The sequence below is a fragment of the Rhodococcus sp. WAY2 genome (genome assembly GCF_009859915.1).
Classification (GTDB): Bacteria; Actinomycetota; Actinomycetes; order Mycobacteriales; family Mycobacteriaceae; genus Rhodococcus_F; species Rhodococcus_F oxybenzonivorans.
On sequence record NZ_CP046574.1, the window covers coordinates 111,863 to 169,533 of the forward strand.

The window sequence follows — 57,671 nt, forward strand, 5'->3', positions numbered from 1 at the left end:
GCCCGTGTCGCTTGCCAGGGTGATGGGACCACCTCGTTGCCACGAGCATGGGACCACCCGAAGGTGTCATCGAGCATCGACCTCGCCTTCTGAACTGTCAACCGCGCCATGCCCCGGACGGGTGCGTTGCCGGTAGGACGGGCCCTCGATGACGAGGGTGTGCGCCGCGGAGGTGAGCCGGTCGATCGCCGACTGCGCGAGCAGGGCATCGGTGGTCATCGACAGCCACTCATCTGGGGACCTATTTGAGGAGACGATCGTCGCCTTGCGGCGATGGCGCTCCACGACCAACTCGTAGAAGTCGTTGGTCTCGGTCGCGTCCAGGGGCCGAAGCGCAAAATCGTCGAGGACCAGGAGATCGACGGTGGCGATGCGCCGCATCTCCGCCTCGACCGAGTTGTCGAGCCGGGCGGCGCGCAGACGGGCGAACAGCTTGTCGGCGCGGGCGCAGAGCACCGTCATCCGCCGCCGGATCGCCACGTGCCCGAGGGCGGTCGCCAGGTGCGTTTTTCCGACCCCGACCGGTCCCAGAACAAGGACCGAGTGGCCGGCCTCGGCGAACCGCAGCGACACCAGATCCGAGAGCAGGGATCGGTCGTAGCGGAGGTCGTCGAGGGCGTTCCAGGTGTCGATTCGCATCGACTGATCCAGACCGGCCTTTGCCGACCGCAAAGTCGCCGAGCGTGATTCCCGCCGGGACACCTCATCGGCGAGGAGCAGTTCCAGGAACGCGACGTGGCTGAGTTGGTGCTGGCGGGCCAGCGCCAGTCGCTCGGGCAGGGTGTCCTTGAGGGCGCCGAGCTTGAGGGCCTTGAGAAGGGCGATCAGGTCGGCGCCGATCGGATCGACCGGCCCCGTGGGGGCGGGTGGGGTGGTCATCGTGTCTCCTTCGTGTCGGTGTTGCCCCCGGCGATCACCGTCAGATGCCCGGTCCTCTCGGTGGCGACGCCGGTCCCGGCAGTGGCGACGGTGGTCCCAGATGTGGCGGGGCCGGTCCTGTCGGTGGCGAACTCGGCGGGGTCGCGGGTGAAACGGGACGGTGCCGCCGATCCGGCGGCTGGCAGCAGCGGCGTGGTGGTCTCGGTGGCGCGTTCGAGCATCGAGGCGATCTTGCTCACCGACACCACGTCCAGATCCAGCGCCGTGCTGCACGCAGCTTCGACCGGGTCGGGCCCGTAGCGGCGGACCAGCCCGAGCAGCCGGTAGACCGCCCGCATCCGGATCCAGGGCAACGGATCGTCGAGCAGTCTTTCGGCGTAGATCCCGACGGCGCGGCCGTGCCCGGCGCAGGCGCCGATCAGCCGGTCCAGATCGCGCATCGCATACCCGATCTTCTCGGTGGGCAGATCCTCCGGGTCGGTGCTGCGCCCACCGGCGGGCTGGCGCGGGTGCACCTTCACCAGGTTTCCGCGGGCGTAGAACTTCACCAGCGCACTGTCCGCCCGCACCTCGAGCACACTGCCGATCCACTGTCCCGGTATCGAATACAGCGCCTTGGCGACCTCGGCATGAAAGTCGCGGTGCACCTTGACCTGTTTGAAGATCGGCACGTCGTAAACCGGCGGGACGGGCAGCAGCATCGGTGCCTCGTCCTCGTCGAACACCTCGAGCGGGCGGGCGGCGGTAGTGCCGTGGGTCCGCATCCCCGCGGTGTCGCGGCACCATGCCTCGGCACGCTGTTGCGCCTCCGCTAGATCTGCAAATTCCTCACCGGCCCAGTAGTTTCCGCGCACATACTGAACGGCCCTTTCGACCCTGGGTTTGTCCTTCGGTGATCGGATCCGGGCCGGGTCCGTCACGAACCCGGTGTGCTGGGAGTAGTCCAGCCAACCCTGCGACAGCCGCGGGTTGACCGCGTCCGCGTCGGTCACAACCGGTCTCAGGTTGTCGGGGATGAGGACCTTGAACACACCGCCGAAGAAGGTCCACGCCGCTTCGCAGCCAGCGATCACCGCCGCCAGGGTCTGCGAGTACGTCAGCCACACGAACATGTGCCGCGAGTACACGGCGGTGAAGATCAGTGCGTGCACCTTGCGGCGCCGCCCGGTGTCCGGGTCGGTCAGGTATCCCAGGTAGCCGAAGTCGATCTGGCATTCGCTGCCGGGATCGCCGTCGACGATGCGGACGGTGGTGTCCTTGCGGCCGAAACCGCAGCGCTCGGTGGCGAATCGGTGCAACGTCCGATACGGCACCACACAGCCCTGACGGGCCAGCAGTGTTTCGATCTTGGTGATCGTCAGGGGTGGATGCGGCCCGTCGCCCGCGACCCACGCCCGAATCTGGTCCTCGAACCCCAGCAGCTGGTCCCAGGCGGCGCCGTGTCCGCTCGGGCGGGCCGGGCGCACCGCCTCGATCACCGCGCCGATCAGCCCATCGTCGAGGGCGTCGACACAGTCGCCGCGCTGCAGCCCCGCTGCCTGGGCGGCCTCGATGTATCGGCGGGCCGTTTTGCGGTCCACCCCGCAGTGCGCCGCAATCGTGCGCAATCCCGGCGGCCGGGACCCGGGCACCCCGAGCCAGATCCGGAGCACTTCCTTGACTTCGTTCACATTGACCTCCCGAAACGCCATGCCCGTCCGCCTTCGTGACCGGGGATACCGACACGACGATCAAACGAGCGATCCGACGGGACTTCGGCGCGACGCGCCGGGTGGTCCCATGACTGGCAATCCGAGTGGTCCCATGAGGGTGGCAGAAATCAGGTCAAGACGGTCCCATGCTCATGGCAGGCGACAGCCCGAGTCGTCGATCGACTCCGTCGTGCAGGTGGTAGGACTCTTCGGAGTCGATCCGATGGGCGGCGTTCAAATCGTTTCGCGCGAGAGCAGGGGCAGCGTCACTCGACCCGGCGTCCGCCGCAGCGGGGAGCTGGTCGCACCGTGCAGGCGAGTTCGAAATGGTGAACTGGGGGGCTTGAGGGCGTGAGACTGTCTTCTCGCGACGGTGACGAGCGCCAGATATGGGGCACTACCCAGGTAGCTCGACAGCCACAGAGCGCGGTCACGCAGTCGCCGGTGTCCGCGCTACCGGAGGCGCCGAAAGGCTATCGGAAGGGGTATCGGAGGATTGAGCCGCTGTCGCTTTTGTCTGCGCGGCGGGGGGAGTAACCCGGCTACTCAACTCCCGTCGGGGCCGGCTTCGACGATGCGCGTGGCGATCTGGGACAGGGGTGTATTCGAGTCCTGGGACAGTTTGATGAGCATCTCGAATGCCTGATCAGCCGGGACGCGGAAGCGTTCCATGAGCATGCCCTTGGCCTGCCCGATGATGTCCCTGTTCGCGAGTGCGGAGCGGAGCTGAAGATCGGTGCGTGCCGCGACGATGGCGATGGCGGCGTGTGCGGCCAACACTTCCCCGACCGCCACCGACTCGTCATCGAACGCGTTCGGTTTGAACGCGAACAGGTTCAGGGCGCCGGCAACGTCGGTGTGGGTGTAGAGCTGGAACGAGAGCATGCTGCGTACACCGGCATCGAGGGCGGCCTTGGTGAAACGGGGCCAGCGTGTTTCGAATTCGAGGTCATTGCTGCACACGAGGAATGCGTCGACGGCGGCATCGAGGCAGGGGCCCTGTCCGAGCTGTACCTGCACGGTATCGAGTTGGGGAGGTAGGTCCGAGGTGGGGGCGAGTGATTCGAACTTTTTGCGACCGGAAATCATCAGGACATCGGCGCAGTCGGTGCCCGGGATCACTGACACGGTCGCCGCGGTGACACGTCGGAGGATGCCATCGAGGTCGCCGGGAGTTGACAGTGAGCGGGCGAGGTCGGCCATCACCGTGCCGAGGTCGCCATTAACGGAATCGGCCATGTCGTCGGCACCACCTCTCAGAATCGTCATTTTGTGGCATTGACGACGCTACGGAGTCGCCGACCTCCTATGACGCTACGCCTGCGAGGTGACCGAACCGGGGCCACTGACCACCGGAGCGAGTCGGCTGTGACGGAACTTGCCGACCCGACCCCCCCGGTCACAAGCCGACCCGACCCTCCGGTCACAAGGGGTCAGGCGGACGGCGGGCCTGGCTGTCGCGGCGGTTTGCGGCCCGAGATGACACGGCAGCACCATCGGATACCTGTAACCGATTGGGTTACTCCTCAGTCGAAACAGCTCTGCCAGTTGGCCGCGTAGGCCCCGCCTCGGCGGCCGTGTAGGACCGGCAGCTGCCCATCAGGTTGCTCGAAGACGAAACCAGATCCGGTAGACCGGTCCTCATCAGATTGTGAGCTGGTCGATCTCGTGCGGCCGGGCGTTGGCCGGCGCACTATCCCACACGGTGCTGGGAATCCTTGCGGCCGCCGATGCTGTGGATCGCGAACGGACCGTTCGGTCAGCTCGCCGCTTGGGTGGGTTCCATACTGGGTGGATGCGGGAAGAGCTGGATGTGCGGGTGGATCGGGCGGTGGATCAGATTTTCGGGTCCGGGGTACCGCATCGGGTGGGGAGCTTTCGGTTCTACCTCGACGGTGAGCGGTGGGAGTGGTCCGATGCGGTGGCGCACATGCACGGCTATCGGCCGGGGGAGGTGACTCCGACGACGGCGTTGGTGCTCTCACACAAGCATCCCGAGGACGAACCACGCGTTGCCGCCGTGCTCGAGAAGATGATCAGCGAGAAGGAGCCGTTCGGCAGCGAGCACCGGATCATCGATACCGGGGGCCGGCTCCATCAGGTGATCGTCGTCGGTGATCGGATGCTCGACGCCGGCGGGAAGATGATCGGAACATCCGGCTTCTACATCGATGTCACCGACTCCCACGACACCGAGGTTCAGGCATCGGTCGACGAGATCGTCGACGAACTCGAAAAATCGCGGGCGGTCATCGAACAAGCCAAGGGGGTGTTGATGGTCGCCTACGGCATTTCGGCCGAGCGTGCATTCGATGTCCTGACCTGGCGGTCGCAGCAGACGAATATCAAGGTACGCACGATCGCCGCGCATCTCGTCCGCGACCTCGCCGCGGACGCGGAAACCCCGGTCGCGTTCCGCCGTCGCGTCGAGCGTGTCCTGTTTACTGTGCACGAACGGATTCCGGGTCGGTGAGGGGGCGGCCTGCGGGCTGGGTCCTCAACCCGCAGTGCCTGGAACGGTCCGTCACCGGTAACGGACTTGCTCCTCGGTCACGGGTGCCCGCACCACACGGATCTCAACCTGCGAGGTTTTCGATGCCACACCATGGTGAAAGACGTGGCGGCTGAGTGGTTCGCGAAGATTCCGGTGGCGCGAGGTGGTAGGAATGCAGCGGTGGATAGGACGCCGTTGATCAATGACTACATCGACGTATGGGGGCGGCGTCCGTCGTGGGACAGCGGCCGTGCGGCGCCTGCCCTGTGGACTCCGGCGGCGTGTGCCGTCTTCTGACGCTTTCTCCGTCTTGTCGTGTGGTTCAGCGCCGCACATCGCGGGTAATTGCCGGATCATGGACACACGATGCGCAACTGTGTGACCGACTCCGGACGGCGGCGAGGGCGTCGGTGACCATCCGCGCCGCCCCGCGGGGCGATCCGCAGGCGCCGCGGCGCAGGCGTTGGCCGACGATCACCGGAGCCTGCCCCTCGTAGGTGGCGGTGGCGATCAGGGCGTTCAACCCACGGACCCCGGTATACCCCGTACCCGGAACCCTGCTTACCGTGCCCGTGCACCGGCACGATCGTATCGTCGAGGTCGACGACCACCCGAGCTTCGGGAGCGCCGGCCAGCGGTGTCCGTTCGGCCAGGCCACGCAGGAATCGGGTGGCGACCGCGTCGAGTTGGCGGACATGCCCGAAGGTGAACGACCGCAGGAACGAGCCCAGCGTCGACGGCGCGTACGGGCGGTCGAACACCGTGGCCATGGCGCCGTGCCGCAGCAGTGCCATGTCGTCGATGCTGTCGGCGCCGGCGACCATGCCCGCGACCAGTGCGGTCACCTTCCGCCCCGCATTGGCGCCCTTGTCGGTCGGCACCGACACGTACTCGTCCGCCAGGTCAGCGAGCCGGTTTTCCTGGGCCAACCCCAGCACCGGAATCAGGCCGGCCGAGGCGAGGAGGTTGCGGTCATCGAACACCGCCGCCCGTACCGGGCGGGTATGAGATAGTTGGTCGGGTAGCCCCGACGCCTTACGGCGCCGAGGCCCCCTCAGAACCGGACGTGCGACTTTCACCGCATCCGGCTCAAGCAAGCCCCAAGGGCGTCTGGCCCCTGATTCCGCTGGCCCCACTGCCCTGTCGCTCGAGATGTCGGCAGTGGGCATGCGTGAGGCGTGTGGCCCGATCGCCGCCATGGGCGTTACCCAAGACGAGGGCAGTAGCGCGTAGCGCTCTCGTCATGGCCTTGATCCACTGTTCCCACTCTTGTGGGCTTTGTGGAGCGTGGTCGGCGTGCAGAAGGAATGTCCCGCACACGGGGCAGAGCCCGCGCTGCTGGAGCAGCAGCGAGGCTGTGAGACCACCGAGTTGCGCGTATGCCTTTCGTCGCCGACGTGCCCAATACTGGTCCAGGGCAGGATCGTCAGGTGACGCGGTGCCCATGACCATGTTGTGGCGGACGATCTTCGTCCAGGCGAACTGGCGTAGGTACTTCCCGCTGTCGCGGTCGCCGAACACCCATCGGTCTGTTCTGGATGGGTTGAACGTGCCGAAGTACCGATCCACGACCCAGTTCCTCGACTTTCTCGGGTGGGCGCGCAGCGCCCACCCGTAGAGGTGTTGCCACAGATAGTGATCCACTGCGGAGAACACCTCTTTGGAGACCACGCTCCGGTAGTAGCCAGCCCAACCCCGGATGATCGGGGTCAGTCGGCGGATCACCGCTTCGGAGTTGGTTCCCCGTAGGGAACGCACTTCATCGGCGAGCCGATGCCGGATGCGCTTCACTGCCGCTGCGCTGGGTCTGATGAGCAGTTTGCCGTCGTATCGACGGACGTTGAACCCTAGGAAGTCGAATCCTGCGTCGACGTGGACAATTCGTGTCTTGTCTTCGTTGAATTCGAGGCCCCGTGGCGCCAACCACTCACCCAAGCGGTGCCGGGCCTGTTCGGCTTGGCCCTTGGTGTGACACATGATGACGAAGTCGTCGGCGTATCTCACCAGCACCGGAGCTCCTCTTGCCACGTGCGCCCCATGGGGGTCGCGACGTGTGTAGTGAACTCCAGCGGCTTCCTCCATCCCATGCAGCGCAATGTTGAGCAGCATCGGGCTGATCACCCCACCTTGAGGGGTCCCCTCGTCGGTGGAGGTGAACCGGCCCTGCTCGATCACTCCAGCAGCCAGCCATCCGGCGACAAGCCCCCGTGCGGGGAAGGTTCCCAGATGTGCCAGCAGCCGCTCATGATCGATGCGGTCGAACGCTGCCGACAGGTCCGCGTCGAGCACCCACTGGCGCTTGGACCTGCGTCCTTTGAGCGTCCAGTAGATCGCCTCGATCGCGTCGTGACAGCCACGCCCGGGCCGGAACCCATACGAGCGTGGTTCGAACCGCGCTTCCCACTCCGGCTCCAACGCATTCGCGACCCGAGCTTGTTGCACCCGATCACGAAGCACGGGAATCCCTAGTGGACGCTGCTTTCCATTCGCCTTCGGAATGTAGACACGCTTGACCGGTCGGGCCTGCCACAGCGCAGTATGCCGGTGCAGATCCACCGCCAACTCAGCCCTGGCAGAGGAAGTCAATACGACTTCTCCATCGATGCCCGCGGTCCTGCGTCCAGCGTTGCGCTGCGTCACCCGCCGCACACTGTGGAGCGTGTTCGACTGGCTTCGCAGCATCAGTTTCTGCAAGTTGCGGACCCGTTTGAGATCCCCTTCTTGCGACGCCTTGAAAATCCTCCGCCGCAGCCGCCGTACGTCCTGCTCCACTGAGCGCCACGAGATCGCATCCCAGTTCGTCATGACGTCTTGTGGTCCGTTCACCGAAGTGGTGTCCAACTTGTCCGCAAGTTCTGGCGTTGTCATCGTCGTCTCTTTCAAAGGCTCACCTGGCCCACGTCAGCACCCTCCACGGGTTCGAGTGTTCACTCGTATCCGGCCAGTTATCCGAACCCCGCCGTCGGAGGAGACGACATCAAGTCGGGTCGGTTTCCTGTCGCCTTTCGGCCACCGGCATTAGCTTCTTGGGCCATCCTGTTCCCGCCCAGGCGTTCAACCTTCCTCACGGTCGGCCCACCGGACCACCAGTCCGGACCAGAGCGGGGTTTCCACGTTCCACATGCGCAAGACCCGGCCGGGGTGGGTGCCGCCTCGATCCCGGGGCGACGGTGTTCATACGACCGGTCAGATACCCCCGGTCGCCGTCTGCCGCTTCTCAACGGCGAGCCCTTACCCCGGCCCAAGCTTCCATCTATCCGAGGCTCATCTTGACGAGACGTTTCGGCGGTTCACTCACGTTCACCCGTCCGGCCTTCCCCTCACCTGCCGCCCCGGGATGGATCCAGGACCGCTTCGGCTTCTACCCCTGAGCTGAGGCTGCACCCTTGGAGTGGACACCCCTGACAATGGTTCCAGTGGAGAGCCAGGAGGGATGTCGAGGTGGGACGCCAGTCTCTGTACCCGGAGGAATTCCGGAAAGATGCGGTCGCGCTGTACCGCGCGGCCGACGGTAAACGCACGTACGCGGCGGTGGCCGCGGACCTGGGCATCAGTGGCGAGACGCTGCGGACGTGGGTCCGTAAGGACACCGCCCGCGAGGGACGCCCGGAGGTCCGCGGCACCGCTGGTGGGGAGACCGAGTCGGACGAGCTCGCGCGGCTGCGGGCAGAGAACGCCCGGCTGCGGGGTGCGGAGAAGGAATGGCAGCTCGAACGTGAGATTCTGCGCCGGGCAGCCGCGTATTTCGCATCAAGGAGGTGAAGTGAAGACCCGCCGCTGGGACTTCATCTTCGCTCAGCGTGCCGAGTTCTTCCGTGCTGCGGCTGTGCCGGATGCTCGGGACCTCCCGTTCCGGCTACTACAAGCACATAGCCACCGAGGATGCTCGTGCCGAGCACGCGGCGGAGGAAGCCGCGACCGTCGCCGAGATCCGCGCGATCCATGCCGAGCACCGCAGCGCCTACGGCGCCCCGCGGGTGCATGCTGAACTACGGTCCCGCGGAAGCAGGATCAACCGCAAACGGGTGACCGAAGCTGATGCGGATCCACCACGTGGTGGGCAGGCACCTGCGCCGCAGCAAGCGCACGACGATAGCGGACAAGTCGGCTCCGTCGGTGCCGGATCTGGTGATGCGGGACTTCGCTGCCACAGCGATGAATACGAAGTGGTGTGGGGACGTCACCTACATTCCGGTGGGATCCTCGTGGTTGTTTTTGGCCACGGTGATCGACATCTGCTCACGCCGGGTGGTGGGCTGGTCGATCGCTGACCATATGCGAACCGAACTCGTCACGGACGCGATCGAGATGGCGGTGCGCACCCGTGGTGGTGACGTCGGTGGCGTTATCTTCCACAGCGACCGCGGATCGCAGTATACCGCAGCAGCTTTCGTCGATGTATGCCGCCGTCATGGGATCCAGCAAAGTCGAGGACGGGTCGGGTCAAGTTACGATAATGCTCTCGCCGAGTCGTTCTTCCAAGGGCTCAAGAGGGAGTGGCTGCACGGACGGAGTTGGACGTCGAAGTCGCAGGCACGGCTGGACCTGTTCGAGTGGCTCTCGTACTTCAATCGGCGTCGCCGTCACTCCGCCCTCGGATACCTCACCCCAGTGGAGTTCGAACAACGACTCATCGCGTCGTCTACGCTGTCAGTCGCCGCATGAAATCCGGTGTCCACTCCCAAGGGGCAACCTCAGAGCTTCGCACCCCGCCGTTACCAGCGACGCACGTCAAGGTGGGGACGGGCCATCGAACACAAACCCGGGCTACGTCATCGACAACACCGCCGACCTCCAATCAACGCGCCACTTGACGCATGCGACCTCGTGTCGCACCACCCTAGAGATGCCCTTCGTTTAGGGGAGGATCGGACCTTAGACAAGCCCAATCTTTCCAAAACGTAAGGGCATCTCGCCGTTACGACCCACCCACCACCTCAAACCATCGGTGGATTCAGGCTTAGGTGCGCACATGCCGTGGCGGTGTCACCGTCAAATAGCGCCAAACGCCCGCTGGCGAACAGGACCAGGGTCTTCATCTCGGAGCCCGGTACATGGTTGGCCAGAGCGAGAACTTCTTCGACCAGTTCGGTTCCCGCGACGACTTCACCCGGCAGTGCTGCGAGGACACGGTCGGCATAGAGGGCCCTGATTCGTATGATTGTCGGCTGCGCCGACTGGTGCGCGAGTAGTCGGTCGAGCCATCGGCGGCCCTCGCTGAGGGCGCCGTGAATACTCCAGAAGAGGTGCATTGCCGTCGCGATGCGCAACCCCGTCTCGACCAATCGGTTTTCGGTGGAGATCAGGCAATGCTCGAGTGCCTCCCGGATGTTGGGCTGTTCGCGATCGAGACGAGCAATCGCGTCTAATTGCCCCGGACCGGATCCATTCCGATTCCACCGCGCGACATACCTGGTCGTACCAGTTGCTGTGTCGAGATCGTAGTGCAAGATACTCGCCGCTCTGGCGGGCCTTCTCGCGGCCATATTCGCGGATGGTTTCGAGCATCCGGAACCGCACGACAGTTCCGCGGATCCGCAGGTGTGGACATGCGCGCAGCAATTCTTCGGCCAGTCCGGCGACAGCTTCGAGCAGGTGCCCGCAATTGTCGAGAACCAGCAGCACCTGTCGGGGCGCGAGATGCTCGACGAGTGAATCCTTGATGGATCGAGGTGCGCGTTCACGCACGCTAAGCGGGGCGGCCACCACCTCGGTGAGAAGGACCGCGTCCCGCGGATCACCCAGCTCGACCAACCACACACCGTCACGGAAAGATGCGGCCGTGGTCGCGGCCGCACGAAGCGCCAGACGGGTCTTGCCGACCCCACCGATCCCCGTCAGCGTCACCAGCCGAGACGACCGCAGCAGTTTTACCGTCTCCGCCAACTCGGTCCGGCGGCCGATGAAGCTGGTCAATTCGGGGGGGCAGATTCCTCTGGCATCTTGTGGGCCGAATCAACATCGCGTCCTCGTCCGGAACGCGACCGCACGAGTGCACCCGGCGTGCTTCGTCGCCCTGCACGGCCATGTCATCGACAGCAGAACCGTGTCGGCGCTGCACGGTGCGCAGGTCCTCGCTCAGTTCCGCGGCCGTCAGTTGGCGGTTTTCTGGACCCGAGGCCATGGCCTGTTCGATGACCGCGGCCACATCCCCGGCCACACCGTTCTCACGCAGGTCCGGGACGGGTCCGGTCGTAATCCGCAGGAACTGCGCCACTAACTGGTTGACCCTGGCGGCGTTCGAACGCGCGGCAGTGTCCGGTGATCGCGCAGAACTAAGGTCGCACCCAAACTGTAGATGTCCGATGCCGGGCTCGGAGAACGTCCGGAGAGCACTTCTGGAGCCGTAAACGCAGGTGAACCAGTGACCACCCCTGTGGCGGTCTCGAAACCCCCAGCGATGTGGGCGATACCCGAAGTCCGTCAACCGCGGTTCTCCGTAGTCGTCGAACAAGATGTTCGCAGGATTCACATCACGGTGCACGATACCGAGCCGATGTGCGGTTTCAAGTGCCCCGGCGAGTTCGGTGCCGAGACGAAGTGCGTCTTCGAGCGGTAACGGACCGACTCGGCGGATGTGCTCGTCCAATGACCCGTGCCGGTGGTACTCCATCACAACGAACAATCGATCGTGCTCGGTGACTCCGACCTGCAGGGCTCCGACGATGTCGGGGTGCCCGGTGAGCCGGGCCATCGCCCTGCCCTCCTGAAGAAGGCGTTGACGGTTCTGTTCATCGAAGTCGGGGCGTTCCCCCGAGGTGTGGACACCAGTTCCTATGCGGCGGTGGCCAGCGTAGCCGATCGCTGCTCGAACTCGACCGGACAGATCTGACCGAGGGTGGAGTGCCTCCTTCTGGTGTTGTAGCGCGTGATCCAGCGGAAGACAGCGGCACGCGCCTCGCCCGCGCTGTTCCAGCGCTTCCGACCCTGCAGCGTCTCTCGCTTCAACGTCGCGTTCAGCGACTCGGCCGCCGCGTTGTCCGCCGCCGTCCCGACCGCACCCCGCGATCTGGTCACCCCCAGCTCGCAGCAGAGGTCGGCGAATTCCGCTGATGCATACTGGGCGGGCTCAACCGGTCGATGCAACACCTCGATCACGGAGGTGTGCGATGGGATACAGCAACAAGCAGATGTCTGGCCCGCCGGTGGGTGCCAGGCGGCAGTGGGCGGCGGACAGGGCATTGCGACCTCCGATGCGTTCACCGGGCCGGCCGGAGCCCTCTCGTGCGGTGCAGCGGGACTTCTGGCGGCGGATCGCATCGGGAGTGACGACGGTCGAGGCCGCGGAGGCCGTCGGCGTGTCATGGCCGGTCGGGTGCCGTTGGTTCCGTCACGCTGGCGGCATGCCACCGATCAGCCTGGACGAGCCCACGGGCCGCTACCTGTCGTTCGCCGAGCGTGAGGAGATCGCGCTGTTGCGCGCCCAGGATGTTGGCGTGCGCGAGATCGCCCGCAGGATCGGACGCGCCCCGGGGACGATCTCACGCGAACTGCGCCGCAACGCGGCGACCCGGGGCGGCAAGCTGGTCTACCGGGCACTGGTGGCGCAGTGGAAAGCGCAACAGGCCGCGAAGCGGCCGAAGACGGCGAAGCTCGTGGGCAACGACAGGTTGCGTAAGTACGTGCAGGAGCGGCTCTCCGGCAGCGTCCGCCGACCCGACGGCACGATCGTCCGTGGGCCGCAGACGCCCGCGTGGAAGGGGCTCAACAAGCCGCATCGACAGGACAGGCGATGGGCGACGGCGTGGAGCCCGGAACAGATCTCGCACCGGCTCAGGATCGACTTCCCCGATGATGAGTCCATGCGCATCAGCCACGAGGCGATCTACCAATCGTTGTTCATCGAGGGCCGTGGCGCGCTCAAACGGGAGCTGGTCGCGTGCCTGCGCACCGGGCGGGCGCTGCGGGTTCCCCGAGCGCGGTCGCAGAACAAGCCGCAAGGGCATGTCACCGAGGACGTCGTGATCAGCGAACGCCCCGCCGAAGCCGCCGATCGCGCCGTCCCGGGGCCCTGGGAAGGCGACTTGATCATCGGGACCGGCCGGTCCGCGATTGGCACGCTCGTCGAGCGCAGCAGCCGATCCACGATCCTCCTGCACCTGCCTCGGCTGGACGGCTGGGGCGACAAGCCACCCGTGAAGAACGGTCCTTCCCTCGGCGGCTATGGCGCCGTCGCGATGAACGCCGCGCTGACGACATCGATGACCACGCTCCCCGAGCAGCTCCGCAAGACCCTCACCTGGGACCGCGGGAAGGAACTCTCCGGTCATACCCAGTTCGCTCTCGATACCGGCACGAGAGTGTTCTTCGCCGACCCGCACTCGCCCTGGCAACGACCGACGAACGAGAACACGAACGGCCTTTTGCGCCAGTACTTCCCGAAGGGCACCGATCTGGCCAGGTGGTCCGCCGAGGACCTCCAAGCCGTCGCCGTGGCGATCAACAACCGGCCCCGCAAGATCCACGACTGGCGAACCCCGGCCGAGGTCTTCGCCGAGCAGCTACGCTCACTGCAACAGACAGGTGTTGCGACGACCGATTGAATCCGCCCAAGTTGCCGTACTCGGTGTGCAGGTAGTCGGCATACAACCGCACCAACTCCGCCGCGACCGGGACCGTCCGCGCATGAACCGACTTTGCGCGGGCCCGGTTTGCGTTGTCGCGGCGTCGTACCGTGATCGCACGGTCGGAGGCGGCAATATCGCTGTGCCGCAACCCCAAGGCCTTCCCGATTCGCATCCCGCTGTCATACAACACCGCCAGCAGGAACCGATCCCGCAGACGTTCGCACGCATCCAGCAACGCCTGCACCTCGTCCGGAGCGAGGATCCGCGGGATCTTCTTCGCCGCTTTCATACCCACTGCACGCCGCGGCCGCAGCTCGTGCTTGCTGACGTGATGGAGGAACGGTTTCCATCCACCCCGCGACCCGCCGGCCTCCCATGTCGTCAGTAGACCTGCGACATCGACGCCGGCGCGTGCAGCGTGGACATAGAACGCCGCCAACGCCGACAGCTTCCGGTTCACCGTCGCTTCGCTGCAGTGGTGCTCCACCGAAGGCAGCACGCTGACCAAGCCCGAGCGTGCTGCCGTCGGCAGCCGCAGCCACGCAACGAACGCTCCGACGTCCTCGAGACCTACCTTCGTCCAGTCCAGGCCGCCCCTGGACAGGAACTCGAACCAATCCTTCAGGTCATGCGCATACGCCTTGACCGTGTTCGGTGACCGCTCGATATCGGTCAGATAGGCCAGATACCGATCCACTGGTACCACCGGCGCATCATCATCTCCGAGAACGGTCCACGACTCACGCGACGAGACCGGTGAAACCACCCGTGTGACAAGCACTCCAACTCCCCAGGTTCTGCTTCATGGACCGCTGAAGATAACCACGTCCAGCACGCAAGAACCGACCATCACAGACACCGTGGAAGACATCGAAGACGAAGCCCGCATCACTAGAGATAACCATTGAGAGCGTCAACGCCCGAATTCGCAGGGCCGTGAAGGCCCGCGGCCACTTCCCGACGGAGGCCGCGGCCCTGAAGTGTGTGTACCTGGCCATCATGAGCCTCGACCCCAAAGGCACCGCCCGCCAGCGCTGGTCCAACCGCTGGAAGGCGGCACTGAACGCCTTCGAGATCACCTTCGACGGACGCCTGTCCGCCGGACGGAAGTAGCTAGAAATCAACCAGTTACACCGTTATCTGGACAGACCCCCGTTCAGTTAGCAACTAAGTATGGTGCATATTGGTAACTGGGTGGGTTGTGGATGGTGTTGGTGGTGTCCGCGTTTGGCTGCCCATTTGAGGACTTCGCGTTTGACGACCCGGGGGTTGGCGCGGTGTCGGCGTACAGGGTTGATGCGGCGCAGGAGTTTGGCGATGCCCTGTTCCACAATCGGGTGGCGGCGTGGTGGTTATGAGGGGGAAAAAGAGGCTCTCTTGCTCTGAATGTGGGTGGCCCTGCATGTGGTAAGGCAGGTGGTGTGGGGGTGGGCGCACGGGCCGCCCGTAGGGTCGAAAGTTCCTACACAACCGGCCCAAAGGAGCTTGCCCGTGCGCGCCTCAACCCTACTCAACAGGCCGCTGTGCCTACCGAGGGCCACCGTCCGCGACGTCGAGATCCTCGACGAGCGGGTGGTGGTGAGGGTGCGTCCCCAACGCCGCCGGATGCGGTGCCCGTACTGCTCCTTCACGACCGTGCACCGCTACGACACCCGGGACGTCGACTCGTCGTGGCGGCATCTTGACCTGGGCGGACGGGTGTGTGTGCTCACCCTGCGGCGTCGGCGGTTGCGGTGCCCCGAGCACGGTGTACACGCCGAGGCGGTCGACTTCGCCCGCCCCGGCTCCGGGTTCACGACCGACTTCGAGGACCTCGCGGTGTGGCTGGCCACCAGGACCGACAAGTCCACGGTGTCGGTGTTCTGCCGGGTCACCTGGCGCACCGTCGGGGCCATGTGTTCACGGGTGGTCGCCGACAAACTTGCCCCGGACCGGTTCACGAATCTGGTCGACATCGGGGTGGACGAGATTTCGTGGCGCCGGCACCACAAGTACCTCACCCTCGTCTCCGACCACGAGTCCGGCAAGATCGTCTGGGGCACCGAGGGCAAGAACGCCGCCGCGCTCGGCACCTTCTTCACCGACACCCTGCCCGAGGGCGCGGCGCAGCGGATCGAGGCGGTGTCGATGGACCTCGGACCGGCCTACGTCAAGGCGGTACGCGAGCACGCCCCGCAGGCGACGATCTGTTTCGACCCGTTCCACGTCGTCAAACTCGCGACCGACGCCCTCGACGACGTGCGCCGCCAGGCGTGGCAGCTCGCCCGCACCCTGTCGGACAAGCAGATCGCGAAGACGTACCGGGGCGCCCGGTGGGCGCTGCTCAAGAATCCCGAAAACCTCACCGATAAACAGGCTTCGACGCTCGAGGCACTCAAACGCGACGGCGGCGCACTGGGACGGGCCTACGAACTCAAGGAAGCCCTGCGCGCGGTCTTCGCGGGCGATCTCGGCGACGAGGAGACGATCGCGATGCTCGGCCGTTGGTGTTCGTGGGCGCAGCGTTGCCGCATACCGCAGTTCGTCAAGGTGGGCAAAACCATCCGGAAGCACCTCGACGGCATCCTCGCGGCCATCGCCCGCAGACTTGCAAACGGACGCCATGAGGGCCTGAACAACAAGGTCCGGCTGATAATCCGCCGGGCCTACGGATTCCACACCGCCGAGAACGCCCTCGCGCTGATCCTGCTCGCCTGCGGACCCGTCACCCTCACCCTCCCATATCACACGGCAACCCATCCACATTCATGACAGGAGAGCCGAAAAAGAGCTGTGGGACAGGGATCGTCGGGTGATCCGCAGGGCGGCGATGAAGGAGATCCGGTCGGGGTCGTGACTGCCGGCGGTTGCGGCGTCGCGCATCAGGGTGCGGATGGCGTAGTGGCAGCACAGGTGCCCCCAGATTTCCTGCTCGACCAGCGGTGGGGATTTCGACCGCAGCACGGCGCGTGGTCCGCGCTGGTGGGTCTTGAGTTCGTCGAAGGTGTTCTCGATTTCCCAGCGCTGGGCGTAGGCCAGCGCCAACTCTTCTGCAGGTGCGTCGGCGGGGTCGAGGATCGTGGTCAGCAGCCGATACTGCTCGGGGTTCCCCCGCCCGTCGTCGAGGGTGTAGTCGATTACGCGCACCGTGCGCGGTGTTCGCTGCTGCCGATTCTTTCCGGAGGTGGGGATGATCTGTGCCAGCCAGGATCCGTCGTCGAGGGTCTCGAGGTGTCGAGGTGAGAGGGTCGATTTGACCCTCCACAGCAGGTCGGCGCCGGTGGCTGCGGCTCGGGTCCACATGTCGAATCCGTAGAGGCCGCGGTCGGCGAGCAGCAGCATCCCGGGTTCGAGGGTGTCCATCAGCTCGTGGGCGAGCTCCCGCTCGGAGGTGCGGCACGGTCCGATCCCGGCGTCGAATACCGCGTGTGTGTGCCGCATTCGGCGAGGGCCACCAACCGTGCCTGCGGGAACGCGGACTTCTCGCCGCGGCTCGATGCGGGCCGCCCGAAATGCTCGGCGTTGGCCGGGGTGTCGGGCAGGTCGAGGCAGGTCCCGTCGAGGGCCACCAACCGGCGCCCGGCGAGCCAGGATCCGGGTGTATCCGTGTCGGCGAGAGGTCGGGCGACACGGCGGAACAACTCCCGCACCGGTTCGTATCCCAGACGTGAACGAGCCTGGAAGATCGCCGATTTCGTCGGCGGCGACCAGGACTGGGACCATCCCGACGCCCACGACAAACCGTCGGTGAGCTGATCGAAGACCTCCTCGTAGGAGCCTTGTGAATTCAATGCCATCCCGATCGAGAAATACGCCGTCACGCGAGCGGTCAACGACCTACTGCGCTGCTCGGTCCGCCCGCATTCCGCGATCACCTCATCGACCAGGGACGCGGGAAATACCCTGGTCAACAACCCCACCGACACCACATCCGACAACCGCCGATCCGAGACCGGCTTCACCCATCCACTCCGAGGCACACCTCATCGTATCGCAAACACCACTAACTGAACGGTATTGGGGCTAAGAAGGGCTACGTCACCAATCTTCCTGTGAGCATGATGAATCCGCATGAGGTAATCGATAAGTATCACGATTTGTGGAAGGTCGAGCAGTCGTTTCGGATGTCGAAGACCGACCTGCGGGCCCGGCCATCTTCAGCCACACCCGGGATTCGATCTAGGGCATGTCTCCCAATAGTTTGAGCCATTCGACGATGCCGGCGAGAAGGAATCCAGCCCGGTAAGTCAGCGCAAGCTTGTCATACCGGGTTGCCACCGCTCGCCACTGTTTTGCCTTGTTGAAGGCCCTTTCCACCACGTTGCGGCCCTTGTACGACTCGGCATCGAAGTTCGGTGGCCGACCGCCCGCGCTGCCCTTGTTCTTGCGGTTGGCCACCTGATCGGACTTCTCGGGAATGACCGCCTTGATGCCCTTGCTGCGTAGCAGTTCTCGATTGGCCTTGGATGTGTACGCCTTGTCGGCACGGACCTCGTCCGGGCGCGTGCGGGGTGCGCCGCCACCGATGCGCGGCACGCAGATGCCCTCCAGGAGCGGGCCGAACATCGGGCTGTCGCCTGCCTGGCCAGGACCCACCAGCACCGACAAGGGACGTCCGTCGCCATCGCACGCCAGGTGGACTTTGCAGGTCAGCCCGCCGCGGGACCGGCCGATGCCGTGATCGACCGGTTCGTCAAGCAGATTCGTGTAATTCGGTAGATCCCCCTGTGTCACGCGCGGCGTTGGCGCCGTGCTGGTGCACCCGCACCACGGTGGAATCCACCGACACCGCCCAATCCAGATCGCCACCGGCATCGGCCATCGCCGCCAGGGCTATGAGTACCCGATCCCACGTTCCATCCCCGGCGTAGCGTCGGTGCCGTTTCCACACCGTCTTCCAGGGGCCGAAATGCGCAGGTAGATCCCGCCACGGGAGCCCGGTACGCAGCCGGTAGAGCATCCCCTCCACCACGAGCCGGCTGTTCTGGAACTTCCGCCCCCGCAGCCCATCCGAACTGGGCAACAGCAGCGCAAGCAACTCCCACTGCTTGTCCGTCAACACCTCAAACCGATTAACAACGTCTGCCACAGCGAAGAGTCTGCAGCACAACACCCCAAATCATTGGGAGACACGCCCTAGGTGGCTGGTGTTTTTCGCGGCGTGGCGGTCCCGGGTGATGTTGATCTTTCCGGGAGAATGTCCTTATGGCGCAAGGGCATCGATCTTGGGGTGAGTCGTGACGTTGGGGCTGACGCCGACGCAGGCGGATCTGTTCCGGTCCACGATCGGGTTCTGTGAGGCGCGCGTCGCGGCGGGGTCGATCTACGGGTTGTTGCATCGGGAGTGCCACCGACTGTTCCCGGATGAGATGTTCGCGGACCTGTTCACCGATGTCGGCCGGCGCAGCGTGCCGCCGATGATCGTGGCGACGGTGATGGTGCTGCAGCGGATCGAGGGCTGCAGCGATCGGGAGGCCGTGGACCGGTTCTGTTTCGATGCGCGGTGGAAGTACGCGGCCGGGGGCCTGGATTTCGACTACCCGGGGTTCGTGCACACGGTGTTGGTGGACATGCGGGCCCGGCTGGCTGCCTCGGATGCGCCGAACCGGATCTTCGATACGGTGCTGGAGGTGTGCAGGGCGGCGGGGCTGGTCGGGCGTAGACGGGTGTTGGACTCGACGCCGTTGTATGACGCGGTGGCCACGATGGACACCGTCACCTTGATCCGTTCGGCGATCCGGGGGCTGCTCAGGTGCGCCGACAGCGCCCTGGCCGGCGAGTTGCGGGCGGCGGCGGCCCGCGACGACGACTACACCGCCGCGGGTAAGCCGGTCTGTGACTACGACGACCCGGACGCCCGGGTGCAGATGGTCGATGCGCTGGCCACCGACGGCATGGCATTGCTTGCGGTGCTGGACGGACGCGCGCTGTCCGAGGAGCTGAGGCAGGCCGTACAGCTGCTGGCCACCGTGCTCGGCCAGGACCTGGACCAGGATGAGGCGGGGGTGTTCCGGGTCGCCCGGCGGGTCGCGAAAGACCGGGTGATCTCCACCGTGGACCCGCCAGGCCCGGCACGGGCACAAGACCGCGGCGCGGGGCTTCGACGGCTACAAGGGGCATGTGGGCATCGACCCGGACAGTGAGCTGATCACCGCCACCACCGTCAGCGCGGGCAACGCCGGGGACGCCGGCGCAGCCTGCGACCTGATCGCCGATCTGCTCGATGAACACGCCGACGACACCGAGGGCAGCGAGCACGGCGACGACACCGAGCACAGCGCAGCTGGCGAGGGCGGTGCGCACGGCGAGGGCGGTGCGAGTGTGTTCGGCGATAACGCCTACGGCACCGGGCCGTTGCATGACCGGCTGGAGCGGGCCGGGATCGAGGACAAGTGCAAGACCCAGCAGCCGGTCGCCGCAGGCGGCATGTTCGCCAAAGACCGTTTCGATATCGACCTGCAGGCCGACACCGTCACTTGCCCGGCCGGACACACCGCACAGATCCGGCGCGGCAAGGACGGGTCCGGAGCCGCCCGCTTCGGTGCGGCCTGCGCAGGGTGCCCGCTGCGTGAGCAGTGCACCAAGTCCGCCGTCGGACGCACCGTCAACGTCGGGGTATACGAGCAGCAGCTGTCCGACGCCCGGGCACGACAACAGCATCCGAACTGGGTCGCGGACTACCGGGCCACCCGGCCGAAGGTGGAACGCAAGATCGGTCATCTGATGCGCCGTCACCACGGCGGACGCCGTGCCCGGGTCCGCGGCAGAGCGAAGGTTGCCGCCGACTTCGCTTTACTCGCCGTAGCCGTCAACCTCGCGCGCCTCGGCGTGCTCGCCGTAGCCAGCACGCCCGCCGGGGGCTGGACAACCGCGGCCTGATGGGCCAGACGGGGCGCTGAAAAGCCCTGTCCAGCAGCCGACACGGGCGCCGAGCGCGTCATCGCCGGTCCAACCGGCCGATCCTCTCTGCCCGGCCAACTATCGCGTGTGTCATCCGAGCACCGATCCACTCGCTCCTCGCCGCCCACGCGCCCGGCCCTCACGAGAGACAGCCGTTCGACACCAGCCACCTACTAGGCGCACCTGATCATCGTGTTCGCTGCGTTGGCGATCTCGTGCTATCTGCAGAACGAGACCGGGATGTCGATCCGGAAGATATCGTGCGCACTCTGTGTCCGCTGCAGGAATTCACCGTCACGATCGCCGGTCACGGAGCACACCGCCCTCGATCCACTCACCGACGACGCCGTCAGCATTCTCGATTCATTCGAATCCACAATCCCCGGTCAGGGTTGGCACACTAAAACTGGTGCAACTCGGGCGCGTGGGCGCCGGCCGGGGTGTTCGAGACACTGCATCGCGAAGTGCTCGACCTTCTCGGCAGCGCCGGCGAACTCGACTGGACCGCAGCGATCCTGGGTCGCGTCGAGCATCCAGACGATTCGGAATGACCGGATCCAGCCCCGTCGATCGCGGCAAGAAGGGATCGAAATCTCCGTCCTGTCCAGGTTGGTGGAATTCTGCTGGCGTCGACGTGTCGGCGGCGAATACCGGGGGGCAGCACGTGCTGCAGCCGATGGTGAATGCGATTCCCTGCGGTGAAGTCCCGGCGCGGACCGCATCGCCACACCAGGCAAGGTCCGTCTCGGCCGGTACAGGCGGAGGATCGAACACACCGTCGCCTGGCACATCGGCTGCTGACGCCTGCGCATCTTCCACGGCTTGGCCAGAACTTCCCGAAGGGCACCGACCTGACGGCGCATGCGCTCGAGGTACTGAGAGAGGTCGAGCACCGCCTGAACACGCGGGCCCGAACTTCTCGGACGGGGCGTATTCCGGCTGACAGCTGACGTATTCGCCGATCATATAGTCATTCTGATGAGCACCGTATGACCATCTCTCGAATCCGCTCTTTGTGAATCCGACTGCCGGACTATTCTCAATGACGGTGACACCGCGCGATTCCCCGCGGCAGGTTACAGGCGCACTTCCTTGCGAGGACGACTTTGGAGATGTGCACTCGGCCCGGTTCACCAAGCTTGCGTCAGCAAATCGCTCAACATGCGCTTCGGTGCGCGAACGTTGGAGGGATCCCGCTGCTTCGGTTCGAGTGATTCCTGGACCAGCTGTACGAATCGTTCATGGCTGACACCAAAGTGCACGAACACTTCAGCTGGACTTGCACCGCCGAACGGAGCCCATCGAATCGCGAATCGGAGCACCCATCCGTCATCGGGACTCAGCGAGTTCACCTCTACGAAAACGTCAACCTGTTTGAGCCAGTGGCGTATCCACGCAGTACCGAAGGTCTTGGTGCCGGCATCGTGATCTTGAGCGCGCATGAGAATCAGAGTTCCTGGGTCGGCTGGACGGAGAATATGGGCAATCGCTCGCCCAACGGAGATTCGAACTCCTCGGCCGCTGGCCAGACCTTACTCGGCCGGACAATTCCAATTGATCTACGAGTAAGCCCAAGCGGCGTCGAGCGCAATAAGGCAGGGCAACACTGGCAGAGGATCATTTCGACCGGACGGCATCGATCCTCGTGATGCTGGACATGTTGACCAACCAGCTCGCTGTCGCACATCAGCTTGACCTTCTGGTGCGTGTGCGCAAGGGCGGTGGTGAACTGTAGTGCCCGGGAAGGGCTAGCCCAGCACGGGGCCAGTAGCGGCACACCTTGACATCGTGGTTGGGTGGCGAGTTAGGACCCTTGGGCGGGGGACTGGGGTCGCTAACTTGTCCAGCAGCGCCCGGCGACCGCGAGAGCGCCTGTCTCCATCGGGTCGGGTGGTGCAGTTTTAGTCAGCACTGCGAGGTGGCCGTAGGCCACCTCGCAGATCACGTACCGTTGCCACGACGGGCGTCCGGCTGGCAACGGTTTGGGCCAATGAGCGCCGCGACCGGGCAGGGGTAAGTTACTCCGACGTGCCTGGGCGGGCAACCGGTGGGTGTGGATGTGGTGTTCGGTGGGGAAGTGTATCCTCTGTTTAGGCCGTGCCAGCGAGCAGCCAAAAGGTACTCCGCGCGGACCGCATCAGCTGTGGCACGGCTGCGCCTTGGGCGGTGAGCAACTTCGCTTTGCGAGCCGGGTACACCGGACTGGGCGGATCGAATACCAGCACCGCGCCAAATGCATTGGCCGACTGCTTACGTCGAGGACAACGATTGCATATCCAGCCCACTGAGCTACTGCACCGACTTCTTTTGGGTCGCGGCCAGCTGAATAGTCAGATCACCGTGACCGCGCCCGCACAATCAGCGCAGGAGTGAGGAGCTTGAGTCATAATTAAATAACTTAAGACGCAGTGGGTGATTAGCCGGGATCGGGCCGAGGGATCGTCGGTGGCCAATGACGTCAACGCTCAGTGCCAAGCGGCGGAGTCAGCTCCATTCGGTCTCGGTCACTCGGCCGAAAAGCCAGAGCGCTGCCTCAAGCCCGGAAAGGTGACTCAACGCGACCAGGAGTGGCCCGTCGAACTTGAGTTTCTTCATCATGATAGCTTTTTGGGCGCGCAGTTTACCGTCCGCGAACTGACGCCATACGTCCAGCTTTGCCGTCAATGTAAAATCGGGCTCCTTATCCTCCTGGACAGCTCCCGCGTAGACCACTTCCCCATTCTTAACATTAATCTGTGCCCGACGATTATCGGTATCCTCGGCCACCCGATAAACGATTGTGACTGTGAGATCTGAAGTTCCCTCAGTCGTCTCCGGTGTCGCGTTCCACAGCTCGCCGTACTCTTTGATCCATTCTTCGGAAAGCAACTGCTTGGTCATTAAGCTATACCTCCTTGAAAAGTTCCCATCAGGTCCGTGTCGAGTTTCCGCAGCTGCTCGATAGCGGTAAGTGTCCGCGCAGACGGGCTTGATGTCGTGCGGCTCGGCTAAGTTTGACGTTTGTCACAACGCCCGGGCATCCGGGAAAAGTACGGAAACGGTCCACCTCTGATCGGATCAGACAACACTGTTTCGCTTCGAAGCCGGCGACCACCGCGGGATCGTCGAGCAAGAAGCGCCAAAGCCATTCGGGGATGCGGATTGGCTGTGGCTGACCAATCAGGACACGCCGTTCGTCCCGCAGGTGCGGGAGCAGGGGAGGGCATCCCCGGAAGCGGCAGAGATTGCCGATGACGGCGGTAATCATCGCCGGTCCTCCTCACCCGTTCGTGGCTGTTACCCGCGAGGGTAAGGGAGGGGTCTGACATCGCGATCATTGTTCACCAGGTGGTCGCGGCGACGGACAGTCCGAGCAGGCTCGCCAGCACCGGTGCCGAGAGGTTGGCGGAATGCGCAGAGTGCTGCGCCGCAGGCTAGGAGCGTGGGTCAGTAACACGCCGGGCGGGGTGTTCCCGGTGATGGCCGGATACGCGAGATGATGGGGCGTGCCTGATGATCTCGATGATGGCGGGTTGTTCGAGGTAGACCCTGCGCAGCCGGTCAAACCCGATTTCGGGATGTCGAAGCCGCCGGTGGACAAGGCCCGCTCACGTCTCGAGCAAAATGAGTCTGCGTTACGCGCACCTCTTCGACAGCACCGGGCGCACGGAATACGAACGCACCCTGATCTGGCGGAAAGCCACATCGGGCCGATGCCCACCGGCCGAACCCAGCTGCCGATCACCGACAACACCGACGGCGGATGAAAGGACTCTCAATGATCGTGTCAAGCCGCTGCTGTGACGTTGGGGGGTGAGTCGGGTTGCCAGGTTCGGTTGTCTCGGATGAGGGCGTGGAGGACGTCGGTACGGCGGCGTGCCAGACAGATGGTTGCCTGGATGGGGCGTTTGCCTTGGTCTCGTTTGCGTTGGTAATAGGTACGGGAGGTGGGGTCGCAGCGGATCGCGGTGAGCGCGGACATGTACATGACCCGGCGCAGCCGACGACTGTAGCGGCGAGGGGTGTGCAGGCGCCCGGTGCGTTTGCCGGAATCACGCGAGACCGGTGCCAGTCCGGCCCAGGCGGCGAGTTGGTCTGCCGAACCGATCAGGGCGGGATCGCCGACAGCGGCGAGGAACTCGGCTCCGAGTCGGAAGCCCATGCCGGGCAAACTCACGATCGCTTCGGCCAGAGGGTGTCGGCGAAATCGTTCCTCGATCGCAGCATCCGCGGTTTTGATGCGCTCATCGAGGGTGATCACCCCCTGCGCCAGCTCGGCAACCGGCGTGGCGGCGACGTCCTCGCCGGGCAGACGCACCGTTTGGGACTTCCCCGCTGCGACGGCAGCTTCGGCGATGGTCGTGGCGTTGCGCACCCCGGCATCGGCGAGGATCTTCGCGAGCCTGCTCACTCCGCTCCGGCGGATCGCTTTTGGGTTCTGGTAGCGCGAGAGCAGCACCACCACCCAGCCCCGGTCCGTCGACACCTGCGCGACCCGTTCGAGGGCGGGACAGACCGCAACCCCGCGCTGCGCCAACTCGCCAACCGGCTCGTCGGAATCCTGCACGGCTGTCTCAAAACCCGCACCACCTACGACGAAGCCACCGCCTGGTCCCATCGCACCGAAAAGGTTGCTGCTTGACATCTAAGCTCCTGGGATCTCTGTCAGGCTGTGATGAGACACTCGGGCTGACCCGAGATCACTCAATGAGGGCTTGAATGGAGCATCACCTGTGAGCAGCCCTACCTCTACGATCCCGGACGGTGAGCCGGTGGATCCGGCCCCGAAGCCGACCCGCCGGACCTTCACCGCGGAGTACCGCAACAAGATCATCGACGAGTACAACAAGGCCGCACACGGAGAGAAGTCGGCGGTCCTGCGCCGGGAGGGCTTGCATCAGTCCCAGCTCCGGGAATGGACCCTGACCCGCAACGCGAAGGCGGCCGGCAAGACACAACCCCGATCCCACACCGACGGGGAGGCGGCCACGCGCCGGGAGAACGCACGCCTGGCCCGGGAGAACGCACGCCTGGCCAAGCAGCTGACGCAGGCGGAGGCGGCGCTGGAGATCATGGGAAAACTTCATGTGTTCTTGGAGTCCATCTCCGAGAGCACGGGCACACCGCCATCGTCGACGAAGCCCTGAGCGGCACGTTCACCGAGCTGCGGGAGGCATCGATCCCGATCCGCCGCTCCTGCCAGCTGCTCGGCCGAGCACGCGCCACCCACTACCGGCATCAGCAACCACCGATCCTGGGCCCCAAGAAGCCCCGGGCGGTGCCGGACAACGGTCAGGCGCTGACCGCCGCGGAGCGGGCCCAGGTGCTCACCGTCATCAACAGCGCCCAGTACGCGGACCTCGCGATCTGCCAGATCTGGGCCCGCGAACTCGATGAGGGGAACTACCGGTGCTCGATGTCGAGTATGTACCGCATCGCCGCCGCCGCAGGTCAGAGTCGGGAACGGTGCCGGTTGGCGACCCATTCGGCGAAGGTCAAACCCGAACTCCTCGCCGACGGGCCGTCGCAGGTGTGGACCTGGGACATCACCAAGCTCCGCGGCCCCGGCAAAGGGGTCTGGTATCACCTGTACGTGTTGATCGACATCTACTCGAGGTACAACCCGGCCTGGATCGTTGCGCCTGGCGAAAGCGCTGATCTTGCGAAGGACTTCATCGACGAGGCCATCGCTCGTAACGGCGCTGTCCCGCATACCGTGCACGCCGACCGCGGCACGTCCATGACCTCCGGCCCGGTGTCGGCGCTGCTGACCAACCTCGGGATCACCCGGTCTCACTCGCGGCCGCGGGTCTCGAACGACAATCCGTTCTCGGAGGCCCAGTTCAAGACCCTCAAGTATCTCCACGATTTCCCGAAATCCTTTGCATCCCTGGCTGATGCTCGCGAATTCCTGGAAGGATTCTTCAACGAATACAATCACATTCATCATCACTCGGGAATCGCCTGGCACACTCCGGCCTCGGTCCACTTCGGCACCTCGCCGGCGATCGACGAGGCCCGGCAGGTCACCTTGACCGCGGCCTACGCCACGAATCCGGCGCGATTCTCCCGCCGGCCGACACCACCGAAAATGCCGACCATCTCCTACATCAACGAACCCGTACCGGAACCGCAGAAAAACTGATCACCACTGTCTCACTTGACTTGACGAATTCCGGCCTGACCCCGCTGCGACACGTGCCTCACGCAGATCCCGCACCACTGCCAGACTCAACCTGGGCCCCCTCGACTTCACTGATCCAACAAGACCAGCAACAGCAACGATAGACCTTCAGGAATCCTGAGATACCCTCAATTGACAAATCCACCCCAAACCCGACAAATCCACCCCAAACCCAGGGAGTAACCCCAGGTCCTGAGACTACATAGCCAGCAGAGACCTCAGCGAACTCTAGGGATATTTAATAGGAAGAGGATCTGCTTCACCAGACACCTCGCCGCGCGGCCGACCCATTCCGCCTGGCTCACCGGCTACCGACGCCTGACCATCCGCTACGAACGTCACGGGGAACACTTCGCCGGCTTCCTTCACTTCGCCGCCGCACTCACCTGCTTCAAGAAACTCTCCCCAAGGGTAGCTGTCGGTGGCCACGGTGTCGGAATCCCGCCCCCCGCACTGAGGCGTTCGGAGCCGCGTGGCGCGAGTCCGGGGTGGTTGGGCAGACTGGACAGGCAGTGAGCCGATGACGTATGGAATGACATGGAAATAAAAATCGACACCGTCAGGGTGCTGCGGCAGAGTCCGGGCATCACGACGATTCTGGCCCTGTCGGGCGAGACCCGTGAACGTGTGGTTGTCCGGCGGGTGGATCTGTCGATGACGGGCCCATGGAGTTGGCACTGGCTCGCTGGTGAGTTGGAGGCCATGCGTAGGGCGCGGCTGCCACACGTCATCCCCACCCAGATTGCACACAAAGGACCCGACCACGTCGATCTCGTCCGCCCGTTCATCGCCGGTCGCGACATTCGAGAATGGTCTGCGCAGGAGTCACCCCAATCGATCGACGTCCAGCTCAAGCTGATGTGCAGTCTGTTCTACGCACTGGCTCGTCTGCACCGAATGGGGATCGCTCACGGCGGGGTGAAGCCAGCGAATATCATGCTCGCGGAGGGCACCAATCAGCTCGTTCTCCTCGACGCCAGCATGACGCGGACTCAACTGGCTGCCGTGACCCATCCCGTCGAGGGGCCGGAAGGTCGATATCTGCTTCCGGAAAGTCCCGGACTCGCACACCCGACGGGGGGCTTCACGGCCGACATCTTCGCAGCGGGTTGGGTACTCCTCGAGTCGACCGCGGAGGGAAATCGGACGGCCAGCGCGTTGCGTGGGGCGAACCCTCGCATCGGTACCCACGCAGAGCTGTCACACCTGGTCGATATCGTCGGCCTCCCGGCTACGCTGCGCCCGATATTTCTCAAGCTGCTGAGCCCACGGGCAGCGATCCGCTACGAAACCGCCGACGAGGTGCTCGCAGCGCTCGAGGCGGTGGTCGCGACCGGCGGTGGGGAGAACGCTCTCGCGTCTGCTGCCGCGCCGCCCCGACCCGACGGATCATTCGCCTACGTGGAGCTGCCGCTGGTAGGCAGGCACGACGAACTCGCCACCCTCACCGCATGTGCCGACGGCGCGAGCCGATCGTCCGGCGCGGTCACATGCCTGAGCGGTGAGTCAGGAGTCGGCAAGAGCCGCCTGCTCGACGCCGTCGCCACGCACGCCTCGACGGCCGGGGTGACCGTGATGCGTGCCGGCGCGTTCGACCACGCGGCGGCCCGTCCGCTCGGCCTGTTCGCCGGCGCGTTCCGCGACGTGGTCGCCTGCTTGACCGCGCACCCGCGCGAGGCCGAGCGGGTGCGCGGAGAAATGGGTGAGCTACTTCCGGCAGCACTCGAACAGATACCGGAGCTGACCGCAGCATTCGGCGATCCACCCGCGGCGAAGAACTCCGACGGCGGATTCGGCGATCACGCGGTGGCCGCCGCCCCGACTGCCGTCGCCCGACTTCTTCGCTCCGTCTTCACCAAGGAACAACCCGGACTGATCGTGGTCGACGACTGTCAGTGGGCCGACGATCTCAGCTGGCAGGTGCTCGCCAAACTGGCTTCGACGATATCGATGGAGGAAACGCGATCCCCGTCGAACGTGTCGTTGATCTGTTCGTGCCGAACGGAAGCTGTTGCGCAAGTGAGGGCCTGGGGAATCAGTGATATCGAGTTTCTCGACCTTCAGCCGTTGTCCGCGGCCGATACGGAGAAATTGATCCGGTCGATCGGTGACCATATCCCCGACGAGATCATCCCCTATGTCATCAAGTACTCCAACGGCAATCCGCTCGAAACCATGCTAGTCTTCCAGGCACTCGTCGACTCGTCGGCCTTGACGCGCGAGTCGGGTCGATGGGTGATGGACGAGAACAGGATGGCGTCATTCCCGCTGCCGTCGCAATCCCGGGATTCCGACGCCGCGTCGGGGCGGGACAGTGTGCTCGTCTCGTCACGGCTGAGCCTATTGTCGCCGGACACACAGCGGGCGATACGTCAGGGCGCGGTGCTGGGACGCCGGTTCTCGTCCAGGCTTCTGTACGCGGCACTGGCGGCGAGCCCCACGAACATCGATCAGCTCCTCCTGGAGGCAACCCAGCATGGAATCGTGCGCGGCATCGCGGAAGGCGGCCCCGCCGAGTTCGAATTCACGCACGATCGGCTCCGCGAAGCCGTGCTGAGAACCTTGACCGACGACGCCCGGCGCGAGCTGCATCTGCGCGCCGCACAGGCACTCGAAGGCGTCCCTGCGGTTCAGGCCGACTACGACATCGCGTATCACTTCGACCGCTCCGGCCGAGCCGCATCTGCAGTGCCGTACGCCCTGCGTGCGGGCGAGGCGGGACTGAGGCACAATGCGCTCGACGTCGCGGAGGGCAACTTCAAGATCGCTGAAGCGGGACTGGCCCTGTGCGAGTCTGCCGACGACACCGCGAGATTCCGTGTTCACGAAGGACTCGGCACAGTCCACATGCTCCTCGGGAACTACGATCTGGCCGCGAAGGAACTGGCGTGGGCATACGAGCTGACCCGTGCGCGCTCGGGACTCGACTCTTCACGGGTTGCCACTCTGCTCGGCGAACTCGCCTTCAAGACGGGCCGATTCGATGATGCCGCGGAGTGGATGCGACAGAGCATGCACGACATCGGGCTTCGCTTGCCCCGGAGTTCCATGCTCGCCGCCGTATTCGCGGTCGGCGAGGTGGGTCTGCTTGCCCTTGGTTGGCTCTCTCGCCAAATCCGGCCGGGCCGAGCCGGAACAGAGCGTGACCGCCTGGCCGCCCGCATCCACAACCGGCTGCTATACGAATGGTGGTTCGTCAGGTCACCGATCTGGCTGGTATTGGCCATCCTCCGTGGCGTGCGTTTCGCGAATGCCGCAGGAAGCACGCGTGAGCGGGCACAGGCATACTCCACCGCTGCCGTGATTTCCGGTGTAGCCCCCGTCCTTGCGCCGCTGGCGTTGCGCCTCGCCGACCGCTCGCTGCGACTGCGCCAGACGGCGGACGAAGGCTGGGGCATCGCCCAGTCGCACCATTTCCGGGGATTCGTTCTTTACACTGCCAACCGGTACGACGAGGCGATCGCGGCGTTCGACACCGCAATCGCCGCCTTCGACATTGTCGGGGATCGTTGGGAACAGGTAGCCGCGATGTGGCAGAAGGCGCTGTGTCTGGCTCGACAAGGGAAACTTCACGATGCGGGAGTGCTTGCGCGTGACACCTACTGGGAGGGCAAGCGAAGAGGCGATCGGATCGGCGCGGGGACCGCCCTCGCGATCTGGGTCTGGTGCCTGCCGGATGACGTGAGCATGGAGACGCTCTCTCGTGAACTGCGGCAGACGAATTCGGGCGACCGCCACACGATGGCGATGTTGCATGCGGCGCGGGCCTGGCGACTTTTCCACGCGGAGCGGGACGTGCAGGCTGTGGACGCGTTTCGGCAGGCAGACGAGCTGATCCGCGGTTCGGGCATCAGGAATCATTTCCTCGCACCGATCCTGACCGCGCACCTGCAGGTCCTTCGCGTCTCGCATGACGCCGCACCTGCCTGGTGGACGGAGAAACGCCGGCTCCAGGCCAAGGCCGTCCGACGGCAGCTCACCCGTGCCCGGTGGTCGGCCATCGTCTTCTGGGGCGAGCGGCCCGCGGTTCTGCGGGAATGGGCGTTGATGTCGTTTTCGCTGGGACACAAGTGGCGCGGCCGCATGATCTTGGCCGCAGCATCTCGCAGCGCATTCCGATACTCGGCGCAAGGCGAACTCGCCGCATGCGCCCTGGTCGCCACACTGGTGGGGCTCACACCCCGACGAGGGCCGCTTGGTGCGCTGGCGCCGGTGACCGAACTGTGCCGACCGCTGGGTATCCGGGTGGATCGCGGGATCGTCGAGTCGGTGCACTCGCGAGACGCACTCATCGGCAGGGGCTCACCCCAGCACCAGGCCCTGCTCGACGCTGTGAGCAGCATCGTCGCCTCCGAAGACATCGACGAGGTTCTCGACAGGCTCCGAGACGCAATTTTCGCGACGACCACCGCGCGCCGAGTCGAGATCTCGCGCCATACACCTGTGAGCGTCGATGAGATCAGAGTTCCGAACGCGTCTCCAGCGTCGATGCTCGGGGATTCGGCGGCGGCCGGCGAGGCCCGCGAAATGAAGTTGACGGAGCGCATCACCAAGCCGATCGTCGGGAACGACGTCACAGAAACCGCGGTCGTCGCGGCCTTTCCCCTCGGTGAGAGCGAGCACCACGGGCCGACAATGGAGGTGCTGGCCGCGCTGGCAGGCGCCGTCATCGAGCGGGAGGGCCTTCGGCGAGCGTCCATGGAACGGATAGTGGAAGTGCAGGAGGCCGAGCGCGGGAGAATCGCACGTGATCTGCACGACGAGTTCGGCCACATCTTCGCGGGCGTGATGGAGGGGCTCAGTGCTCTACAGAACTCCGAAGACGCCACCACACGCCGGACTGCGACCGATGTCCGCACGATCGCCCGCCAAGGGATACAGGTGGCCCGGACCGTCGCGTGGTCATTGCGGCCCTCGGGGCTCGACGATCTAGGGCTCACCGGCTGCATCGAGCAGTACGTGGAAGATTGCCGGCAGATCTACCCGATCCGCATCGAACTCGCCGCAACGGGACAGCCGATATCCGTTCCGCCGGCGGTCACGACCGCAGTCTTTCGTATCGTGCAGGAAGCACTGACCAATATCAGCCGACACAGTCGCGCCGGGGAGGCGAGTGTCATGATCGTGTCCTCGGCAGACACCCTGCGGGCCGTGGTCGAGGACAACGGGACTGGATTCGACCTCGACCTGGTCGGACAGCGCAGGTCGCTGGGGTTGATTGGAATGCGGGAACGGGCCCGGCTGGTAGGCGGACGGTTGTCCGTCGAGTCCCGACCAGGACAAGGTACGACGATAATGGTGGAGGTGCCGATCAGACGATGATCAGCGTTGTGGTGTGTGACGACCATGGCATTATCCGGTCCGGGATCCGGAGGATCCTCGAGACCACGACGGACTTTCACCTGGTGGCGTCCGCACCGACCGGAGAACTTCTCCTGCAAGCAGTGCGAGACTTCGCGCCGGAACTGGTGGTGCTCGACATCCGACTGTCCGACTGGAACGGCCTCGACCTGTTGGAGCAGATTTCAGCCATCTCGCCCGAGACCCGTGTCGTGATGCTCAGCATGTACGGCGCCAGGGGGTACGTCGAGAAGGCGAAGACGCGGGGTGCGCGAGGGTACATCACGAAGGAATGCCTGGACGAGGAGCTCGTGGCTGTCCTCTACGCCGTGATGAAGGAAGAAGGATTTGTCTCGTTTCGAGCCGACACCACAGAACCGGGCGGCAACGAAAGCGTCCTCGAGGCCAATATCGACTCTCTGTCTTCAAGGGAACTCGAGGTGATGAAGCTGATCGCATCCGGCCTCACCAACACCGAGATCGCGCAGGAACTGACGGTCTCTCCGCGCACCGTCGAGAGCCACCGAGCCAGCATTCAACGCAAGCTGCTGATCCGCACCCGCGCCGAGTTGGCCCGAGTGGCCCGGGACGCAGGCCTTCTCGACTAAGGGCTTGTGATCAATTAACGTCGTTTTTGGTGTTGGGGGCGTTACGGTTGTGCTATGGCGGCTGAGTCGGTGGCGCGGCGGTAGGAGGTGATGCGACCTCATTGTCGGAGTTCCAGCGGCGATTGTGGTTGGGCGCGGAGGCGACGGAGTTGGGGTCGGCGGGCGTCGCTGTGGTGGCCGAGGCGACCGGGGTCGCGGCGGACACTGTTCGCCGGGGCCACAAGGAAGCCGATGCCGGGATTCATCCCGGTGCCGGGAGGTCGCGTCGGGCCGGTGGTGGCACCGCAAACGAGCCGAGGTCCACGACGAGATGTTGGTGGCGGCGTTCGAGTCGTTGATCGATCCTGTGACCAGAGGGGCGATCCGATGTCGCCGTTGCGGTGGACTTCCAAGTCGATCCGCGCCCTGACCAAGGCGTTGGGGGACAAGGGCCACGGGTCAGCGATATCGTGACGCGCCGATTGCTGCGCGAGCGGGGCTACAGGCCACCCCTCTCTAATGAGTGTTAGCGGGTCGGCTTTCTGCCGTCTGCCGCTTCTCAACGGCGAGCCCTTACCCCGGCCCAAGCTTCCATCTATCCGAGGCTCATCTTGACGAGACGTTTCGGCGGTTCACTCACGTTCACCCGTCCGGCCTTCCCCTCACCTGCCGCCCCGGGATGGATCCAGGACCGCTTCGGCTTCTACCCCTGAGCTTCGCACCCCGCCGTTACCAGCGACGCACGTCAAGGTGGGGACGGGCCATCGAACACAAACCCGGGCTACGTCATCGACAACACCGCCGACCTCCAATCAACGCGCCACTTGACGCATGCGACCTCGTGTCGCACCATCTACGAAATGCCCTTCGGTGTGGCTGAATCCGACCCTCGAGACGTCTTATTCTTCCACTACGACAGGGCATTTCGCCGTTATGACACCCACAGGCACTCATGCGAATCGGTGCATCGAGGCTTAGGGCATGTCTCCCAATAGTTTGAGCCATTCGACGATGCCGGCGAGAAGGAATCCAGCCCGGTAAGTCAGCGCAAGCTTGTCATACCGGGTTGCCACCGCTCGCCACTGTTTTGCCTTGTTGAAGGCCCTTTCCACCACGTTGCGGCCCTTGTACGACTCGGCATCGAAGTTCGGTGGCCGACCGCCCGCGCTGCCCTTGTTCTTGCGGTTGGCCACCTGATCGGACTTCTCGGGAATGACCGCCTTGATGCCCTTGCTGCGTAGCAGTTCTCGATTGGCCTTGGATGTGTACGCCTTGTCGGCACGGACCTCGTCCGGGCGCGTGCGGGGTGCGCCGCCACCGATGCGCGGCACGCAGATGCCCTCCAGGAGCGGGCCGAACATCGGGCTGTCGCCTGCCTGGCCAGGACCCACCAGCACCGACAAGGGACGTCCGTCGCCATCGCACGCCAGGTGGACTTTGCAGGTCAGCCCGCCGCGGGACCGGCCGATGCCGTGATCGCCCGGTTCGTCAAGCAGATTCGTGTAATTCGGTAGATCCCCCTGTGTCACGCGCGGCGTTGGCGCCGTGCTGGTGCACCCGCACCACGGTGGAATCCACCGACACCGCCCAATCCAGGTCGCCACCGGCATCGGCCATCGCCGCCAGGGCTATGAGTACCCGATCCCACGTTCCATCCCCGGCGTAGCGTCGGTGCCGTTTCCACACCGTCTTCCAGGGGCCGAAATGCGCAGGTAGATCCCGCCACGGGAGCCCGGTACGCAGCCGGTAGAGCATCCCCTCCACCACGAGCCGGCTGTTCTGGAACTTCCGCCCCCGCAGCCCATCCGAACTGGGCAACAGCAGCGCAAGCAACTCCCACTGCTTGTCCGTCAACACCTCAAACCGATTAACAACGTCTGCCACAGCGAAGAGTCTGCAGCACAACACCCCAAATCATTGGGAGACACGCCCTAGGTGCCCCGTTCATCCCGTTGAATTCCCTCATTGGGAATCGCTCCGCACCACGGAGGCTGTATCGGATAAGAGCTGACTCCGATACACGGTGCGGCGCCGGTTTCAGGTACATTTCCGACGGACGAGAAGTTGCGTCTGCTGGGGATTGGGGTTCAGGCAGTTTCGCTTTCACCATGTCGCTCGGGTCCCGCAGCACCCCGTTCCTGATACCTGGACACGGTCGCTGCTTCAATGGCATGCTACGGTTCCCTTCTCCTTTCGGATCCAGGTAAGCCATCAGACCCAGGAATAGTTCCTCCGAATTCCTCCCAACTGAACTGGGAATATGACAAGGCGCATCGTGGCGCACACCCCTTCTTCTTGGTGTCGACACTGATCACCGGGTCCCCGGTAGCCAAATGGTCGGTGCGGAATTCGTCAAGTCAAGTGAGACAGTGGTGATCAGTTTTTCTGCGGTTCCGGTACGGGTTCGTTGATGTAGGAGATGGTCGGCATTTTCGGTGGTGTCGGCCGGCGGGAGAATCGCGCCGGATTCGTGGCGTAGGCCGCGGTCAAGGTGACCTGCCGGGCCTCGTCGATCGCCGGCGAGGTGCCGAAGTGGACCGAGGCCGGAGTGTGCCAGGCGATTCCCGAGTGATGATGAATGTGATTGTATTCGTTGAAGAATCCTTCCAGGAATTCGCGAGCATCAGCCAGGGATGCAAAGGATTTCGGGAAATCGTGGAGATACTTGAGGGTCTTGAACTGGGCCTCCGAGAACGGATTGTCGTTCGAGACCCGCGGCCGCGAGTGAGACCGGGTGATCCCGAGGTTGGTCAGCAGCGCCGACACCGGGCCGGAGGTCATGGACGTGCCGCGGTCGGCGTGCACGGTATGCGGGACAGCGCCGTTACGAGCGATGGCCTCGTCGATGAAGTCCTTCGCAAGATCAGCGCTTTCGCCAGGCGCAACGATCCAGGCCGGGTTGTACCTCGAGTAGATGTCGATCAACACGTACAGGTGATACCAGACCCCTTTGCCGGGGCCGCGGAGCTTGGTGATGTCCCAGGTCCACACCTGCGACGGCCCGTCGGCGAGGAGTTCGGGTTTGACCTTCGCCGAATGGGTCGCCAACCGGCGCCGTTCCCGACTCTGACCTGCGGCGGCGGCGATGCGGTACATACTCGACATCGAGCACCGGTAGTTCCCCTCATCGAGTTCGCGGGCCCAGATCTGGCAGATCGCGAGGTCCGCGTACTGGGCGCTGTTGATGACGGTGAGCACCTGGGCCCGCTCCGCGGCGGTCAGCGCCTGACCGTTGTCCGGCACCGCCCGGGGCTTCTTGGGGCCCAGGATCGGTGGTTGCTGATGCCGGTAGTGGGTGGCGCGTGCTCGGCCGAGCAGCTGGCAGGAGCGGCGGATCGGGATCGATGCCTCCCGCAGCTCGGTGAACGTGCCGCTCAGGGCTTCGTCGACGTCGTCACCGAGTTGCGCGCCGATCATCGCATGCAGCCGGGCGATCCCGGCCATGCCCTCGGGCAGCCTCGCTTTGGCCAGCCTGCTGCCGGCCGGGTCCATCAGCTCGACATCGTGATGGTCCTCCGCCCAATCGTCTCCCACAAATAGCAACACCCTGTTTCTCCCGTCCTCGGTGTCGGTCACGTCCGGCAGCGTGCGGGAGAACCATTCGCGCTCTAATGAAGCAGTGCTCACGCCGAATAGCGAGCGGGCACGACATCCCATCAGCGATCCATCCTCCCGGCCGACCGGTGGGGGCGCCGATCTGTCAACAGGACTCGAAGTCCAGAGAGGGAAAGTGCTCACCCACCGGCCGCTACCGGTAGCAAGCCTGCCAGAAAGCCGACCCGCTAACACTCATTAGAGAGGGGGAGGGAGGTGCAGTGGTGACCGCACGGGTTGTTCCTCGCGGTGCGAACTACCTTGCCCGCACGTTGCGGCTGTAGTTCCGAGCGGGTCCACTGTGGGCGAGTTGGAGTACCCGGTGGACTGACTTTGATGCGTGGGTATTCCCGTATTTTTTACGGATGTCCGGGATTGGGACCAAGCCCACACTGGTCAAACCAGCGCCACGGCAAAGGCGGAAGACGGATAGGAGATCCTCAGCGCACGGCTCGAAGGAGGGCCAAATTGGGAGCCGATATCCGTGATTTGATAGACGCTTCAAAATTAGGGATTGGACTGGAAGGCAGTGGATTATCCACGGCACATTTCCTATTTCGACCTCCGGACGGGAAGCCATCCCGCTGCCCCGTTGCGAAGCCTGAGCGTCCCCGCGCCGTTGAAGTGCAGGACAGCGCCGAGATCGTGCTTATAGGAGTGAGTTGTGTCGGACGGGCCGACGCCAGAACCAGGAGTGTGTGATGACGGGATCATTCGATTCAGTAGCTGTCGTCGGCGGAGGCATGGCAGGGGCAACCGCGGTAACCGCTCTTCGTGACCAGGGATTCTCCGGTCGCGTCTGCCTGATCGGCGCCGAGGAACATCTGCCGTACGAGCGCCCCCCGCTCTCCAAGGAGTTCTTGGGCGGGGAAATGCCAGAGGATCGGCTTCTGGTGCATTCTCGGGAGACATACGAGGAGAAGGATATCGAGTTGCTCCTTGGGCGGCGGGCGATCCGGCTGTGTCCTGCCGATGGTGCAGTTGAGCTGGAAGGCGGCGAGCGTGTCGGCGCGGACCGCGTTCTGCTGTGCATGGGAGTGCGTCCGCGACCGGTGGGCGTGCCCGGCGGGACCTTACCCGGGGTCCACTACCTCCACGATCTGGAGGACGCTTGGGCCCTGCAGATCGTCATCGGGCGCGGCGTACCGGTGGTGGTTGTTGGCGAGGGGTTCATCGGTTCGGAGGTCGCATCGACCCTCGCTGAGCAGGGCGCCGACGTCACGCTGCTCATGGCCGGGGATCTACCAATGCCGGTACTCGGTGCGGAAGCATCCGGATGGATACTCGACCAGCACCGCTCCAACGGTGTTGACGTCCGGGCACGGTCGCCGCTTCAGGCTATTCGTGGACGGGATCGTGTGGAGTCGGTGGAGCTCAGCGACGGAACTGTCCTGCCCGCAGGCGCAGTCGTGGTCGGGATCGGATCTGAACCGGTGGTTGACTTGGCAACCGACGTCGGGATCACCGTAGATAACGGCATTCTCGTTGATGGGTTGAGCCGCACATCGGTTCCTGGAATCTATGCGGCCGGGGACCTGGCGCGTTTTCCGAGCCCGACGTTCGGCCGCAGTATCCGAGTCGAACACTGGCAGAACGCGCAGCTCCAGGCCGCGAAGGCTGTTGAAGGGATGCTTGGTCACGGTGACCGCGACATTGAACCCTATGACGACATTCCGTGGGCCTGGACCAAGCAATACGGAAATCAGTGGGAAATCGCCGGCCGACCCGGACCAGATATGCAGGTCATCCGTCGAGGAGTCCCAGGTAGTACCGACGGTGCGCTGTGGATCTTCTCGACGCATGGACGCGTGCAGGGTGCGGTAGTGGTGAACCGGCGACGTGAGTTGAGAGCTGTGCGTCGAGCGCTCGAGCAGGGGCCCCTATTCACAAACGACACAATTCGGGATGAGTCGGTCGACTTATGTGCCGCCCTCAGCGATACCGACGCGGCAAGGCATGAAAAGACCGCATGACGGTCACAAATGAGTGAGATGAGAGGTACGAGATGGGTTGGCTAGAAGGCAACGTTGCGGTTATCACCGGTGGCGGATCGGGCCTGGGTAGGGCGCTGGTTGAGCGATTCATCGAGGAGGGCGCAAAAGTAGGAGTCCTGGAGAGGTCGGCGGAGAAGGTCAAGAAGCTTGCGGCTGATTTCGGCGAGAATGTCGTCGCTGTCGAGGGCGACGTGAGCAAGTACGAGGACAACGCTTCGGTCGTGCGAGAAACGGTACGACAGTTCGGCCGCCTCGACACCTTCGTGGGTAACGCGGCGATCTGGGACTTTTCGACAAAGCTGGTCGACATCCCGGAGGACAGACTGGACCCGCTCTTCGACGAGATGTTCCACATCAACGTCAAGGGCTATCTGAACGGGGCGAAAGCGGCAGTCAAGGAGCTTGCACTCACAGGTGGTTCGATCGTCTTCACGGTGTCCAACGCCGGTTTCTACCCAGGTGGCGGCGGGCCGCTGTACACGGCCTCGAAGCACGCGGTCGTGGGTCTGATCAAGGAACTGGCCTTCGAATTCGCCCCCAAAATCCGAGTAAACGGAGTGGCCCCTGGTGCCATGGCCACGGATCTGCGCGGGCCAGGATCGATCGGACTCGGCGAAACGAACGTCTCGTCCCTCCCGCTCGCAGATCTGATCAAGCAGTGCACGGTACTGCAGGAACTCTGTGAGCCCGCGGATTACACTGGGCACTACGTCCTGCTCGCCTCGAAGGATAATTCACGAACCGCGACTGGTGCGATCATCAACTGTGACGGCGGAATGGGCGTACGCGGCCTCGCCGAAACCGCAGGCGGAAATGACCTTTAGTGCCTGACAACTAGTGCGGCGTGGGGTAAGTGATTTGACGGTCTTGTTTGAGACAATGAGGCATGCGAGCTGCTCCTTTGGTGTTGCGTGACGGAGATCGGGAAGTGCTGACCCCGTTGGCGCGGTCGAAGTCGGTGCGTGCGGATTTGGCGCAGCGGGCGCGGATGATGGTGTTGGCGGCAGAGGGGGAGTCGAATGCGCAGATCGCGCGGACGGTCGGGGTCTCGCGGCCGACGGTGATCCTGTGGCGTTCGCGTTATGAGCAGTTCGGGACCGCGGGGCTCGAGGACGAGTTGCGGTCGGGGCGGCCTCGGAAGGTCGACCACGCCGCGATTGTGACCGCGACGTTGGCTCCGCCGCCGAAGAATCTTGGGGTGACGCACTGGAGCAGCCGGTTGCTCGCCGGCCGATTGAAGATCAGTAACACCACGGTCGCGGCGGCATGGCGCGAGTACGGTGTCAAGCCTTGGCGCAGTGAGACGTTCAAGTTCTCTACCGACCCGGAGCTGGTCGCCAAGGTCACCGACATCGTCAGGCTGTACTTGAATCCGCCCGACAACGCGATCGTGCTGTGCGTGGACGAGAAGTCGCAGATCCAGGCCCTGGACCGGACGGCACCGATGCTGCCGATGCGGATCGGTTCGGCCGAGAAACGCACCCACGACTATGTCCGACACGGCACCTCCACCCTGTTCGCAGCCCTGGACACCGCTACCGGGAAGGTCACCGGGCTGTGCAAACCGAGGCATCGTCATCAGGAGTTCCTCGTCTTCCTCACACACCTCGCCCGCGCCTACCCGGAGCGGGAGCTGCATCTGGTGATGGACAACTACGCCACTCACAAGAAGGCTGAAGTCCGGGCGTGGCTGGCCGAACATCCCCGTATCCATGTGCATTTCACGCCCACCTCGGCATCGTGGATGAACCTGGTGGAGGTGTGGTTCGGGATCATCGAACGTCAGGCCATCCACCGCGGAACCTTCGGTTCCGTCAAGGATCTGACCACCAAGATCCGCGCCTTCATCAACGGATGGAACACCCGCTGCGCGCCGTTCGTCTGGACCAAGACCGCCGACCAAGTCCTTACCAAGGCCAACCGTCAAGATACTTCAACAACAGACCACTAGTGTCGTACGCCATAAATTCGTGCTTTAACTTGATATCCTGAGGTATGCCTCGAACCGGACGCCCGAAGGCGGAGTTGATGTTGACCGATAACGAACGCGAACAGCTCGTTCGATGGTCGCGGCGGGCGAAAACCCCACAATCGTTGGCACTGAGGGCGCGGATCGTGTTGGCTTGCGCAGAGCCAGGGATGACAAATAAGCAAGTTGCGGTAGATCTAGGGATATCCGCCAACACGGTCAACAAATGGCGCGGGCGCTTCGTCGACCGACGCCTCGACGGCTTGGTCGACGAACCTCGACCGGGTCGTCCGCCCTCGATCTTGCTGGGCCGGGTCGAAGACGTGGTTACCGCGACACTGGAAACCTCCCCGGCCAATGCGACGCACTGGTCGCGTACCTCGATGGCCAAGCGCACCGGCCTGTCACCGTCGACGATCGGCCGGATCTGGCGCAAGTTCGAACTCAAACCGCATCTGACCGACGGTTTCAAGCTGTCCACGGATCCGCAGTTCGTGGACAAGGTCGTCGATGTCGTTGGCCTTTACCATAATCCGCCCGAGCGTGCCGTCGTCCTGTGCGTGGACGAGAAGAGCCAGATGCAGGCATTGAACCGTTCCCAGCCGGTGTTGCCGATGATGCCCGGCATGCCGGAACGGCGCAGTCATGACTACGCCCGCAGCGGCGTCACCAGTCTGTTCGCGGCGTTCAACATCGCCGACGGCACGGTGATCTCCGAGCTTCATCGACGTCACCGGGCCGTGGAGTTCAAGAAGTTCCTCACCGCGATCGACAAGGCCGTCCCCGACGAGTTGGACGTGCATCTCGTCTGCGACAACCTGGCCACCCACAAGACGCCTGCAGTGGGCGACTGGTTGGCAAAGCACCCACGTTTTCACGTCCACTTCACCCCGACCGGGTCCTCCTGGATCAATCAGGTCGAGCGATGGTTCGCATTCCTGACCGATCAACTACTCCGCCGTGGAGTACACAAAAGCGTTGTCGCACTGGAGAAAGACGTTCGCAACTGGATCAAGACCTGGAACGACGACCCGAAGCCGTTCGTCTGGCACAAGACCGCCGAGGAGATCCTCGATTCCCTCGCCAAATATATCTCACGAATTTCTGACGCGGGACACTAGTCAGGTACACGCGAGCGATGTTCGCAGTCTTCCCGGATTCACACCCTATTGCGTAGGTACCGGCACATCACGACGCAATGAATCGAGGGTCATATGAGTTACTACGCCACAACCAGCCCCCTGACCGGGCAGCGTGTCCAGGAGTTTCCGCGGGCGACCGATCACGAGATTTCGGATGCGCTGACGAGTTCGGATGCCGCCTACCGGCAGTGGCGGACGTCCTCTCTGGAGGAGCGCGCCGATGTGTTGCGAGCTCTGGCGAAGCTGTGGCGCGAACGTGCCGACGAACTCGCTCCGATCCTGACTCTGGAAATGGGTAAGCCCATCTCTCAGGCCAGGGGGGAGGTGGCGTTGTGTGCCAACATCTTCGAGTACTACGCCGAACAGGGTCCGACGTTCATGGAGGACGAGGTGTTGGAGATCGCCGGGGGAGGCGAGGCGATCGTGAGGACGGAACCGATCGGTCCTCTCGTGGGGATCATGCCCTGGAACTTCCCCTACTACCAGGTGGTCCGCTTCGCTGCGCCGAACATCATGCTCGGCAACACGCTCCTTCTCAAGCACTCCCGGAATTGTCCTCAGTCGGCGTTGGCGATCGAAACGCTGTTCGTCGAGGCGGGGCTTCCCGAGGGGGTCTACGTCAACGTGTTCGCCGACAACGCGCAGGTCGCCCGGATGGTCGCGGACCCCCGGGTGCGGGGCGTGTCCTTGACGGGGTCCGAGCGTGCGGGATCGGCGGTCGGTGAGATCGCCGGGCGTCACATGAAGAAGTTCGTCCTCGAGCTGGGCGGTTCCGATCCGTTCCTTGTGCTCGACGACACCGACCTGGACACCACCGTCGCCGCGGCGGTGAACAACCGGATGGCCAACGCGGGACAAGCGTGCACGGCGTCGAAACGCCTCATCGTGCTCGATGACGTCTACGACCGGTTCCTCGACAAGTTCACCGAGGCGATGCGGAACATCGTGCCCGGCGACCCGACCGATCCGGCCACCACTTTCGGCCCGCTGTCCTCCCGCAGCTGCGTGGACGAGATCGCGGAGCAGGTCGACGACGCGCTGGCCAAGGGAGCAAAGTTGCTGACCGGTGGATGCAGGGGCGAGGGGCCGGGCGCGTTCTACGAGGCGACGGTCCTGGCCGGAGTGACCCCACAGATGCGCGTATACAGCGAAGAACTCTTCGGCCCCGTCGCCGTCGTCTACAAGGTAGCGACGGAAGCAGAGGCCATTGCACTGGCGAACGAGTCCCCGTTCGGGCTGGCCGCCGCGATCTTCACCTCCGACCGGAACCAGGCCCGCCGGGTAGCCGAGGACCTCGAGGTGGGCATGGCCTGGATCAACGGCACCAGCAAGAGTGCTCCCGATCTGCCGTTCGGGGGGGTCAAGCGATCCGGTGTGGGGCGCGAGCTCGGCCGCTACGGATTCAACGAGTTCGCCAACAAGAAGTTGGTCAGAACTGTGCGCTGAGGGTTCGACGACGTCGCGCCACCCGCGGTGGGTCGGGACCCGAGGACACAGGACGAACAGGGACCGACCAGTTCGGACCATTCACAGGAGACCGAAGTGAGCATCACCGTCAGCATTGATTCAAGCACACAGGTCGAGGACGAGGACTTCGCCGATATTTCGCGGACGTGCACTTCACCGATGTGCGAGTCCCGAACTCGGCGCTCGTCGGCGGCAGCGAGGCCGTCGGCTACCGGGCCGCGATGACCTCGCTCGCGCGCGGTCGCGTGGATATCGCGGCCCTGTCGGTTGGGCAGGCCCAGCGCGCACTCGACGAGTCCGTCCCGTATGCGGCCACCGCGACGCAGGGCGGCACCGCGATCGGGGACTTCCACCTCGTGCAGGCGATGATCCCCGACATCGCGACCGGGGTCGACGCCGATCGCGCTCTCACCCGGGACGCGGCGCGCGCCTGGGTCAACGGGGCAGACCGACGCATCGCACCATCGGTCACGAAGCTGTTCTGCACCGAGATGGTCGGTAAGGCAGCCGATCTCGCGGTGTAGATCCGCGGCGGTACCGGCTACATGCGGGAGCTGCCGGTCGAGCGCATCTACCTGGACGTGCGGCTGCTGCGGCTGTACGAGGGCACCAGCGAGATTCAGCGCCTGATCATCGGCGGGGGCCTGGTCAAGCAGGCCAAGAAGTAAGTAATCAAGGACCACGCTGACATGACTGGCACCACAGAGAAGAACCACAGCGCCACCGACTCGGCAGTGCTGCCCCTGACTGGGGTCACCGTCGTCAGCCTCGAACAGGCGGTGGCGGCCCCGCTGGCCAGCCGGCACGTCGCGGATCTCGGGGCGCGGGTGATCAAGTCGAGCGGATCGGGGGAGTGGGATTTGCCCGTAACTACGATGCCGCCGTGCACGGGCTGGCCTCGCACTTCGTGTGGCTCAACCGGGTATCGATCCACTCTCGGAGCAACGCGAGCGACGGTCCCGAGCGATGCGCAGTGGTGTCCGAACCTGTTACGCCGCTGAGGTGTAGGTCTGGCCGCTCGTGCGAGTCACGGCAGTCGCCAGAATCTACGCGGGTCTCTGAGCCGCTGTTTTCAGTAGTTTCTCCGGATGTAGCAAGTGTGGACCAACTGTTTAGCTAGGGGAACAGTAACGCGCATAAGGTGAGCGAGCAGAATTCGCCGTGCGGCCGCTGGCTAGAGCGAAACGAGTGCTCCGTGTATCGGTTCCAACGGAGCAACCACCGGTCCGCCATCACTCGTGCGATTCGTTCGAAAGCGCATTGGTCATGACATTCGCACGTGGAAGAAACGAGGGTGATGACTCTCTTCATGCATCGTATCTCTGAGCTACCGGGCAGCAAGCTCGCGACTCCACCGGCGACCGTTGCGAGCGAGCTCAAACTTTGCAAGATAAGCAATCCAACTGCGGGTTTAGGTGCATATTCACGTTCACAAATAGCCGCAATTACAAGATCCTAACAAACGAAGGGATGGAGTGGAGCATGTTGAGGTCTGAGCGTTTCAGTCCTGGGGAAGATTTTGGTCAGTTTGTCAATCTGCGGGATGGGTGGATTGATCGGAATATCTTCAGCGATCCGGATATTTATCAGGAAGAGCTTCACCGGATCTTTGCTCGGTCGTGGAACTTTGTTGCGCATGAGAGCCAGTTGCCGAACGCCGGAGACTTCCTGACGACGTATATGGGTGAAGACGCGGTTATCGTTTCGCGTCACAGGGATAATTCCATTCGGGTGTTCGCGAATTCTTGTCCGCATCGCGGCAACAAGGTTTGTTTCGCGGATGCGGGTAATACCCGTCGATTCGTGTGCAACTATCACGGGTGGTCGTTCGACAATGCGGGTGAGCTCTCGGGAATGTGGGCAGAGCAGGCCTATGACGAGGGTGACATCGACAAGTCGCAGACGAAGATGATGCCGGTTGCGCAGGTGGCCAGCTACAAGGGCTTGGTCTTCGCGACGTTTGACCCGGACGCGCCGAGCCTGGAGAACTGGTTGGGTGACTTCCGCTGGTATCTCGATATGATTTTGGACAACGAGGAAGGCGGAACCGAGTTTGTCGGTGGCTGCATCAAGTCGGAATTCAGTGCCAATTGGAAGTTCGGCGTGGAGAACTTCATCGGCGACGCCTATCACGCCGGCTGGACCCATGATTCCGGTACCCGAGCCACCTCCGGTGGGGCTCCCTTTCCCGAAATCGATATGGAAACGTCCTACCACGCCAGCATCAACGGTCACGGCTGGGAATTTGGGACGGAGGGTGTGGGCGATATCGGCTTGCTCGGTTCGCCGGAAGTAATGGACTACTACAACAAGATTCGACCGAAGATGGCCGAACGTCTCGGCGAGATGCGCTCGAAGATCTTCGGGTCGGTCGCTTCGTGCTCGCTCTTTCCCAACATTTCTTTTCTGCCTGGCATCTCGACATTTAGGGTTTGGCTTCCCAAGGGGCCGGAGGCGTTCGAACTGCGCACTTGGGTCCTCGTCAATAAGGCAATGCCGGACGAACTGAAGCAGGAGATCACCAAGAGGGTCATGTTGACCTTCGGTCCGGGTGGTCTCTTCGAAATGGACGACGGCGAGAACTGGTCGAACTGTACTACGGTCAACCGTGGAGTCGCGACGAGGCGGCAGCTGCTGCACTACGGTTCGGGGATCAACCGTCGGATCGACAACCATCCGATCCTGCCCGGCACCGTGTACCGGGGCCAGTACAACGACTCAAACCAGCGCCTTTTTTACCAGCGTTGGGTGGATCTGATGGAGACGAAGAGTCTGAAGGATTTGCCGCAACGCCCGGAGCCTCGCATGGCGTCGCGTGAGACGCGCGAACTCACTGGTGTTTCCACTATCTGACACAGGGAAGGAAGGGCGAGTTATGACATCGACCGCGGCGATCAACGACGTGGCGACACGTCCGTCGTTGGCACTCATCAGTGAACTTGAGCAGACGCTCTATCGCGAGGCCCGATTGCTTGATCAAGAACGCCACGACGAGTGGATGGCGATGCTGGCGGAGGATCTGTTCTATTACATGCCGGGAGTCCAGACGAGATATCGTAACGACACCACGGATACGGTCAACGATTTGTCGCGTATGGCCTACTACAACGATGATCTCGACATGATCTTCACTCGCGTGGAACGGCTGAAGACCGGCACCGCATGGTCGGAAGATCCACCCACGCGTTACCAGCATCTCATCACTAACATCGAGGTTGAACTCACCGATCGTCCCAACGAATACAGGGTCTATTCCAACTTTTTCGCGTTCCGTAGCCGCAACGAGAGGGATGAAGACAGGCCGCTGGTGGGCAGTCGGGAAGACATCTGGCGTCACAAGGAGGGCGACTATCTCCTCGTGAAGCGGATCATCACACCCAAATGGAACACGCTGCTCAGCAAGAACCTCAACATCTTCCTCTGAGCACAGTAAGGGGCAACCAATGGCAAAAGTGACCGAACTCGGCTATCTCGGACTATCCGTATCCAATCTCGAGGCCTGGCGAGGCTATGCCGCCGGAATCATGGGCATGCAGGTCGTCGACGACGGCGAGGACGACCGCATCTATCTCCGGATGGACAGGTGGCACCACCGAATCGTGCTGCACGCGGATGGCAACGACGATCTCGCCTACATCGGCTGGCGCGTGGCGGGCCCAGTGGAACTCGACGAACTCGCCGAGCAACTGAAGAACGCCGGTATCCCCTTCGAGGTCGCCTCCGACGCCGACGCGGCCGAGCGACGCGTGCTTGGCCTGGTCAAACTGCATGATCCAGGCGGCAACCCGACGGAGATCTTCTATGGGCCGCAAGTGGACACCTCCTCCCCGTTTCACCCCGGACGGCCGATGTTCGGCAAGTTCGTCACCGAAGGCCAGGGACTCGGCCACATAATCATTCGCGAGGACGACGTGGAAGAGGCGACCCGCTTCTACCGACTGCTCGGACTGGAGGGTGCGGTCGAGTACAAATTCGCGCTACCCAACGGCGCGGTTGGGACCCCGGTCTTCATGCACTGCAACGATCGGCACCACTCCCTTGCCTTCGGGGTCGGTCCGATGGACAAGCGCATCAACCACCTGATGATCGAATACACCCATCTTGATGACCTTGGCTACGCGCACGATCTAGTACGGCAGCAAAAGATCGACGTGACCCTGCAAATCGGCAAACACTCCAACGACGAAGCACTCACGTTCTACTGCGCCAACCCATCCGGCTGGCTGTGGGAACCAGGCTGGGGCTCCCGCGTCGCACCTGCCCAGCAGGAACACTACCTACGCGACATCTTCGGTCACGACAACGAGGTTGAAGGCTATGGCCTGGACATCCCCCTCAAAGGCCTCGACGTCCCCGCATAAAGAAACAGGTGGGCGGTGGGGGGAGGGTGACCGCAAGAGGTGGGGCCCCTTCGATCGGATCACCCGCCACGCTTCGGGCGAAACGGTAAGAAATGTCGTATCGAATCTTGTAGGAGAAGATAATGTCGACGTCTGTCGAAATCATCGAGAAGCGTTTCCCGTCTGGAAACTTGGCCTCCCATGCGCTCGTTGCGGGGGATCCTCAGTCGCCGGCAGTTATGCTGTTGCACGGCGCCGGGCCAGGCGCCCATGCGGCGTCCAACTGGCGGCCTATCATTCCCGACCTTGCTGAGAATTTCTTTGTCGTGGCGCCGGATCTGATCGGCTTCGGCCAGTCCGAGCATCCCGAAACGTATCCCGGCCACATCATGTCTTGGGTAGGGATGCGTGTCGAGCAGATCCTGGGCTTGATGAACCATTTTGGGATCGAGAAGTCGCACATAGTCGGTAACTCGATGGGTGGCGCAGTCACTTTGCAGCTCGTGGTCGAGGCGCCCGAACGCTTTGACAAGGTGGCACTGATGGGCTCAGTCGGCGCTCCCATGAACGCCCGGCCGCCGGAACTGGCCCGTCTTCTGGCGTTCTATGCAGATCCGCGCTTGACCCCCTACCGCGAGCTCATCCACAGCTTCGTCTACGATCCCGAGAACTTTCCCGGCATGGAGGAGATCGTCAAGAGTCGTTTCGAGGTCGCGAATGATCCGGAGGTCCGACGTATCCAAGAGGTCATGTTCGAATCGATGAAAGCCGGCATGGAAAGCCTGGTGATACCACCCGCCACCCTCGGTCGACTGCCACATGATGTCCTGGTCTTTCACGGGCGTCAGGATCGTATCGTCCCCCTCGACACGAGCTTGTACCTCACCAAGCATCTGAAGCACGCGGAGTTGGTCGTACTTGACCGTTGCGGGCATTGGGCGCAGCTCGAACGCTGGGACGCGATGGGCCCAATGTTGATGGAACATTTCCGCGCGGCATAGTAACCGCATGGGTGAGGTAGGGATCGAGAAGGCGTTGCCAGGAGGTTGGGATGCTTGACGAACAGACGATCAATGAGCTCGCTGCGGAGCTATACCGCGCGGAAGCCGAGCGGGTTCAGATTGAGCAGTTCTCCCAGCGCTTCCCCGGCATGACAATCGATGACGGCTACCAGGTCAGCAGGGCTTGGGAAGCTTTGAAGCGCAAGGACGGCCGCACCGTGCTCGGCCACAAGATTGGCCTCACATCGCGTGCCATGCAACAGGCGGCCGGGATCTGCGAACCCGACTACGGGACCTTGCTGGACGACATGTTCTTCGCCGAAGGGGACGATGTGCCGTCCAGTAGGTTCATCGCGCCCAAGGTGGAGGTTGAACTTGCCTTCGTGCTCGGTCGCTCGCTGAAAGGGCCTGGTGTCACGATATTCGACGTACTGGAGGCGACCGATTTCGTCGTGCCTGCTGCAGAGATCATTGACGCGCGGATCCAGCGCGTCAGTGAGATTACGAAATCGCGCCGGAAAGTCGAAGACACGATCGCGGACAATGCGGCGAGCGCCGGGGTCGTGGTGAGCGGGCGGCCGGTGCGGCCGGATGCATTCGACCTGCGATGGGTCGGTGCGGTGCTCAGCAAGAATGCAATGGTTGAGGAGACTGGCATCGCTGCTGGCGTCCTCAACCATCCTGCTAATGGCATAGTCTGGCTGGTGAAAAGGCTTGCGCGATGGGGCGAAGGTATCGAGGCCGGAGAGATCGTGCTCGGTGGGTCGTTCACTAGGCCAGTCGAGGCCGGACCGGGCGATGTGTTTCACGCCGACTATGGTCCTCTCGGCTCGTTCTCATTTCGTTTCGGTTAGGGCGATCGATCATGCAAAGTCCGATCAACTCCTTCAAAAAGGCCCTTGCTGCGGGCCGCACGCAAATCGGGTTCTGGCTCGCCTTAGGTGACGCCTATAGCGCCGAGGTCTGCGCGGGGGCGGGTTTCGACTGGCTGCTGATAGACGGTGAACACGCGCCTCAAGACTTGCGCTCTGTACTCGCGCAGTTGCAGGTGATCGGCGCCTATCGTGGCTGCCACGCCGCGGTGCGGGTCCCGTCCGCGGATACCACGGTGATCAAGCAATACCTTGATCTGGGCGCGCAAAGCCTCCTGGTGCCGATGGTCGACACTGCGGATGAGGCAGCAGCGGTCGTGCGCGCTTGCCGTTATCCCCCTGGGGGCATTCGCGGCGTGGGTGGGGCACGGGCGAGCCGTTGGGGTCGCTATCCCCGATATCTTCATGAGGCCGACGAACAGGTTTGTGTGGTCGTCCAGGCGGAAACCGCGCTAGCACTCAGCAATCTTGAGGCGATCGCCGAGGTCGATGGTATCGACGGGGTCTTCATCGGCACTGCCGATCTCGCCGCCTCACTGGGGTTCCCGGGCAATCCTGCGCATCCGGAGGTGCAGGACGCGATACTGGACGCCCTGCAGCGGGTTCGTGCGGCTGGTAAAGCTCCTGGAGTCCTCACGCCCGTCGAGGATCTGGCTCAGAAATATCTCGCGCATGGCGCGGTTTTCGTCGCGGTCGGCATCGACACCCACCTGCTGGCGAAGCAGACAAGCGCACTTGCCGCGCGCTTCGCCCAGGTGACGTGAACGCGTTCTCGCAATGAAACAAATCTGGATACAGGATGTGTCCGAGTTACACGGGGAGTTTGTGGACTTGGATGCCCTGTGGTAATGGCCCAAGCCGATCCAAACGCCTCACCCGCCCGTTCTCATGGCGGGCAACGGACCGAGGGTACTGGCGAGGGTGGTCGAATTCGGGGACGCATGGCTCACGATGCCCAAAGAGGAACCCCACGTGCTCGGGCGGAGGATCGGCGAGCTGCAAGATTTGGCGACTAGGCGGGGGCGCGGACCGGTACCGGTCACGGTTTTCGGTGCATCTGCCGACCCGGACGCCCTCGAGACCTACGCAGAATCAGGCGTATCCCGCTGCCTCTTTCGGCTGCCCTTAGCCTGGCGCTTTCATGCCGGTGAGGTCTCACGGCGCGTCTAATTCGAAGAATGGTGCTCCGACCTGGGAGAATTCGACTTACCACAGTTGAAAAACACCAGATCGAGAGGCACCATTCTGGTGAGTCAGTCTACGTCGTCGTACCCCACCCTGTCCGTCGATGCCACCGGAACCGGGGTCGTGTCGCACGCCGGCGCGGTGACGCTGTTGCGAACCGCGGATGTCACCGGACTCACCGCAGCCCTCTCGCGGAGCCTGTCGTCGTGGCGTAAACCGTTGGCGCAGTTCGACCCCGGCAAGATCATCACCGACCTCGCAGTCTCACTTGCGCTCGGTGGAGACTGCCTCGCCGACATCGCGACCCTCCGCGAACATACCGGCCTGTTCGGAAGAGTCCCCTCGGACCCGACCGTCTCCCGGCTGATAACCACCTTGGCCGCGGATGCGCCCGCAGTGCTCACCGCCATCGACACCGCCCGCGCAGCAGCTCGCACCGCAGCCTGGAAACACGCCGGTGACAACGCGCCCGATCACGACATCACCGCTCAGAACCCGATCATCATCGACCTCGATGCCACCCTCGTCAACGCCCACTCCGACAAAGAGCTCGCTGCACCAACATACAAGCGTGGCTTCGGCTTTCACCCGTTGATGGCGTTCGTCGACCACGGACATACGGGCACCGGCGAGCCCCTCGCCGCGCTACTGCGGGCAGGAAACACCGGCTCGAACACCGCCGCCGACCACATCGACGTCACCCGACAAGCGCTCGCACAGCTGCCGTTCACCACCGGTGGCCGCCCCGGCAAGAAAGTACTGGTGCGCACCGACGGTGCCGGAGCCAGCCACGCCTTCCTGTCGTGGCTGCACAACAAACGGGTGTCCTATTCGATCGGGTTCGGACTCACCGACACTATGGTCACCGCGCTCAGTGAGGTGAGGATGTCCCGAGCTCCGTGGAACTTCGGTGGCGGCCCGGTGAGCATCAGGCTGCGTTCTCCTGATCATTGTGCACGACGGGTGCGACAGATTCGGCGAACTCGCCCTCGAGCGCGGCGCGGAGTGTCGGCAGGTGCCGGTAGCCGTTGACGCGGCGGAACTGCTTGCCGGCCTCGACCATCCCGGCGGCGCACCAACGCAGCGCCATCTGCCCGTCCCGCCACCGCTTGACGTTGGCGGCGTGCTCGCGGCAGACCGAGATCATCGACTCGATGGCGTTGGTCGAGCGCAGCGTGCGGGCGAGGGTGGGCGGCACACCCAATCGCAGCACGGTGAGGGTCTCGTCGAGGCCCTCGCGCAGGCTGGCCGCCGCCCCGGGATGGGTGCGGTCCCGCTCCTTCGCCAGCGCCCGCAACGCGGCCTCGGCCTCGAGCGCCGACGCGGCGTGGTAGGCGTCGGTCATCTTGCGGCCCACACCGCTGCGAAGCCGTTTCGGCAGACGATCTTTCACGTTCCGGATCTTGTGCAGTTGACAGCGTTGGATCACCGGGCGATCGAGCACGTCGACCACCGCCTTACGCAAGGCCTTGGACCCGTCGAGCCCGACCAGCATCGGGCGGGTGACGTCCATACCCCGCTCGCGCAGGTCCACCAGCAGGTCGGTGACGACGGTGGCGTTCTCGGTGGCACCTTCGACCAGCGCGAGCGGGTGCTTGGTCCCGTCGAGGTCGATGCCCAGGGCGACGATGCAGCAGGATTCGGCGAAGTGGACCCCGTCGATCATCAGTGCCACCAGGTCGAGCCCGGACAGATCGGCGGAGAGCAGCTCGCCGAGGGCGGTTTCGGTCATCGCCACGAACTTCCGCGAGACCGCGGACTTACTTGTCGCCGAGGACGTTTCGGTCACCCGTTCACCGACCGGTTCGAGGCCGACCGGGTAGCGGCGGGTGGACAGGCCGGCGAGCATCTTCTCCATCGCCATCTTGCCCAGGATCTCGGTCGAGGTGAACAGCTCGTACGAGCCGATCGGCAACTCCCCGGATCCGTCGGCGGCCCGCACCCGCGGCCGGGTCACCGGCACCCGCCGGCCGCCGAGGGTCACCGACCCCCGTTCGCGGCCGTGCCGTACCGCGGTGCGCGCCGCATCGTGACGGCCCTTCGGCCCGGCCAGTGCGGTCACGTCGGCGTCCATCATTGCCTGCATGACCTGCAGGCCGGCGCCGACGGCCAGCGCGAGCAGGCCCTCGTGCATGTTCTCGGCGATCTCGGCCATCGCCACAGTGACCTGCTCCGGAATCACGGGCACGGTCGCGTCCACGGTCGGGTTCTGGCTACTCTTCTTCACGGCGGTCCCTTGCTGTCGGAGTTCTTGGAGGAACGCCCGACACCTACCACACGCAGGTCTCGAGCGGGGGACCGCCACCTAAACCTCTACGAGACCCGGGACAACCCCGTGAGGAAAGCGCATTCCACCCGGACCCGCCGCGATCGCGGCCGTGGACGTGTTGCGCCGCACCATCACTGGAACGGCCACCACAACATCGAGTGCGGTCGAACCCTCGGCTGCAACGGCCTCGACGGTCATCGACCTGTCCACCTACGAGCGGGCCGCCCGCGGAAGGAACACCCTCGCATGACCACCACCCCGATCACCGATGCGGATCCGGCGCCGAACACCGCCGAGGCGGCCAGCCTCTACCAACGCCTGCGCGGCCATCTGGCGGTGCTCAAACTCCACGACGCCGCCGAAGCCCTGCCCGCGGTTCTCGACCGCGCCCAACAGACCAACCTGTCGATGACCGCCACCCTGGAGGAGTTGCTCTCGATCGAGGTCGACGCTACCGAGGCCCGCCGACTCGCCGGACGATTGCGGTTCGCGTGCCTGCCGCCACCGGCGTCGCTCGAGGACTTCGATTTCGACGCCGCCGCGGGCCTCGACCGGAAGCTGATCGCCGAGCTCGGGACCTGCCGCAATCTCGAAACCGCGACGAACCTGCTGCTCATCGGCCCGGGGGTCAGCAAGACACACCTCGCGGTCGGGCTGGCGCGGGCCGCGGTGCACGCCGGCTACCGCACCTACTTCACCACCGCCGCCGACCTCGCCGCCCGCTGCCACCGGGCCGCGATCGAGGGCCGGTGGGCGACGACGATGCGGTTCTTCGCCGGCCCCACCCTGCTGGTCGTCGACGAACTGGGCTATCTCCCGTTGCCCGGCGAGGCGGCGTCGGCGCTGTTTCAGGTTGTCACGCAACGGTATCTGAGACCTCGATCATCATGACGACAAACCGCAGTGTCGGCGAGTGGGGTCAGGTCCTCGGTGACACCACCGTCGCCGCGGCCATGCTCGACCGGCTACTGCACCGGTCCGTGGTGCTCAATCTGGACGGGGACTCCTACCGCCTTCGGGATCATCACGCCCGCTCCGAAAACCTCCGCAAAGCCACCACCACACCCCGCCAACCGCTACAGTAATCACCGCTCACAGGTGGACACTTTCACCGAGCAAGTCTGAGCACTTTCGCCGAGCGTCATCAACATCAGTGGGCAGTTTCGAGATCCGGAAGCTGACCGCGACGGGAATTCGTGAGGAATCGTCAAATCCTGTGGATCGAGGTGTGTCAGGCGACCTCGGATACCGGCGTGTCCGGTGACGGTTCCGGGGCGATCTCGACGGGCCGTTCGAGGAGCTTGCCCTTGTGGAACAGCGCACCGGCCCGCACCAACGCCACCAGGTGCGGGGCGTTCACGGCCCGCCAGCGGGCCTGGGCGGCCTCGATCAGCTTGTAGGCCATCGCCATCCCCACCGCCCGCGACCCCGGACCCTTGGTCACCTTGGTTCTCAAACGCACTGTCGCAAAAGTTGATTCGATTGGATTTGTCGTGCGCAGATGCACCCAGTGCTCAGCCGGATACCGGAAGAACTCGAGCAGCACGTCGGCGTCGTCGGTGATCTTCACGACCGCCTTCGGATACTTCACGCCGCAATCGATCTCGAATGCCTTGATCGCCACCTGCTCCTTGTCGATGGCCTCGGCGAGGTAGATCTTCTTCATCGCCGCAAACGCACCGGGATGAGCCGACTTCGACAGCGCAGAAGGAATATTCGCCTGCTTGTGAAACCAGCAGCGCTGTTCCCGCGTTTCCGGGAACACCTCGCGCAGGGCCCACCAGAGCCCCAAGGCACCTTCACCGACCGCCAGCACCGAGGCCCGCATCCCACGCCGGCGGCAATCCCGCAGCAGGTCCGCCCAGGACTCGGTCGATTCCCGGTACCCGTCGGAGCGGGCGACGCGCTCCTTGCGGCCGTCGGCGCGGACCCCGATCATGACTAACAGGCAAAGCTTCTCCTGCTCGAGACGCACTTTCAGGTGAATACCATCGACCCAGAGATAGACGTAATCCGCCTGCGAGAGATCCCGGGCGGCGAAGGCTCTCGCCTCGTCCTGCCACTGCGTAATGAGGCGGGTGATCGAGCTGGCCGACAGGCCGGCACCGGTGCCAAGGAACTGTTCGAGGGCGGGACCGAAGTCGCCTGGTCGAGAGCCCGTGAGGTACAACAGCGGCAGCACCTCGGACACCTGCGCGGATTTGCGGGCCCATGCCGGCAGGATCGCCGAGGAGGAACCGTCTACGTTCACCGGTGTCGGGGTCGACGACGCGCTTGTCATTGACCCGCGGTGCCTTCACTGCCACCGCGCCGGCGGCGGTGACCACCTCGCGCTCGGCGTGGTAGCCCTTGCGAACCACCAGCCGGTGACCGTTGTCGTCGATCTCACCGACATGCCGGGCGATGTAGTCGGCGACCTCGGCCTGCAGGGCTGCGGCGAGCATCTGCCGGGCACCGTCACGGACGATCTCGTCGAGCAACGAGCGGCCCGCGCCGACTGCCTGGCCGGTCTCGTTGGAGTCGTCGTCGTAGTCCACTACCGTGAGCACGGGCGTACCTTCCCGCCACCGTTGGCGCGCTGGACTTGATCAGAATCCTGTTCGTGTACAGATCATCATCCGGGAAGGTGCGTCCTCCCGGGATCCACAGGTTTCGATCATTCCTCGGGAATTCGTCATGAACGCCACTCAACCGCAGTCCTTCGTGACCGGTGAAGCGTCGTTGGGCACCGGGGTGAGGTCGTGCCTCGCGGACGATCAGGGCATCCCTGAAGGGCCAGGACGAGAAACCGAGCAACCCGATCAGCTCCGCCACCCAGGCACCGTCTCGGACACGTCCGTCGGTGTCATAGGCCGGGGTCCACACATCGTCCGGGATCATCACGGCCTTCGCGACCATGGTCGAGCTCGAGCCCGACCGAGTACGACATGCGCCGCTTCGTCAGATATTCGATCAACGTATGCGTACCACCGGCACCGTCCGGCCTGACCCAGCACCTTCTTCCCGGCGAGATAGTCCGCCTCGAATGGCAGCTGTGCCAGAGCGTCCTGTAGGACCGCAATTGTGGTCGGCGGCCGTATTGGCCCCGGCGTTTCCCAGGGCACAACAGCATTGCCCCGGATCCCGGCTGCCTAATCCGAAAATGAGGTGACCGTGCCGACACCAGCGGCAAGGTCACCTCAATTTTTCGGATTAGCTCGTTGTGGTCGGCGAACGCATGTGATGACCGGATCCGGGCGCAAACGACTGGCCTGCAAAATCCCCCGCTGCACGGGTTCGGCCGGAGACGGATCTGGTTGGCATTGTTCCGCTTTCGTCTGCGAGCTCGTCGCGTGGACTCAGATGCTTGGCACTGTCGGTGCGCCCGGCGCGGTGGCGGGAGCCGAAACGGCCTCGCTTGAGGATCTTCTCGGTCGCGAGCCGGATCACCACCACCGAATCCACGACCGGAAACGACCAATCCGAAACCGGTCATGCCCGCACGGGGGACCCAAGAAAGAGTGAGGTACACCACTGATTTCAGTAGTTTCCCCGGATGCCGGAGAGCGTGGGCCAGTTGTTTAGTAGGAGCATAGAGGAACGCATCCGCGGGCGAGACAAGACCATTTGCCGTGCTGGCTAGAGCGAACGAAGGATGGAGTGGAGCATGTTGAGGTCTGAGCGTTTCAGTCCTGGGGAAGATTTTGGTCAGTTTGTCAATCTGCGGGATGGGTGGATTGATCGGAATATCTTCAGCGATCCGGATATTTATCAGGAAGAGCTTCACCGGATCTTTGCTCGGTCGTGGAACTTTGTTGCGCATGAGAGCCAGTTGCCGAACGCCGGAGACTTCCTGACGACGTATATGGGTGAAGACGCGGTTATCGTTTCGCGTCACAGGGATAATTCCATTCGGGTGTTCGCGAATTCTTGTCCGCATCGCGGCAACAAGGTTTGTTTCGCGGATGCGGGTAATACCCGTCGATTCGTGTGCAACTATCACGGGTGGTCGTTCGACAATGCGGGTGAGCTCTCGGGAATGTGGGCAGAGCAGGCCTATGACGAGGGTGACATCGACAAGTCGCAGACGAAGATGATGCCGGTTGCGCAGGTGGCCAGCTACAAGGGCTTGGTCTTCGCGACGTTTGACCCGGACGCGCCGAGCCTGGAGAACTGGTTGGGTGACTTCCGCTGGTATCTCGATATGATTTTGGACAACGAGGAAGGCGGAACCGAGTTTGTCGGTGGCTGCATCAAGTCGGAATTCAGTGCCAATTGGAAGTTCGGCGTGGAGAACTTCATCGGCGACGCCTATCACGCCGGCTGGACCCATGATTCCGGTACCCGAGCCACCTCCGGTGGGGCTCCCTTTCCCGAAATCGATATGGAAACGTCCTACCACGCCAGCATCAACGGTCACGGCTGGGAATTTGGGACGGAGGGTGTGGGCGATATCGGCTTGCTCGGTTCGCCGGAAGTAATGGACTACTACAACAAGATTCGACCGAAGATGGCCGAACGTCTCGGCGAGATGCGCTCGAAGATCTTCGGGTCGGTCGCTTCGTGCTCGCTCTTTCCCAACATTTCTTTTCTGCCTGGCATCTCGACATTTAGGGTTTGGCTTCCCAAGGGGCCGGAGGCGTTCGAACTGCGCACTTGGGTCCTCGTCAATAAGGCAATGCCGGACGAACTGAAGCAGGAGATCACCAAGAGGGTCATGTTGACCTTCGGTCCGGGTGGTCTCTTCGAAATGGACGACGGCGAGAACTGGTCGAACTGTACTACGGTCAACCGTGGAGTCGCGACGAGGCGGCAGCTGCTGCACTACGGTTCGGGGATCAACCGTCGGATCGACAACCATCCGATCCTGCCCGGCACCGTGTACCGGGGCCAGTACAACGACTCAAACCAGCGCCTTTTTTACCAGCGTTGGGTGGATCTGATGGAGACGAAGAGTCTGAAGGATTTGCCGCAACGCCCGGAGCCTCGCATGGCGTCGCGTGAGACGCGCGAACTCACTGGTGTTTCCGCTATCTGACACAGGGAAGGAAGGGCGAGTTATGACATCGACCGCGGCGATCAACGACGTGGCGACACGTCCGTCGTTGGCACTCATCAGTGAACTTGAGCAGACGCTCTATCGCGAGGCCCGATTGCTTGATCAAGAACGCCACGACGAGTGGATGGCGATGCTGGCGGAGGATCTGTTCTATTACATGCCGGGAGTCCAGACGAGATATCGTAACGACACCACGGATA

The 57,671-nt window shown here is 63.8% G+C and carries 38 protein-coding genes and 18 pseudogenes (1 of these 56 cut by a window edge); 36 read left to right on the forward strand and 20 right to left on the reverse strand.

What is annotated here, in order from left to right; translation table 11 throughout:
* Window positions 1-66: 66 nt before the first annotated feature.
* The 3 genes from GFS60_RS35150 to GFS60_RS35160 form a co-directional block, all read right to left on the reverse strand.
* The gene (locus GFS60_RS35150) at window positions 67-879 is read right to left on the reverse strand and encodes an ATP-binding protein (protein WP_054246178.1); all 813 of its coding nucleotides are present in this window, start codon (window positions 877-879) and stop codon (window positions 67-69) included.
* Window positions 876-2,570 (reverse strand): IS21 family transposase, encoded by a 1,695-nt coding sequence (gene istA / locus GFS60_RS35155; RefSeq protein ID WP_082359731.1) that lies wholly within the window; start codon window positions 2,568-2,570, stop codon window positions 876-878. Before istA ends, GFS60_RS35150 begins: the two co-directional genes overlap by 4 nt.
* A 546-nt stretch (window positions 2,571-3,116) precedes the next feature.
* The gene (locus tag GFS60_RS35160; RefSeq protein ID WP_054248224.1) at window positions 3,117-3,809 is read right to left on the reverse strand and encodes a GAF and ANTAR domain-containing protein; all 693 of its coding nucleotides are present in this window, start codon (window positions 3,807-3,809) and stop codon (window positions 3,117-3,119) included.
* A 556-nt stretch (window positions 3,810-4,365) separates the two neighbouring features.
* Here GFS60_RS35160 and GFS60_RS35165 point away from each other — a divergent pair.
* Window positions 4,366-5,043 carry a PAS and ANTAR domain-containing protein gene (locus GFS60_RS35165; protein WP_082359860.1) on the forward strand — a complete coding sequence of 226 codons (678 nt, stop codon included), beginning with the start codon at window positions 4,366-4,368 and terminating at the stop codon, window positions 5,041-5,043.
* A gap of 412 nt (window positions 5,044-5,455) precedes the next feature.
* Here GFS60_RS35165 and GFS60_RS35170 read toward each other — a convergent pair.
* Window positions 5,456-6,122 (reverse strand): annotated as a pseudogene (locus GFS60_RS35170) (IS1380 family transposase); the annotation flags it as partial.
* A 31-nt stretch (window positions 6,123-6,153) separates the two neighbouring features.
* Window positions 6,154-7,932, reverse strand: coding sequence for a group II intron reverse transcriptase/maturase (gene ltrA / locus GFS60_RS35175; protein ID WP_054248216.1), 1,779 nt, complete (start codon window positions 7,930-7,932; stop codon window positions 6,154-6,156).
* A gap of 573 nt (window positions 7,933-8,505) precedes the next feature.
* Between ltrA and GFS60_RS35180 the strand changes: the two are divergent.
* Window positions 8,506-9,729: pseudogene (locus tag GFS60_RS35180) on the forward strand (IS3 family transposase).
* A 272-nt stretch (window positions 9,730-10,001) separates the two neighbouring features.
* On the opposite strand, the gene GFS60_RS35185 reads toward GFS60_RS35180, so the two are convergent.
* Window positions 10,002-10,349: a hypothetical protein gene (locus GFS60_RS35185; protein ID WP_054248219.1), complete on the reverse strand. Its 348-nt coding sequence runs from the start codon at window positions 10,347-10,349 to the stop codon at window positions 10,002-10,004.
* 497 nt (window positions 10,350-10,846) lie between these two features.
* Between GFS60_RS35185 and GFS60_RS40210 the strand changes: the two genes are divergently transcribed.
* Complete coding sequence (locus GFS60_RS40210) at window positions 10,847-11,284, forward strand: hypothetical protein (RefSeq protein ID WP_280123347.1); 438 nt, start codon at window positions 10,847-10,849, stop codon at window positions 11,282-11,284.
* Between the two features lie 249 nt (window positions 11,285-11,533).
* Here GFS60_RS40210 and GFS60_RS40215 read toward each other — a convergent pair.
* Window positions 11,534-11,758: pseudogene (locus GFS60_RS40215) on the reverse strand (protein kinase domain-containing protein); the annotation flags it as partial.
* On the opposite strand from GFS60_RS40215, the gene GFS60_RS40220 reads away from it, so the two are divergent.
* Window positions 11,660-11,896 (forward strand): hypothetical protein, encoded by a 237-nt coding sequence (locus GFS60_RS40220; protein WP_054248221.1) that lies wholly within the window; start codon window positions 11,660-11,662, stop codon window positions 11,894-11,896. The pseudogene GFS60_RS40215 and the gene GFS60_RS40220 sit on opposite strands and share 99 nt — an antisense overlap.
* Here the strand turns inward: GFS60_RS40220 and GFS60_RS35195 are convergent.
* A pseudogene (locus GFS60_RS35195) lies at window positions 11,839-12,129 on the reverse strand (transposase); the annotation flags it as partial. The gene GFS60_RS40220 and the pseudogene GFS60_RS35195 overlap by 58 nt on opposite strands.
* Before the next feature lie 65 nt (window positions 12,130-12,194).
* Here GFS60_RS35195 and GFS60_RS35200 point away from each other — a divergent pair.
* On the forward strand, window positions 12,195-13,607 hold the full coding sequence (locus GFS60_RS35200) for an IS30 family transposase (RefSeq protein ID WP_082359865.1): 1,413 nt from the start codon (window positions 12,195-12,197) through the stop codon (window positions 13,605-13,607).
* A gap of 7 nt (window positions 13,608-13,614) precedes the next feature.
* On the opposite strand, the pseudogene GFS60_RS35205 reads toward GFS60_RS35200, so the two are convergent.
* Window positions 13,615-14,412 (reverse strand): annotated as a pseudogene (locus GFS60_RS35205) (tyrosine-type recombinase/integrase); the annotation flags it as partial.
* A 122-nt stretch (window positions 14,413-14,534) separates the two neighbouring features.
* Here GFS60_RS35205 and GFS60_RS35210 point away from each other — a divergent pair.
* Window positions 14,535-14,744 (forward strand): annotated as a pseudogene (locus GFS60_RS35210) (transposase); the annotation flags it as partial.
* Between the two features lie 378 nt (window positions 14,745-15,122).
* Window positions 15,123-16,382, forward strand: coding sequence for an ISL3 family transposase (locus GFS60_RS35215; protein ID WP_054248223.1), 1,260 nt, complete (start codon window positions 15,123-15,125; stop codon window positions 16,380-16,382).
* On the opposite strand, the pseudogene GFS60_RS35220 reads toward GFS60_RS35215, so the two are convergent.
* Together GFS60_RS35220 and GFS60_RS35225 are read right to left on the reverse strand one after the other, a co-directional pair.
* Window positions 16,377-17,590: pseudogene (locus GFS60_RS35220) on the reverse strand (IS4 family transposase). The gene GFS60_RS35215 and the pseudogene GFS60_RS35220 overlap by 6 nt on opposite strands.
* 199 nt (window positions 17,591-17,789) lie before the next feature.
* Window positions 17,790-18,699, reverse strand: a protein-coding gene (locus GFS60_RS35225; RefSeq protein WP_255284983.1) for an IS5 family transposase whose coding sequence is annotated in 2 segments (ribosomal slippage) — window positions 17,790-18,347 and window positions 18,349-18,699 — 909 coding nt in all. Because the reading frame shifts where the segments join, the coding sequence is not laid out codon by codon here.
* A 148-nt stretch (window positions 18,700-18,847) separates the two neighbouring features.
* Between GFS60_RS35225 and GFS60_RS39590 the strand changes: the two genes are divergently transcribed.
* The 4 genes and pseudogenes from GFS60_RS39590 to GFS60_RS35235 all read left to right on the forward strand — a co-directional run.
* Complete coding sequence (locus GFS60_RS39590; protein WP_063786643.1) at window positions 18,848-19,753, forward strand: transposase; 906 nt, start codon at window positions 18,848-18,850, stop codon at window positions 19,751-19,753.
* Window positions 19,731-20,489 carry a transposase gene (locus tag GFS60_RS39595; protein ID WP_063786642.1) on the forward strand — a complete coding sequence of 253 codons (759 nt, stop codon included), beginning with the start codon at window positions 19,731-19,733 and terminating at the stop codon, window positions 20,487-20,489. Before GFS60_RS39590 ends, GFS60_RS39595 begins: the two co-directional genes overlap by 23 nt.
* A gap of 198 nt (window positions 20,490-20,687) precedes the next feature.
* Window positions 20,688-20,870, forward strand: a pseudogene (locus GFS60_RS40545) (IS1634 family transposase); the annotation flags it as partial.
* Between the two features lie 65 nt (window positions 20,871-20,935).
* A pseudogene (locus GFS60_RS35235) lies at window positions 20,936-21,254 on the forward strand (IS5/IS1182 family transposase); the annotation flags it as partial.
* Window positions 21,255-21,640: 386 nt separating this feature from the next.
* On the opposite strand, the gene GFS60_RS35240 reads toward GFS60_RS35235, so the two are convergent.
* Both GFS60_RS35240 and GFS60_RS35245 read right to left on the reverse strand, forming a co-directional pair.
* The gene (locus GFS60_RS35240; protein ID WP_159929205.1) at window positions 21,641-21,952 is read right to left on the reverse strand and encodes a hypothetical protein; all 312 of its coding nucleotides are present in this window, start codon (window positions 21,950-21,952) and stop codon (window positions 21,641-21,643) included.
* A gap of 1,042 nt (window positions 21,953-22,994) precedes the next feature.
* On the reverse strand, window positions 22,995-23,390 hold the full coding sequence (locus tag GFS60_RS35245; protein ID WP_054248832.1) for an SCP2 sterol-binding domain-containing protein: 396 nt from the start codon (window positions 23,388-23,390) through the stop codon (window positions 22,995-22,997).
* Window positions 23,391-23,995: 605 nt separating this feature from the next.
* On the opposite strand from GFS60_RS35245, the gene GFS60_RS38845 reads away from it, so the two are divergent.
* On the forward strand, window positions 23,996-24,256 hold the full coding sequence (locus tag GFS60_RS38845) for a hypothetical protein (RefSeq protein WP_201453710.1): 261 nt from the start codon (window positions 23,996-23,998) through the stop codon (window positions 24,254-24,256).
* Between the two features lie 20 nt (window positions 24,257-24,276).
* Here GFS60_RS38845 and GFS60_RS35250 read toward each other — a convergent pair.
* A pseudogene (locus GFS60_RS35250) lies at window positions 24,277-25,011 on the reverse strand (transposase); the annotation flags it as partial.
* Window positions 25,012-25,222: 211 nt separating this feature from the next.
* Between GFS60_RS35250 and GFS60_RS35255 the strand changes: the two are divergent.
* The 5 genes and pseudogenes from GFS60_RS35255 (at window position 25,223) to GFS60_RS35270 (ending at window position 32,621) form a co-directional block, all read left to right on the forward strand.
* Window positions 25,223-25,636 carry a transposase gene (locus tag GFS60_RS35255; protein WP_063786658.1) on the forward strand — a complete coding sequence of 138 codons (414 nt, stop codon included), beginning with the start codon at window positions 25,223-25,225 and terminating at the stop codon, window positions 25,634-25,636.
* Between the two features lie 131 nt (window positions 25,637-25,767).
* On the forward strand, window positions 25,768-26,634 hold the full coding sequence (locus tag GFS60_RS35260; RefSeq protein WP_236603685.1) for a DDE-type integrase/transposase/recombinase: 867 nt from the start codon (window positions 25,768-25,770) through the stop codon (window positions 26,632-26,634).
* A 333-nt stretch (window positions 26,635-26,967) separates the two neighbouring features.
* Window positions 26,968-27,075, forward strand: a pseudogene (locus GFS60_RS39600) (transposase); the annotation flags it as partial.
* A gap of 141 nt (window positions 27,076-27,216) precedes the next feature.
* Window positions 27,217-31,995, forward strand: a complete 4,779-nt coding sequence (locus GFS60_RS35265; RefSeq protein WP_159929479.1) for an AAA family ATPase — start codon at window positions 27,217-27,219, stop codon at window positions 31,993-31,995.
* Window positions 31,992-32,621, forward strand: coding sequence for a response regulator transcription factor (locus GFS60_RS35270; protein ID WP_054248763.1), 630 nt, complete (start codon window positions 31,992-31,994; stop codon window positions 32,619-32,621). Before GFS60_RS35265 ends, GFS60_RS35270 begins: the two co-directional genes overlap by 4 nt.
* Window positions 32,622-33,574: 953 nt before the next feature.
* Here the strand turns inward: GFS60_RS35270 and GFS60_RS35280 are convergent.
* Both GFS60_RS35280 and GFS60_RS35285 read right to left on the reverse strand, forming a co-directional pair.
* Window positions 33,575-34,484 (reverse strand): IS5 family transposase gene (locus GFS60_RS35280; RefSeq protein ID WP_442972225.1). Its coding sequence is split into 2 segments (ribosomal slippage): window positions 33,575-34,132 and window positions 34,134-34,484, totalling 909 coding nucleotides; the frame shifts between segments, so codons are not numbered across the junction.
* A 492-nt stretch (window positions 34,485-34,976) separates the two neighbouring features.
* On the reverse strand, window positions 34,977-36,143 hold the full coding sequence (locus tag GFS60_RS35285; protein ID WP_328799865.1) for a DDE-type integrase/transposase/recombinase: 1,167 nt from the start codon (window positions 36,141-36,143) through the stop codon (window positions 34,977-34,979).
* A 752-nt stretch (window positions 36,144-36,895) separates the two neighbouring features.
* On the opposite strand from GFS60_RS35285, the gene GFS60_RS35295 reads away from it, so the two are divergent.
* From GFS60_RS35295 to GFS60_RS35365, 15 genes and pseudogenes are all read left to right on the forward strand, one after another.
* On the forward strand, window positions 36,896-38,167 hold the full coding sequence (locus tag GFS60_RS35295) for an NAD(P)/FAD-dependent oxidoreductase (protein ID WP_054248953.1): 1,272 nt from the start codon (window positions 36,896-36,898) through the stop codon (window positions 38,165-38,167).
* A 32-nt stretch (window positions 38,168-38,199) separates the two neighbouring features.
* Window positions 38,200-39,012, forward strand: a complete 813-nt coding sequence (hcaB, locus tag GFS60_RS35300; protein WP_054248952.1) for a 3-(cis-5,6-dihydroxycyclohexa-1,3-dien-1-yl)propanoate dehydrogenase — start codon at window positions 38,200-38,202, stop codon at window positions 39,010-39,012.
* Window positions 39,013-39,074: 62 nt separating this feature from the next.
* Window positions 39,075-40,139: an IS630 family transposase gene (locus tag GFS60_RS35305; RefSeq protein ID WP_054249008.1), complete on the forward strand. Its 1,065-nt coding sequence runs from the start codon at window positions 39,075-39,077 to the stop codon at window positions 40,137-40,139.
* Window positions 40,140-40,183: 44 nt separating this feature from the next.
* The gene (locus GFS60_RS35310) at window positions 40,184-41,278 is read left to right on the forward strand and encodes an IS630 family transposase (RefSeq protein WP_159929209.1); all 1,095 of its coding nucleotides are present in this window, start codon (window positions 40,184-40,186) and stop codon (window positions 41,276-41,278) included.
* A 93-nt stretch (window positions 41,279-41,371) separates the two neighbouring features.
* Complete coding sequence (locus GFS60_RS35315; protein ID WP_054248892.1) at window positions 41,372-42,745, forward strand: NAD-dependent succinate-semialdehyde dehydrogenase; 1,374 nt, start codon at window positions 41,372-41,374, stop codon at window positions 42,743-42,745.
* A 161-nt stretch (window positions 42,746-42,906) separates the two neighbouring features.
* Window positions 42,907-43,434 (forward strand): annotated as a pseudogene (locus GFS60_RS35320) (acyl-CoA dehydrogenase family protein); the annotation flags it as partial.
* 21 nt (window positions 43,435-43,455) lie between these two features.
* Window positions 43,456-43,688, forward strand: a pseudogene (locus GFS60_RS35325) (CoA transferase); the annotation flags it as partial.
* A gap of 560 nt (window positions 43,689-44,248) precedes the next feature.
* Window positions 44,249-45,619 carry an aromatic ring-hydroxylating oxygenase subunit alpha gene (locus GFS60_RS35330; protein WP_122975660.1) on the forward strand — a complete coding sequence of 457 codons (1,371 nt, stop codon included), beginning with the start codon at window positions 44,249-44,251 and terminating at the stop codon, window positions 45,617-45,619.
* Window positions 45,620-45,641: 22 nt separating this feature from the next.
* Complete coding sequence (locus GFS60_RS35335; RefSeq protein WP_054248802.1) at window positions 45,642-46,190, forward strand: 3-phenylpropionate/cinnamic acid dioxygenase subunit beta; 549 nt, start codon at window positions 45,642-45,644, stop codon at window positions 46,188-46,190.
* Between the two features lie 19 nt (window positions 46,191-46,209).
* Complete coding sequence (gene bphC, locus GFS60_RS35340; protein ID WP_054248801.1) at window positions 46,210-47,127, forward strand: biphenyl-2,3-diol 1,2-dioxygenase; 918 nt, start codon at window positions 46,210-46,212, stop codon at window positions 47,125-47,127.
* A 122-nt stretch (window positions 47,128-47,249) separates the two neighbouring features.
* Window positions 47,250-48,107 (forward strand): alpha/beta fold hydrolase, encoded by an 858-nt coding sequence (locus GFS60_RS35345; RefSeq protein WP_054248800.1) that lies wholly within the window; start codon window positions 47,250-47,252, stop codon window positions 48,105-48,107.
* A gap of 50 nt (window positions 48,108-48,157) precedes the next feature.
* Window positions 48,158-48,961 (forward strand): 2-oxo-hept-4-ene-1,7-dioate hydratase, encoded by an 804-nt coding sequence (hpaH, locus tag GFS60_RS35350; RefSeq protein WP_054248799.1) that lies wholly within the window; start codon window positions 48,158-48,160, stop codon window positions 48,959-48,961.
* 11 nt (window positions 48,962-48,972) lie between these two features.
* Window positions 48,973-49,743, forward strand: a complete 771-nt coding sequence (gene bphF / locus GFS60_RS35355; protein WP_054248798.1) for a 4-hydroxy-2-oxovalerate aldolase — start codon at window positions 48,973-48,975, stop codon at window positions 49,741-49,743.
* A 97-nt stretch (window positions 49,744-49,840) separates the two neighbouring features.
* Window positions 49,841-50,149: an LLM class flavin-dependent oxidoreductase gene (locus tag GFS60_RS35360; protein WP_268962680.1), complete on the forward strand. Its 309-nt coding sequence runs from the start codon at window positions 49,841-49,843 to the stop codon at window positions 50,147-50,149.
* Window positions 50,150-50,227: 78 nt separating this feature from the next.
* Window positions 50,228-51,067: pseudogene (locus GFS60_RS35365) on the forward strand (IS1380 family transposase); the annotation flags it as partial.
* 25 nt (window positions 51,068-51,092) lie between these two features.
* Here GFS60_RS35365 and GFS60_RS35370 read toward each other — a convergent pair.
* Both GFS60_RS35370 and GFS60_RS40225 read right to left on the reverse strand, forming a co-directional pair.
* Window positions 51,093-52,319, reverse strand: coding sequence for an IS256 family transposase (locus tag GFS60_RS35370; RefSeq protein ID WP_442972231.1), 1,227 nt, complete (start codon window positions 52,317-52,319; stop codon window positions 51,093-51,095).
* A 150-nt stretch (window positions 52,320-52,469) separates the two neighbouring features.
* Window positions 52,470-52,631, reverse strand: coding sequence for a hypothetical protein (locus tag GFS60_RS40225; RefSeq protein WP_159929213.1), 162 nt, complete (start codon window positions 52,629-52,631; stop codon window positions 52,470-52,472).
* A gap of 48 nt (window positions 52,632-52,679) precedes the next feature.
* On the opposite strand from GFS60_RS40225, the pseudogene istB reads away from it, so the two are divergent.
* Window positions 52,680-53,518, forward strand: a pseudogene (istB, locus tag GFS60_RS35380) (IS21-like element helper ATPase IstB).
* Window positions 53,519-53,664: 146 nt separating this feature from the next.
* On the opposite strand, the pseudogene GFS60_RS35385 reads toward istB, so the two are convergent.
* Together GFS60_RS35385 and GFS60_RS39610 are read right to left on the reverse strand one after the other, a co-directional pair.
* Window positions 53,665-54,982: pseudogene (locus GFS60_RS35385) on the reverse strand (IS256 family transposase).
* A 114-nt stretch (window positions 54,983-55,096) separates the two neighbouring features.
* Window positions 55,097-55,529, reverse strand: a pseudogene (locus tag GFS60_RS39610) (IS1380 family transposase); the annotation flags it as partial.
* 122 nt (window positions 55,530-55,651) lie between these two features.
* On the opposite strand from GFS60_RS39610, the pseudogene GFS60_RS39615 reads away from it, so the two are divergent.
* The 3 genes and pseudogenes from GFS60_RS39615 to GFS60_RS35395 all read left to right on the forward strand — a co-directional run.
* Window positions 55,652-55,860 (forward strand): annotated as a pseudogene (locus tag GFS60_RS39615) (IS1380 family transposase); the annotation flags it as partial.
* A gap of 219 nt (window positions 55,861-56,079) precedes the next feature.
* Complete coding sequence (locus GFS60_RS35390; protein ID WP_159929215.1) at window positions 56,080-57,450, forward strand: aromatic ring-hydroxylating oxygenase subunit alpha; 1,371 nt, start codon at window positions 56,080-56,082, stop codon at window positions 57,448-57,450.
* A 22-nt stretch (window positions 57,451-57,472) separates the two neighbouring features.
* Window positions 57,473-57,671, forward strand: partial view of a 3-phenylpropionate/cinnamic acid dioxygenase subunit beta gene (locus GFS60_RS35395; RefSeq protein ID WP_054248802.1) — the beginning only. The gene runs 350 nt beyond the window's last position; only the first 199 of its 549 coding nucleotides appear in the window; the start codon lies at window positions 57,473-57,475; the stop codon falls past the right edge of the window.

Excerpts from the sequence above, each read along its gene's own strand:
- GFS60_RS35345 (WP_054248800.1), top strand. The coding sequence starts at position 47,250 with ATGTCGACGTCTGTCGAAATCATCGAGAAGCGTTTCCCGTCTGGAAAC.
- GFS60_RS35200 (WP_082359865.1), top strand. The coding sequence starts at position 12,195 with ATGTCTGGCCCGCCGGTGGGTGCCAGGCGGCAGTGGGCGGCGGACAGG.
- hcaB (WP_054248952.1), top strand. The coding sequence starts at position 38,200 with ATGGGTTGGCTAGAAGGCAACGTTGCGGTTATCACCGGTGGCGGATCG.
- hpaH (WP_054248799.1), top strand. The coding sequence starts at position 48,158 with ATGCTTGACGAACAGACGATCAATGAGCTCGCTGCGGAGCTATACCGC.
- GFS60_RS35295 (WP_054248953.1), top strand. The coding sequence starts at position 36,896 with ATGACGGGATCATTCGATTCAGTAGCTGTCGTCGGCGGAGGCATGGCA.
- GFS60_RS35370 (WP_442972231.1), bottom strand. The coding sequence starts at position 52,319 with ATGGCCGAGATCGCCGAGAACATGCACGAGGGCCTGCTCGCGCTGGCC.
- GFS60_RS35245 (WP_054248832.1), bottom strand. The coding sequence starts at position 23,390 with ATGACCAAGCAGTTGCTTTCCGAAGAATGGATCAAAGAGTACGGCGAG.
- GFS60_RS35335 (WP_054248802.1), top strand. The coding sequence starts at position 45,642 with ATGACATCGACCGCGGCGATCAACGACGTGGCGACACGTCCGTCGTTG.
- bphC (WP_054248801.1), top strand. The coding sequence starts at position 46,210 with ATGGCAAAAGTGACCGAACTCGGCTATCTCGGACTATCCGTATCCAAT.
- GFS60_RS35270 (WP_054248763.1), top strand. The coding sequence starts at position 31,992 with ATGATCAGCGTTGTGGTGTGTGACGACCATGGCATTATCCGGTCCGGG.
- GFS60_RS35150 (WP_054246178.1), bottom strand. The coding sequence starts at position 879 with ATGACCACCCCACCCGCCCCCACGGGGCCGGTCGATCCGATCGGCGCC.
- GFS60_RS40225 (WP_159929213.1), bottom strand. The coding sequence starts at position 52,631 with ATGACCGTCGAGGCCGTTGCAGCCGAGGGTTCGACCGCACTCGATGTT.
- GFS60_RS35390 (WP_159929215.1), top strand. The coding sequence starts at position 56,080 with ATGTTGAGGTCTGAGCGTTTCAGTCCTGGGGAAGATTTTGGTCAGTTT.
- GFS60_RS35310 (WP_159929209.1), top strand. The coding sequence starts at position 40,184 with ATGCCTCGAACCGGACGCCCGAAGGCGGAGTTGATGTTGACCGATAAC.
- GFS60_RS35165 (WP_082359860.1), top strand. The coding sequence starts at position 4,366 with ATGCGGGAAGAGCTGGATGTGCGGGTGGATCGGGCGGTGGATCAGATT.
- istA (WP_082359731.1), bottom strand. The coding sequence starts at position 2,570 with ATGGCGTTTCGGGAGGTCAATGTGAACGAAGTCAAGGAAGTGCTCCGG.
- GFS60_RS35305 (WP_054249008.1), top strand. The coding sequence starts at position 39,075 with ATGCGAGCTGCTCCTTTGGTGTTGCGTGACGGAGATCGGGAAGTGCTG.
- bphF (WP_054248798.1), top strand. The coding sequence starts at position 48,973 with ATGCAAAGTCCGATCAACTCCTTCAAAAAGGCCCTTGCTGCGGGCCGC.
- GFS60_RS35240 (WP_159929205.1), bottom strand. The coding sequence starts at position 21,952 with ATGCGCGCTCAAGATCACGATGCCGGCACCAAGACCTTCGGTACTGCG.
- GFS60_RS35315 (WP_054248892.1), top strand. The coding sequence starts at position 41,372 with ATGAGTTACTACGCCACAACCAGCCCCCTGACCGGGCAGCGTGTCCAG.
- GFS60_RS35330 (WP_122975660.1), top strand. The coding sequence starts at position 44,249 with ATGTTGAGGTCTGAGCGTTTCAGTCCTGGGGAAGATTTTGGTCAGTTT.
- ltrA (WP_054248216.1), bottom strand. The coding sequence starts at position 7,932 with ATGACAACGCCAGAACTTGCGGACAAGTTGGACACCACTTCGGTGAAC.
- GFS60_RS35160 (WP_054248224.1), bottom strand. The coding sequence starts at position 3,809 with ATGGCCGATTCCGTTAATGGCGACCTCGGCACGGTGATGGCCGACCTC.